Source organism: Microbacterium daqui, from assembly GCF_050408675.1.
Lineage (GTDB): Bacteria > Actinomycetota > Actinomycetes > Actinomycetales > Microbacteriaceae > Microbacterium.
In genome coordinates, this window is sequence record NZ_JBNTKF010000007.1 from 114,339 (window position 1) to 154,853 (window position 40,515).

40 protein-coding genes, 2 tRNA genes and 1 pseudogene (1 of these 43 cut by a window edge) are annotated in these 40,515 nt (G+C 63.5%); 9 read left to right on the plus strand and 34 right to left on the minus strand.

Annotated features, from left to right (window positions below; translation table 11 throughout):
• On the minus strand, positions 1 to 623 hold the 5' portion of the coding sequence (gene ilvA / locus ACQUSY_RS06680; protein ID WP_428903725.1) for a threonine ammonia-lyase. Its footprint begins 607 nt before the window's first position; 623 of the gene's 1,230 nt are visible here — the first part of the coding sequence; the start codon lies at positions 621 to 623; its stop codon lies beyond the left edge, outside the window.
• Complete coding sequence (locus tag ACQUSY_RS06685) at positions 620 to 1,795, minus strand: AI-2E family transporter (protein ID WP_428903726.1); 1,176 nt, start codon at positions 1,793 to 1,795, stop codon at positions 620 to 622. The genes ilvA and ACQUSY_RS06685 overlap by 4 nt, the downstream gene beginning before the upstream one ends.
• Positions 1,796 to 1,839: 44 nt before the next feature.
• Here ACQUSY_RS06685 and ACQUSY_RS06690 point away from each other — a divergent pair, with 44 nt between their 5' ends.
• Positions 1,840 to 3,063 (plus strand): winged helix-turn-helix domain-containing protein, encoded by a 1,224-nt coding sequence (locus ACQUSY_RS06690; protein ID WP_428903727.1) that lies wholly within the window; start codon positions 1,840 to 1,842, stop codon positions 3,061 to 3,063.
• Positions 3,064 to 3,115: 52 nt separating this feature from the next.
• On the opposite strand, the gene ACQUSY_RS06695 is transcribed toward ACQUSY_RS06690, so the two are convergent.
• From ACQUSY_RS06695 to ACQUSY_RS06760, 14 genes are all read right to left on the minus strand, one after another.
• On the minus strand, positions 3,116 to 3,685 hold the full coding sequence (locus tag ACQUSY_RS06695) for a LemA family protein (protein WP_428903728.1): 570 nt from the start codon (positions 3,683 to 3,685) through the stop codon (positions 3,116 to 3,118).
• Positions 3,686 to 3,768: 83 nt separating this feature from the next.
• A complete protein-coding gene (locus ACQUSY_RS06700) occupies positions 3,769 to 5,082 on the minus strand; it encodes a D-arabinono-1,4-lactone oxidase (protein WP_428903729.1) in 1,314 nt (437 codons plus the stop codon).
• Positions 5,079 to 6,293: an alanine racemase gene (locus ACQUSY_RS06705; protein WP_428903771.1), complete on the minus strand. Its 1,215-nt coding sequence runs from the start codon at positions 6,291 to 6,293 to the stop codon at positions 5,079 to 5,081. Before ACQUSY_RS06705 ends, ACQUSY_RS06700 begins: the two co-directional genes overlap by 4 nt.
• A 127-nt stretch (positions 6,294 to 6,420) precedes the next feature.
• Positions 6,421 to 7,002, minus strand: coding sequence for a hypothetical protein (locus ACQUSY_RS06710; RefSeq protein WP_428903730.1), 582 nt, complete (start codon positions 7,000 to 7,002; stop codon positions 6,421 to 6,423).
• Between the two features lie 91 nt (positions 7,003 to 7,093).
• Positions 7,094 to 7,705: a rhomboid family intramembrane serine protease gene (locus tag ACQUSY_RS06715; protein ID WP_428903731.1), complete on the minus strand. Its 612-nt coding sequence runs from the start codon at positions 7,703 to 7,705 to the stop codon at positions 7,094 to 7,096.
• A 46-nt stretch (positions 7,706 to 7,751) separates the two neighbouring features.
• Positions 7,752 to 7,824 (minus strand) — tRNA-Leu (locus ACQUSY_RS06720).
• 76 nt (positions 7,825 to 7,900) lie between these two features.
• A complete protein-coding gene (locus ACQUSY_RS06725; protein ID WP_428903732.1) occupies positions 7,901 to 9,331 on the minus strand; it encodes an NAD(P)/FAD-dependent oxidoreductase in 1,431 nt (476 codons plus the stop codon).
• The gene (locus tag ACQUSY_RS06730) at positions 9,297 to 10,667 is read right to left on the minus strand and encodes a S8 family serine peptidase (RefSeq protein WP_428903733.1); all 1,371 of its coding nucleotides are present in this window, start codon (positions 10,665 to 10,667) and stop codon (positions 9,297 to 9,299) included. Before ACQUSY_RS06730 ends, ACQUSY_RS06725 begins: the two co-directional genes overlap by 35 nt.
• Positions 10,664 to 11,182: a DUF501 domain-containing protein gene (locus ACQUSY_RS06735; RefSeq protein WP_428903734.1), complete on the minus strand. Its 519-nt coding sequence runs from the start codon at positions 11,180 to 11,182 to the stop codon at positions 10,664 to 10,666. Before ACQUSY_RS06735 ends, ACQUSY_RS06730 begins: the two co-directional genes overlap by 4 nt.
• A gap of 16 nt (positions 11,183 to 11,198) precedes the next feature.
• Entirely contained in the window at positions 11,199 to 11,753 is a 555-nt protein-coding gene (locus ACQUSY_RS06740) for an FtsB family cell division protein (RefSeq protein WP_428903735.1), read from the minus strand.
• A 78-nt stretch (positions 11,754 to 11,831) separates the two neighbouring features.
• Positions 11,832 to 13,112, minus strand: a complete 1,281-nt coding sequence (eno, locus tag ACQUSY_RS06745; protein WP_428903736.1) for a phosphopyruvate hydratase — start codon at positions 13,110 to 13,112, stop codon at positions 11,832 to 11,834.
• Between the two features lie 100 nt (positions 13,113 to 13,212).
• Positions 13,213 to 13,878: an O-methyltransferase gene (locus ACQUSY_RS06750; protein WP_428903737.1), complete on the minus strand. Its 666-nt coding sequence runs from the start codon at positions 13,876 to 13,878 to the stop codon at positions 13,213 to 13,215.
• A 32-nt stretch (positions 13,879 to 13,910) separates the two neighbouring features.
• Entirely contained in the window at positions 13,911 to 14,924 is a 1,014-nt protein-coding gene (locus tag ACQUSY_RS06755; protein ID WP_428903738.1) for an SdpI family protein, read from the minus strand.
• A complete protein-coding gene (locus tag ACQUSY_RS06760; RefSeq protein ID WP_428903739.1) occupies positions 14,921 to 15,271 on the minus strand; it encodes a GntR family transcriptional regulator in 351 nt (116 codons plus the stop codon). The genes ACQUSY_RS06755 and ACQUSY_RS06760 overlap by 4 nt, the downstream gene beginning before the upstream one ends.
• A 102-nt stretch (positions 15,272 to 15,373) precedes the next feature.
• Here ACQUSY_RS06760 and ACQUSY_RS06765 point away from each other — a divergent pair, with 102 nt between their 5' ends.
• Positions 15,374 to 15,847, plus strand: a complete 474-nt coding sequence (locus ACQUSY_RS06765; protein WP_428903740.1) for a DUF4442 domain-containing protein — start codon at positions 15,374 to 15,376, stop codon at positions 15,845 to 15,847.
• A gap of 22 nt (positions 15,848 to 15,869) precedes the next feature.
• On the opposite strand, the gene hisS is transcribed toward ACQUSY_RS06765, so the two are convergent.
• The 5 genes from hisS to mfd form a co-directional block, all read right to left on the minus strand.
• Positions 15,870 to 17,123, minus strand: a complete 1,254-nt coding sequence (gene hisS, locus ACQUSY_RS06770) for a histidine--tRNA ligase (protein WP_428903772.1) — start codon at positions 17,121 to 17,123, stop codon at positions 15,870 to 15,872.
• A gap of 139 nt (positions 17,124 to 17,262) precedes the next feature.
• Entirely contained in the window at positions 17,263 to 17,823 is a 561-nt protein-coding gene (locus ACQUSY_RS06775; RefSeq protein ID WP_428903741.1) for a MazG nucleotide pyrophosphohydrolase domain-containing protein, read from the minus strand.
• A 64-nt stretch (positions 17,824 to 17,887) separates the two neighbouring features.
• Positions 17,888 to 19,048 (minus strand): Na+/H+ antiporter NhaA, encoded by a 1,161-nt coding sequence (gene nhaA, locus ACQUSY_RS06780; RefSeq protein ID WP_428903742.1) that lies wholly within the window; start codon positions 19,046 to 19,048, stop codon positions 17,888 to 17,890.
• A gap of 79 nt (positions 19,049 to 19,127) precedes the next feature.
• The gene (locus ACQUSY_RS06785; RefSeq protein WP_428903743.1) at positions 19,128 to 19,733 is read right to left on the minus strand and encodes a gamma carbonic anhydrase family protein; all 606 of its coding nucleotides are present in this window, start codon (positions 19,731 to 19,733) and stop codon (positions 19,128 to 19,130) included.
• Positions 19,734 to 19,765: 32 nt separating this feature from the next.
• A complete protein-coding gene (gene mfd, locus ACQUSY_RS06790) occupies positions 19,766 to 23,320 on the minus strand; it encodes a transcription-repair coupling factor (protein ID WP_428903744.1) in 3,555 nt (1,184 codons plus the stop codon).
• A 77-nt stretch (positions 23,321 to 23,397) separates the two neighbouring features.
• Between mfd and ACQUSY_RS06795 the strand changes: the two genes are divergently transcribed.
• Positions 23,398 to 24,108 (plus strand): hypothetical protein, encoded by a 711-nt coding sequence (locus tag ACQUSY_RS06795; RefSeq protein WP_428903745.1) that lies wholly within the window; start codon positions 23,398 to 23,400, stop codon positions 24,106 to 24,108.
• 56 nt (positions 24,109 to 24,164) lie between these two features.
• Here the strand turns inward: ACQUSY_RS06795 and pth are convergent, their stop codons facing one another.
• Entirely contained in the window at positions 24,165 to 24,749 is a 585-nt protein-coding gene (gene pth / locus ACQUSY_RS06800) for an aminoacyl-tRNA hydrolase (RefSeq protein WP_428903746.1), read from the minus strand.
• A gap of 62 nt (positions 24,750 to 24,811) precedes the next feature.
• Positions 24,812 to 25,426, minus strand: coding sequence for a 50S ribosomal protein L25/general stress protein Ctc (locus tag ACQUSY_RS06805; RefSeq protein WP_428903747.1), 615 nt, complete (start codon positions 25,424 to 25,426; stop codon positions 24,812 to 24,814).
• Positions 25,427 to 25,629: 203 nt separating this feature from the next.
• Between ACQUSY_RS06805 and ACQUSY_RS06810 the strand changes: the two genes are divergently transcribed.
• Entirely contained in the window at positions 25,630 to 25,752 is a 123-nt protein-coding gene (locus ACQUSY_RS06810; protein WP_428903748.1) for a hypothetical protein, read from the plus strand.
• Positions 25,753 to 25,876: 124 nt separating this feature from the next.
• Positions 25,877 to 27,331 carry an NADP-dependent phosphogluconate dehydrogenase gene (gndA, locus tag ACQUSY_RS06815; RefSeq protein ID WP_428903749.1) on the plus strand — a complete coding sequence of 485 codons (1,455 nt, stop codon included), beginning with the start codon at positions 25,877 to 25,879 and terminating at the stop codon, positions 27,329 to 27,331.
• 61 nt (positions 27,332 to 27,392) lie between these two features.
• Here the strand turns inward: gndA and ACQUSY_RS06820 are convergent, their stop codons facing one another.
• Both ACQUSY_RS06820 and ACQUSY_RS06825 read right to left on the minus strand, forming a co-directional pair.
• Positions 27,393 to 27,485 carry a BBE domain-containing protein gene (locus tag ACQUSY_RS06820; protein WP_428903750.1) on the minus strand — a complete coding sequence of 31 codons (93 nt, stop codon included), beginning with the start codon at positions 27,483 to 27,485 and terminating at the stop codon, positions 27,393 to 27,395.
• A 162-nt stretch (positions 27,486 to 27,647) separates the two neighbouring features.
• Positions 27,648 to 27,920: pseudogene (locus ACQUSY_RS06825) on the minus strand (FAD-binding protein); the annotation flags it as partial.
• Positions 27,921 to 28,025: 105 nt separating this feature from the next.
• Here ACQUSY_RS06825 and ACQUSY_RS06830 point away from each other — a divergent pair.
• On the plus strand, positions 28,026 to 28,751 hold the full coding sequence (locus tag ACQUSY_RS06830; RefSeq protein ID WP_428903751.1) for a response regulator transcription factor: 726 nt from the start codon (positions 28,026 to 28,028) through the stop codon (positions 28,749 to 28,751).
• Complete coding sequence (locus tag ACQUSY_RS06835; RefSeq protein WP_428903752.1) at positions 28,748 to 30,244, plus strand: sensor histidine kinase; 1,497 nt, start codon at positions 28,748 to 28,750, stop codon at positions 30,242 to 30,244. Before ACQUSY_RS06830 ends, ACQUSY_RS06835 begins: the two co-directional genes overlap by 4 nt.
• Here ACQUSY_RS06835 and ACQUSY_RS06840 read toward each other — a convergent pair.
• The 6 genes from ACQUSY_RS06840 to ACQUSY_RS06865 all read right to left on the minus strand — a co-directional run bounded on the left by ACQUSY_RS06840 (position 30,238) and on the right by ACQUSY_RS06865 (position 35,762).
• Positions 30,238 to 31,776, minus strand: coding sequence for a ferredoxin--NADP reductase (locus tag ACQUSY_RS06840; RefSeq protein WP_428903753.1), 1,539 nt, complete (start codon positions 31,774 to 31,776; stop codon positions 30,238 to 30,240). The genes ACQUSY_RS06835 and ACQUSY_RS06840 overlap by 7 nt on opposite strands.
• Entirely contained in the window at positions 31,773 to 32,630 is an 858-nt protein-coding gene (locus ACQUSY_RS06845) for an FAD:protein FMN transferase (protein ID WP_428903754.1), read from the minus strand. The genes ACQUSY_RS06840 and ACQUSY_RS06845 overlap by 4 nt, the downstream gene beginning before the upstream one ends.
• On the minus strand, positions 32,630 to 33,133 hold the full coding sequence (locus ACQUSY_RS06850) for a hypothetical protein (RefSeq protein ID WP_428903755.1): 504 nt from the start codon (positions 33,131 to 33,133) through the stop codon (positions 32,630 to 32,632). Before ACQUSY_RS06850 ends, ACQUSY_RS06845 begins: the two co-directional genes overlap by 1 nt.
• Before the next feature lie 83 nt (positions 33,134 to 33,216).
• Complete coding sequence (locus ACQUSY_RS06855) at positions 33,217 to 34,251, minus strand: ribose-phosphate diphosphokinase (protein ID WP_428903756.1); 1,035 nt, start codon at positions 34,249 to 34,251, stop codon at positions 33,217 to 33,219.
• Complete coding sequence (gene glmU / locus ACQUSY_RS06860; RefSeq protein ID WP_428903757.1) at positions 34,226 to 35,689, minus strand: bifunctional UDP-N-acetylglucosamine diphosphorylase/glucosamine-1-phosphate N-acetyltransferase GlmU; 1,464 nt, start codon at positions 35,687 to 35,689, stop codon at positions 34,226 to 34,228. Before glmU ends, ACQUSY_RS06855 begins: the two co-directional genes overlap by 26 nt.
• Before the next feature lies 1 nt (position 35,690).
• Positions 35,691 to 35,762: transfer RNA gene (locus tag ACQUSY_RS06865), tRNA-Gln, on the minus strand.
• Positions 35,763 to 35,830: 68 nt separating this feature from the next.
• Between ACQUSY_RS06865 and ACQUSY_RS06870 the strand changes: the two genes are divergently transcribed.
• Together ACQUSY_RS06870 and ACQUSY_RS06875 are read left to right on the plus strand one after the other, a co-directional pair.
• Positions 35,831 to 36,334, plus strand: a complete 504-nt coding sequence (locus ACQUSY_RS06870; RefSeq protein WP_428903758.1) for a MarR family winged helix-turn-helix transcriptional regulator — start codon at positions 35,831 to 35,833, stop codon at positions 36,332 to 36,334.
• A gap of 118 nt (positions 36,335 to 36,452) precedes the next feature.
• The gene (locus ACQUSY_RS06875; RefSeq protein ID WP_428903759.1) at positions 36,453 to 37,430 is read left to right on the plus strand and encodes a pseudouridine synthase; all 978 of its coding nucleotides are present in this window, start codon (positions 36,453 to 36,455) and stop codon (positions 37,428 to 37,430) included.
• A gap of 116 nt (positions 37,431 to 37,546) precedes the next feature.
• Here the strand turns inward: ACQUSY_RS06875 and ACQUSY_RS06880 are convergent, their stop codons facing one another.
• The 3 genes from ACQUSY_RS06880 to ACQUSY_RS06890 all read right to left on the minus strand — a co-directional run bounded on the left by ACQUSY_RS06880 (position 37,547) and on the right by ACQUSY_RS06890 (position 40,242).
• Positions 37,547 to 38,209, minus strand: a complete 663-nt coding sequence (locus ACQUSY_RS06880; RefSeq protein ID WP_428903760.1) for a methionine ABC transporter permease — start codon at positions 38,207 to 38,209, stop codon at positions 37,547 to 37,549.
• Positions 38,209 to 39,246: a methionine ABC transporter ATP-binding protein gene (locus tag ACQUSY_RS06885; protein ID WP_428903761.1), complete on the minus strand. Its 1,038-nt coding sequence runs from the start codon at positions 39,244 to 39,246 to the stop codon at positions 38,209 to 38,211. The genes ACQUSY_RS06880 and ACQUSY_RS06885 overlap by 1 nt, the downstream gene beginning before the upstream one ends.
• Before the next feature lie 84 nt (positions 39,247 to 39,330).
• The gene (locus tag ACQUSY_RS06890; RefSeq protein WP_428903762.1) at positions 39,331 to 40,242 is read right to left on the minus strand and encodes a MetQ/NlpA family ABC transporter substrate-binding protein; all 912 of its coding nucleotides are present in this window, start codon (positions 40,240 to 40,242) and stop codon (positions 39,331 to 39,333) included.
• Positions 40,243 to 40,515: the final 273 nt, after the last annotated feature.

Genomic DNA, 40,515 nt, shown 5'->3' on the forward strand with positions numbered 1-40,515 from the left:
ACACCGATGACGCGGATGGTGCGTCCGGCTGCCTCTGCACGCTGCTTGAGCGCCGACGCGACGCCAGCGATGAGCCCGCCGCCGCCGATGCCCATGATGACGGTGTCAACGTCAGGCAGGTCATCGAAGATTTCGAGGCCGAGTGTGGCCTGGCCAGTCACGACGTCGATGTGGTCGTACGGGTGAATCAGCACGGCGCCCGTGCGCTCCGCAAACTCCGCCGCCAGACGCAGCGGCGTTTCCACCGTCTCGCCCTGCAACACAACTTCGGCACCGTAGCCACGGGTCGACAGGAGCTTCGGAACCGGAACACCGAGCGGCATGAAAATCGTGGCAGCGACACCGAGCTCACGCGCTGCGAGCGCCACGCCCTGCGCGTGGTTACCGGCCGACGCCGCGACAACACCGCGAGCACGCTCTTCCGGGGTCAATCGCGACAGACGGTAGGTCGCACCACGAACTTTGAACGAACCGGTGCGCTGCAGGTTCTCCATCTTTAGGTAGACGGGCGCACCCAACACGTCGGTGAGGTGTTGCGACGGCTCTAGCGGCGTGTGACCAATATGCGGGGCCAGGCTCTCTGCAGCGTGCTCGATGTCTTTCAGCTCGGGTCCGCGGCTCATCGAGCCCGCCTTTCTCTCGGTACGGTTTTCCAGATCAAATCATCGTGATTCACGGTTCCGTCGCGCCAGGATCCGCTGGCGAGAGATACCGCGACAACGTTGGCAAAGGCGGCAAGCGGAACCGCGAAGAGGGCGCCGGGGATGCCAGCGATCATGGCGCCGCCAGCTACGGCAAGAACCACGGCGAGCGGGTGCACCTTGACCGCCGCCCCCATCAGCAGGGGCTGCAGCAGGTGACTCTCGATTTGTTGCACGGCCAGCACACCGATGAGCATCCACAGCGCGATAAACGGGCCGTTGTAGACCAGCGCAAGGAAGACAGCCAGGGCACCGGTGACGACGGCACCGATGAACGGCACGAACGAGCCGAGGAACACGAGCACAGCAACAGGGATCGCCATCGGCACACCGAGACCAAAGGCCACCGCGCCGATACCGATCGCGTCAATCGTGGCGACGAGCAGTTGAGTGCGGGCATAGTTGCGTACCGTCCGCCAGCCGGCACGGGCCGAAGCGTCAACGGCGGGGCGAGCGTCGCGTGGGAAGAGGCGGAGAGTCCAGCGCCAGATACCGGCGCCGTCGGTGAGTAGGCATATCAGGATGAACAGCACCAGGAGGGCGCCGGTCGCGATGTGTCCGACGGTGGAACCGACGGCGAGCACACCTTGGATGAGGGCCTGTGCTTGCTCTTGCAGGAGCTTGAGCCCCTCACTAAACCAGACGTTGAAGTCTTCGGCACTAATCTGCAGTGCGCTGTCGGCCAAATACTGCTGGAACGCCTGAATGCCCTCGACAGTTCGTGTCCGAACTTCAGGAAGCTGGCGCGCAATTTGCCAGATCGCGAGCCACAGTAAGCCCGACACGATCGCGATCGTGCTGACCATCACAATGACGATCGACAACCAGCGTGGCACCCGGTGATTATTGAGCCAATCAAAGAAGGGCGCCACCAGCGCGCTCAGCAGAAGCGCGATCAGCATCGGGATCACGAGGAGCTTCAGTTGGATGATCAGGAAGACCACACCGGCGGCGGCGAGTCCGATGATCAGAAGCCGCCAAGCGTATGCCGTTGCGATTTGGAGCGCGTGCGGAACGGGTGCCGAGTCGCCTGAGCCCTGAGGCCGAGCGCGCACGGCATCCCAGAAGCGGGAGTTACGCCGTTCTTCAGCCATTCCCACAGTCTAGGACTGTCGGAGGGTCGCATTACGCTGTCGGCATGGTCGATTCCCTTTCGCGGCGCCAAGCCCAACTCATCACCCTCGCCGCCCAAGGGTTTAACCGACGTCGCCCCCAGTCGCCATCAGCGCGCCATCTGCATGGCGTCATGCGTGACATTGGTGTGTTGCAGATCGACAGCGTCAACGTTTTCTCACGCAGTCACTACATGCCGATGTTCGCCCGGCTCGGTGCCTACGACACCTCGTTGCTCGACACCCTCATCTTTAGCGCCGACGGCGATTACGTCGAGTACTGGGCGCACGTAGCCACGCTGATACCGGTAGCCGATTGGTCACTGTGGGGCTTTCGCATGGCCGCTAATCGCGCGAAGTACGGCGAAGGCGCCGGCGGGTGGGTCTCGGAGAATGCCGCCACAATGCAGTGGGTGCGTGACGAACTTGCCGCGCGCGGTCCGCTTCGCCCCGCCGAGATTGAAGACGATGCACACCAGGGTGCGCGCGGCCCGTGGTGGGACTGGAACCGCGTGAAGCGGGCGCTCGAGTACATGTTTCTGTTCGGCGAAGTTGCGGTCGCTGGCAGGCGAGGCTTTGAACGGCGCTATGGCCTCGCCCAGCAGGTCATCCCCGCTCAGCACCTCACCGCTCCCCCGTCGCGCGCCGATGCCATCCGTGAACTGATGGGTCGCGCGCTCGCCTCCTACGGTGTCGCAACAACGGCAGACCTCGCCGACTACTACCGCGTCTCAATCGCCGATGCGACCCGCGCTCTCGCCGACCTTCGCGATGCGGGCGTCGCGTTGCCGGTTCACGTCGAGGGGTGGACGCGCGGAGGCAAGCACGTCCTCGCCTGGAGACACCGCGACGCGATCGCCGCACGCAACGTGCCCCCGGCGGCACTGCTCACGCCTTTTGACCCGCTGGTGTGGTTCCGCGACCGCGCAGCGCGCCTATACGACTTCGAGTACCGCATTGAGATCTATACTCCGGCACCAAAGCGGCAGTTCGGCTACTACTCATTACCAATCCTCGCTGACGGTGATGTTGTCGGCCGCGTCGACTTGAAGGCTGATCGATCCCGATCGATACTGCTCGTGCAGTCGGCGTGGTGGGAAGACGCGACGTCTGCCCGGCACACCGAGGCAGTCGCTGCGGAATTGCGCCTAGCGGCCCGCTGGCAGGGCCTGGAGACGATCAGCGTGTCGACATGGGGCTCGGCCACGAATGACCTCCACGGCGCGTTACACGGCGCTGCACGCCACTGAGCGCGGCAATGACAATGGCCCGGCGCTTTCGCACCGGGCCATTGCTTCAGTTTTAGAACTGAACGCGAGGCGGCTCTGAGATCGCCGCTCCGTCCAGCACCTCGAAGAACTCACGCTCGACGAAGCCGAGGCTGCGTGCGAACAGGTTGTTCGGGAAGACCTTGATCTTGGTGTTCAGCTCACGCACACCGCCGTTGTAGAAACGGCGCGACGCCTGGATCTTGTCTTCGGTGTCGACGATGGCTTCCTGCAGCTGCAGGAAGTTCTGGCTGGCCTGCAGAGCCGGGTATGCCTCAGCAACGGCAAACAGGCTCTTCAGGGCCTGTTCCATGTGCCCTTCAGCCACGCCAGCGGCCGCCGGCGAGGTCGCCGAAAGCGTTTCAGCGCGAGCACGAGTGACGTTCTCAAAAACGGCCTTCTCATGCGCCGCGTACCCCTTGACCGTCTCGATCAGGTTCGGAATGAGATCAGCACGACGCTTGAGCTGCACCGTAATGTCGCTCCACGCCTCGTCAACACGAACATTGAGCGCCACAAGTGCGTTATATGTCGCCCACAGGTAAATTGCACCGATAACCACGATCGCAACAACGATCAGGACCGGAATAAGCCATTCCCACATAAGTGCGAGCCCCCTTCTTTCGAATCACATACTATCCGCGCCATCGGCGCTGTCGAGGTGCGTTGCGCTGACTCTCAGCGAGTTCACGCGCCGAGTACGCGATCGAGGTAGGCGTTGCGGAACATCCGTTCCGGGTCCAACTCATTGCGCAAGGCAACGAAGTCATCGAACCGCGGGTAGCGCTCGCGGAGCGTCTCCGCGCGAAGCGTGTGCATTTTGCCCCAGTGCGGGCGCCCGCCGTACTGACTCATGATGGCTTCCACCGCGCGGAAGTATTGGCTGGGATCTTCCTTCCAGTATCGGTGCACCGCAATGTAGGCCGAGTCGCGCCCGTGAGCCGTCGACAGCCACCGGTCGTCGCCCTTCGCGAAGCGCACTTCGACGGGGAACGAAATCTTCCAACCGTTGCGGTTAATGACCGAACGGAGCTCGTCAAACGCCGCCTGCACGTTCTCGACGGGGATGGCGTACTCCATCTCACGGAAGCGCACGGTACGCGACTGCGTGAACACGTTCGTCGACAGGTCGGTGTATTCGCGCGACCCGGTGAGCTGCGCCGCCATACGCGATACCGGCGGAATAATCGCCGGCGCGACGTGACCCAGGGCACACGTCAGGCGATACACGCCGTTGGCCAGCAGGGTCTCGTCAACCCACTTCGAGGCGCGCGGCAGTGGGTGGCGCTTGTCGCCCTCCGGCAGCCGGGTGTTCTCCTTGGTCAACGCGAACTCGGTGTGCGGGAACCAGTAGAACTCAAAGTGGTCGACGCCAGTGGCGCGCTCGTGAATGTTAGCGACGACGTCCTGGATCGGCTCCCGACGCTCAACCGCGTGCATCAAGAACGCGGGAACACACTGCACGGTGACGTCGATGAGAACGCCCAGGGCACCAAGCCCCAGGGCGATCGCCGGAATCAGCTCCGGCGAATTGTTCTCGTCAATCGTGCGGAATTCACCCGCGGCCGTTACGAGCGTCGCACCGACGATCTGCGTAGAGATGCCGCCGAAAGTGGAACCAGTGCCGTGCGTTCCGGTGGAAATAGCGCCGGAGATGGACTGCCGGTCAATATCGCCGAGGTTCTCCATCGCCAGCCCGTATGGTGCCAGCAGCTGCGGAATCTGGTGCAGCTTGGTTCCGGCTTTCAGCGTGACGAGGCGACGCTCCGTGTCAACTGTGACAATGCCGCTGAGGTCGGAGAGATCGAGCAGCACGCCGGGGGCAACCGCGATACCGGTGAAGGAGTGGCCGGAGCCGACTGCCTTGACGAGCATGCCGCGGTCTTTCGCCGCGAGCACCGCCCGCTGCACCGCTTCAGCGGAGCGCGGAAATTCCACGCGCTGCGGTCGGATGCTCGCCGATCGGGCCCAGTTCTGCCATTTTCCACCTGGTCGTGTCACAAAAAAGCCTTTCCTTCACCGCGATACGTCAATAGTTCGTCGACGACAACACCGTCGTCGACAACGTGGTATGACTTCACCCGCTCCGATCCTTCGCCGCTCTTCGCGTGGCGGAGCCAGACTCGGTCGCCCACCGCGAGCGCGAGCGCATTCGCCCCCTGCAACGGTGTCTGGACTTCGCCCGCACCCTCGCGACCGAGTGTCTTGAGGCCGGTGGGCCATGCTGCTCGAGGTTGGCGCGACGCAACCGGTGGGCCGGAAGCGATCCAGCCCCCGCCCAAAATCGTGGCGATGTCGGGCAACGGTTTGCGCACCACGTCGAACGCGAATGCTGCGGCCGGTGCGAGCTGGAACCCCTGGTAGTCATCGAAGAGAGTTCCCGCAAGGAAGCCGCTGCCGGCGGTGAGTTCGGTCACGGCGTCATCGGCAGCGGTGTACTCGAGCGAGCCGGTACCGCCGCCGTTGACAAACTCGAGGTCTGCAACGCGACGAACGCCGGCCACGATTCCACCGCGTCGGTCGGCCAGCTCGGCGCCGGACTGGCGCTTCATCCAGCGCATGAGGCCGTCTTGGTGTCCGCTCGCGTCGGTCTGCCCGGCGATTTGAGCCTCGTACATCATGAGGCCGACCAGCTGGAAGCCGGGGCGGCTGGCGATGCGTGCGGCGAACGCGGCGACTTCGGCTGGCGTGTGCAGCGGCGAGCGACGAACGCCGATGTGGCCGAGTGCGGGGGCGCGCCACGAGGCGTCTGCATCAATCGCTACACGGATCACCGGCCGGGCGTTGGGCGCGACGAGAGCGTCGATGAAATCGAGCTGTGCAGTGTCGTCCACCATAAGGGTGATGCGGCTCGCGGCGACATCATTCGAAAGCAACGCCATGAGCGCGGCACGGTCGGTCGTGGGATACCCCATCACGATGTCATCGTGCGTTTCTGACAGCCACAGCGCTTCAGCGAGCGTGAACGCGAGGATACCCTGGTAGCCCGGCATCGCCAGCACCGCGTCAAGAACGGCTCGTACACGAATCGATTTACTCGCGACGCGAATGGGCACTCCCCCGGCGCGAACCAGCATGTCGCGGGTATTGAAGGCGAGCGCGTCTTGCGCGATCACAGCAACGGGAGCGGGCATGAGCGAGGTAGCATCGGTTAGCGCCCGCCACCATACCTCGGGAGAACGCCACCCTTGCGCCGCCGCTGATCGGGTCATCAGGTCAAGCACGTGGCCAGCCTAGGGGCATTCTCTCCAAATATGCACGAATGAGGACATTGCTCACAGGTCGTGGCGGGTTAACGTAACCATCGGCAGAGTTCTCCCACAAATTGCGCGATGGCGCCTAGGGCGTGTAGTTACACAGCGTGAGGAGCTCTCCCACAGATGCTTGTAATTCGGTTCCGGCCGCCTGCAGTTTCGGACCCAGCTGGGTGACCTTCTCCAGCGCGACCGGATCGTTGGCCCATGATGAGGGGTTGGCCAAGTCAGGGAGACCCTCGAAGACGGCGGCGAACGTGCTCATATCGTCAGCAACGGCTTGCAGCGCGGTCTTCACTTCGGAGTTTGCTGTGGCCTTGACTGCTTCTTGGAGTGCTTGTGCCTGCAGCAGAAGCGCCTCTTTCACCCCTTCAGGATTGGTCATGCCATCTTGGATGGCGGTGCCCATCTCGGTGCTTGCGCTCCCCATCGCTTCGGAGATCTCCCGGCAGGCACCCGACAATGTGCCACCGGCGCTCGGTTCTGACGTTGTTCCCTCGCTCGTGGTTCCGCTCGGCTCTTCAGCGGCAGGGCTCTCCGCCGACTGTTGCGCCTCACCCGTCCCCTGTGGCCCTACAGGCCCGACACCGCCCGAGCATCCGGCGATCAGTATCGCTGCGGCAAAAACCGTGGAAACGACGAACCCGGCTCGATACGTACGGCGCATGATGCCCTCCCCTCAGAGGCGCTGCGAACGCACCTCTTTAGTGGGAGCATACGCTCGCTTCTCAGCGGCGAAAATGGCCGTCACCAAATTGTCATTTAGCCGTGGCGTCGCTTTCCTGCACCGACCGCCGCCCGAGAACAACGGCGGCAATCACACCGCCGATCGCACCGCACAGGTGCCCCTGCCAAGAGACGCCCGGCGCTGTCGGCAGCACGCCCCAAATGAGGTATCCGTATACGGCGGCAATAACGATGCCGATCGCGATTTCACTGAGCTTCTTGGCAAAGACTCCGCGCAGCACCAGAAACGCGACCCAACCAAAAATCAGCGATGATGCTCCGACGTGGTTGGTATTCAGCCCGCCGATGAGCCACGTGCCCACCCCGGCCGTCACCCACACGATTGCCGTCGCTTCTAACCACCGCATGGTTCCGGAACTCAGCACAATGACAAACGTCAGCATGAAAGCCGGAACCGTGTTGGAAATAAGGTGTGCCCAGTCGCTGTGCAGCACAGGGGCGAAGACGATGCCCCACAGGCCATCGACCGTCCACGGGCGCACACCGTTGTTGTCAAGACGCTGATTCATGATCGCGTCAATAATCTCGATGGCCCAAATCAGGGCGACGAAACCGCCACCCCACACCGCCGCTGTCAGCAGCCGCGATCGCGGTTTCTCAGCAGGTTGCGGCTCAATCATCATGGCGATAGCGTACGCGATCTCCCTGCGGGCGACCTATGTTCGCGAGTACCCCCAGTCGGACTCGAACCGACACTTGGACGATTTTAAGTCGTCTGCCTCTGCCATTGGGCTATGGGGGCGGGTCGTTTCTAGCCTAGCGATAGGCCCGGAGAAACGACGAAGGCGGGTGCCGAAGCACCCGCCTTCGTGAACGTCTTACTTGGCGCCGACCGGCTCAGCGGCCTTGTCAGCAACCGACTCGGCGGGCTTTTCAGCCGGTGCCTCGACGGGAGCAGCAGCCGGACGCGGCTTCGACGCAAAGTCAGTGAAGAACTTACGCGGCGTCTGCACAGCCTCGAGCGACACGATGTCGCGACCGAGCCACAGGTTGTGCCACCAGCCCCACAGCACGCGCCACTTGCGCTCCCACGACGGCATTGCCAGGCCGTGGTAACCGCGGTGTGCAACCCAGGCAACGAAGCCCTTGAGGGCCAGCTTGCCGGATTGGAAGACGCCGTTGTAGAGGCCGAGGCCGGCAACAGCACCGAGGTTCTTGTGGATGTATTCGACGGGCTGCTCGCCACGAAGTACGGCAACGAGGTTCTTGGCGAGGCGCTTGGCCTGGCGAACCGCGTGCTGAGCGTTCGGAACGCAGAAGCCACCAACGCCACCACCGGTGAGGTCAGGAACAGCCGAGATGTCACCGGCGGTCCAGGCACCCTCAACGATCTCTTCACCGTCAACAACGCGCAGCGTTGCGTCAGCGGTAATGCGGCCGCGCTGGTCTGCGGGTAGACCCGAGCTCTTCACGACCTGCGGGTTCGCCATAACACCGGCGGTCCAGATGATGAGGTCGGCGGGGATAACCTGGCCGGTCGACAGGCCAACGTTGCCGTCGGTCGCGTCGACAACCTGCGTGTCGAGGTGAACGTTGGCGCCGCGCTTGCCGAGGTCCTTCAGAACCCACTCGCTTGTCGCCAGCGAAACCTCAGGCATGATGCGACCCATGGCCTCGATGAGGTGGAAGTGCGTGTCTTCGAACTTGAGCTGCGGGTAGTTCTTCAACAGCGACGACGCGAGCGAGCGCAGCTCCGCAAACGTCTCGATACCGGCGAATCCACCACCGACAACGACAACCGTCAGCAGACGGTCGCGCTCGGGGCCCGCGGGCAGCGTGGCTGCCTTATCGAAGTTGTTGAGCAGACGGTCGCGAACAGCAACAGCCTCTTCGATCGCCTTCATACCGATCGCGTTCTCGGCAATACCCGGGATCGGGAAGGTGCGCGAAACGGAACCAGCGGTCACGACGATCTGGTCGTACTCGAGTTCGTACGACTCACCCTGCTCGGGCGTGATCGTCGCCGTCTTGTTGGCGTGATCGACGTTCGTTACCTTTGCGCGAACGATGGTCGTCTTCTTGAGGTGACGACGGTGCGACACAACAGCGTGACGAGCTTCGATGGAACCAGCGGCGACTTCCGGCAGGAAGGGCAGGTAGGTCATGTAGGGCAGGGGGTCAACCATGATGACCTCTGCCTCGCCCTTACGAAGGTGCTTCTCCAGCTTCCACGCGGTATAGAAACCGGCGTAGCCTCCACCAACAATCAGGATTTTAGGCACGGGAAGATAATTCCTTTGAGTGATCATTACTCGACGTGCGCGACTCGCGCGCCGAACGGATGCTCCGGGCAGCAGCAGTGACGCCGAGCGCTAATAGAATACCAGGCAATGTCACAGCGATGAGCGGAATAGACCCGTTACGGATGGATTCTAAGGAAGGCATCAGGGGATTCGGCTTCGGCGCTTGCCCTTCAACCGGTGGCAGTTCCGGGATTTGGACCTGCGGAACCTCGCCCGGCTGCTGGGGTTGCGGCGGTGCATCCGCACGCCGATAAATGCGCACCCACTCAGCCAACGACCCCATCGGATTCTCATCAACGTGGGTGACGTTGGTTGCGGTAACAGCAGCCTTCGCGTCGATCAGGCCGTAACCATACAGGGGCGACGGCGTGGCCGCGCCCGGCACCGGAGTCGCCGTCGCAATGAGTCGCTGAATGACGTTCGCCGCGTCAAGATCGGGGTGCGCCGAGCGCACGAGCGCCGCTACTCCCGCCACTATGGGAGCTGCACCACTGGTTCCGTCCCACACCACGACGCTGCCATCGGGAGCGATGCCCAAGAGCTCCTCACTCGGAGCCGCAACACCAATCGTGATGCCCTGCGTCGACGCCCCGAGGCTCGCTTTGCCGGTCGGGTCGACGCCAGCAACGGTGAGCACGCCGGGAATTGTTGCGGGCGCACCGACGACCGAGGTTCCGCTCCCCCGGTTGCCGGCGGCGACGATCACGACGACGTCGTGGTCAAACGCGTATTGAAACGCGGCGTCCCAGCTTTGATCCCACGACAGCTGGTTGGTCGTGAGCGACAGGTTGATGATGTCGGCGCCTTCGTCAACGGCCCACACGATCGCGTCGGCGAGCTGATCGACGAACGGAACCGTGGCGCTTGAACCAAAGCCAACGGAGATTGCGAGAATGTCGGCTTCCGGAGCGACGCCAACCATACCGGTGTCGCCAGCACCGGGGCGAGCCGCGAGAAGCGAGGCGACATACGTGCCGTGGTTGGCGTCTTTCACGCCCACGGGTGTGCGGCCGTCTTCGCTACCCGCACCGGAGAAGTCAGCGCCGCCGACGACCGCGGGGTCGAGCGATGCGGTGTGCGCGACACCGGTGTCAATGACGGCGATCGTGACACCGTCACCCTTCGTGGTCTTCCACGCTTCGGTGATTCCGTAGCCATCGAGCCAGTACTCGGCACCCCGGATCGGGTCTGTCGGAGTTGGCGAGGGTGTTGGTGTTGACGATTCTGTAGTCGATGGCGTGGGCGTCGGGTCTTCTGCCAACTCGACGGCCATGGCGGGAGCGCTCAGCGAAAGCATCGCGGCGAAAACGCCGACGATGACAATCGTGAGCGCACGCTTCATGCCGCTCGACCCGGCTCGTCGCAAACGCAGACCGTGGGTGACCAGTCGGCGGCAGCGAGTGCCAGGTCACCGATCGGGTTCACACCGGGGCCAGCGGCGAGGGTGTGACCGGCAAGGGCGTGCAGGCACTTGACGCGGGTCGGCATACCCCCGGCGGAGATGCCATCGATTTCTTCGACGTCACCAAACTGGGCGCGGTCGGCAAGGTAGGCCTCGTGTGCGCGCTGGTAGGCGGCGCGAACTTCTTCGTCGGTTTCAAGGAGTGCGGAGTATTCCGCCATGATGCCGGAGGCTTCAAGACGGCTCATCGAGGCCGTGGCGCCCGGGTGGCTCATGTAGTAGAACGTGGGAAACGGCGTGCCGTCATCCAGTCGCGGCTGAGTCGAGACAACCGTCGGGTTGCCGCACACGCAACGGGCAGCGATGCCCACAACGCCGCGCACAGTGCGGCCGAGCTGCGAGCTCATCACATCGAGATCGACCTGGCGTACGGGTTCAAAAGGGGGCACAGTCACCCCTTTAGGCTACCGGTCAGGGCGTCGGTGAATCTGTCTGTTCGCCGGGTTCTGGCGTGTTGGCGGCCTCGTCGGTGACGGCTACTGATTGCGCGAGGCCCGATTCGGTCACCGAGCGCAACGCCTTCGTCATCCAATTGACGCTCGTCTTCTCCACCTTGTCGCTGACCGGACCACGGCCGAGCGGGAGAAGAGATTCGTCAAGGTCGTTGTCGACGAGATAAACAACCTCACCGGGCTTGACGTAGTACAGCCGCTCGCGGGCCTGCGACGCGATGTAGTTCGCGTCTGTCCAGCGGTCGCGCTCGGCTTCGAGGCGATCAACCTCTTTTTGCGATACCGCGACGGCTTCTTGCAGCGATGCGATGCGCTGGCGCTGTTCGAGGTAGGTGCCGATACTCGGGACCAGCACGAAGACAGCGAGCACGACCAGCCCCAGCATGATGGCCATGAATCCGGAGAACCGGATGCCGCCGAGCCAATCACGAACGTCGACGCGCTTGGCACGGTTGGTGGTTTTACTCCCCCGCGCGGTCATCGTGCGAACCGGATCGGTGCGGGACGTAGACACACGAGAGGGGAAATCCGGGCGTCGTGCCATGGATTTCCCCTCTCTGTGTTTCAGCGTGAGTGCGTTGCCGCGCTCGGCTTATGCCGAGTAACGCGGGAAGGCCGAGCGGCCAGCGAAGACAGCGCCTTCACCGAGCTCTTCTTCGATACGCAGAAGCTGATTGTATTTCGCAACACGGTCGCTGCGGGCAGGCGCACCGGACTTGATCTGACCTGCGTTGGTTGCAACAGCGAGGTCGGCGATCGTGGTGTCTTCGGTCTCACCCGAGCGGTGCGACAGCATCGCGGTGTAACCCGAGCGCTGAGCCAGGCTCACGGCGTCGAGGGTCTCGGTCAGGGTACCGATCTGGTTTACCTTGACGAGCAGCGAGTTACCGACGCCCTTCTTGATGCCGTCGGCGAGGCGCTGCGGGTTGGTGACGAACAGGTCGTCGCCCACCAGCTGAACCTTCGAGCCGAGAGCGTCGGTGAGAGCCTTCCAGCCCTCCCAGTCGTCTTCAGCCAGGCCGTCTTCGATCGAGACGAGCGGGTAGTTCGCGACGAGGTCGGCGTAGTAAGCGACGAGCTCTTCAGCCGAAAGCTTCTTACCCTCGAACGAGTACGCACCGTCGGCGTAGAACTCGGTCGATGCGACGTCAAGGCCAACAGCGATGTCTTCGCCCGGCTTGAAGCCTGCCTTCTCGATGGCAGCCATCAGGAAGTCAAGTGCGCCACGGTTGCTGGGCAGGTCGGGAGCAAAGCCACCCTCGTCGCCGAGACCGGTTGCGTAGCCGCCCGCCTTCAGTTCGCTCTTAAGCACGTGGTAGGTCTCGGTGCCCCAGCGGAGTGCCTCGGCGAACGACTCGGCGCCGTGCGGAACCAGGAAGAACTCCTGCATGTCAACACCGGTGTCTGCGTGCGCGCCACCGTTGATGACGTTGAGCAGCGGAACCGGGAGAACGTGTGCGTTCGGGCCACCGACGTAGCGGAAAAGCGGCAGGTCTGCCGAGTCAGCAGCAGCCTTTGCGACTGCGAGGCTCACGCCGAGGATGGCGTTTGCGCCAACGCGGCCCTTGTTGCTGGTTCCGTCGGTCTCCTTCAGAACCTCGTCGATGACGCGCTGTTCGCTCGCCTCGAAACCTTCAATGGCTGGTCCGAGTTCGTCGATGACGGCGTCGACGGCCTTGAGCACGCCCTTTCCGCCGTAGCGAGCCTTGTCGCCATCGCGAAGCTCATACGCTTCGAAAGCGCCGGTCGATGCGCCCGACGGAACGGCAGCGCGCTGCACGATGCCGTCATCGAGCAGAACCTCCACCTCAACGGTCGGGTTGCCGCGCGAGTCAAGAATCTCGCGAGCGCCTACAGCCTCAATCAATGCCACGGGAACTCCTTGTTCGTGGAAAAGGGAATGGTGGAGCGACGATGGTCCTCGGCCAGTCTATCGAGAGGCACGAGTACGGGTGAAGCAATGTTGCAGACCGTCACACAATGACGGCGATGGCCGTGCCATCCCACCCTTTGGATCCCACGGTTTGAAACGCGGTGGCGTCAAAACGAGGGTCACGGCCGAGCATTTCTAGGCCCGCGCGTGTTCCCTGCACCTTGGGGTCGGTGGTGTCGGGCCGCACAATCTCACCCTCGCGACCGATGTTGTCGACAACCACGACGGTTCCGCTGCGCCCCAGCTTCACCGCGTAGTCGAGGTAGAGCGTGTTGGATTCTTTGTCAGCGTCGATGAAGACGAAGTCGTAGGGTTCGGCGCCAACGAGCGTCGGGAGCACGTGCTCGCCGCGACCAATCTTGATCTCTACGCGCTCGGCAACGCCCGCGTTGTTGAGGTTCTGCTGCGCGACTTTCGCGATGTCTGGTTCCGCTTCAATCGTCGTGACGTGACCGTCGTCACCGACGGCGCGGGCCATCCAAATCGTGGAATATGCGCCGAGGGTGCCGATTTCGAGCACGCGCTTGGCCCCGCTCATGCGGATGAGCAGATTCAGGAGTTTGCCGCTCAACGCGGTCACTTCGATGTCGGGAAGGTCGGCACCGCGCTGACGAGCCAGTGCGTTCTCGAGAACGTCGTCTGGTGCGATGAGTGTGGCTTGGAGGTAGGCGTCGGCGGCAGCGGTGGCTTCAGAGCTGAGGTTCACACCCCCCAGGAAACTCCGTGCCGCCGACGAGGTCAAGGGGCATGCGCCAGCTGGAGCCCCATAAGAAGCTCGGCGCCCCGTACCGAATCAGGCACCGTCACGGTCATCTTCTTGCCGTTCGTACGCACGATCTGCAGGGCCTCACCCGAGTGCAGGATGATTCCCGCGCCACTTCCGGGCATGTAGCGCAGACCCCAGCCACCGAAATCGGCCATGCCGTTCACGGTGATCGATCGCGCCTCGGCAATGTTCTCCAGCGCAATGTGGAACCGCGGAATGCCCACGATGCTGCGTGCCGTGAAACCGTTCTCGTCGATGCGCACGCGGAACACGAACATCGAGGCGAACAGCACGGCCATGAGCACTGTCAGCAGCCACATGACCCAGGCGGTGGACTGCCCGTCCGCCGTCATGATGATGGACATTACGAGTACGGTGCCGACACCAATGAGCATGAGCCCGAGAGCCGCCCCGCTGGCGCGCGCCGTCTGCATCCACGCCGCCTTGGTTCCGGTCGCCACCGCCGCGGGTGTGATGGCCACGTCGGGCTCGGTTTGGATCGTGAGCGACGGCTGCAAGAGCCACGCGATGACACCGTAGACAAGTCCGATGGCCGAGCCCAGCAGAATGAAGGGGCCGGCGTCGGGAGCCTGGGTGGCATCGAGCAACCCGCGCTGCGAGTTAACGGTGATCGTGAGGCCCACCGCGAGCATGATGACGGTTGCCGCGATGATGGCTCCGAGGAAGCGGGGTGAGACACTCCACTGGCCGCGCTTCGCCATGACCAGGATCGGAATCGTCGACAGCATCAAGATGCCGAGACCGACAGCGCCGGTGAGCACGGGGAACGTCCATGCCGGGCCGAAGCCATCGGGGCCACCACGGCCCGAGAAGTGGATTGCGGCAGGGATCGGCAGCTCGCTCAGCCACATGAGTTGCAGAACGAGTGCACCGACTAGGGCAAGGAACGGAACCCAGAAACCGACGAGCAGGAAGCGCGCGCGAGCGTGCGCCAGGGTCGTCGTGGGGGTGATTGATGTTGTCATCGTGTGGCCTCCTTAACGAGGGATGTCAATGTTTCTGCGGAGAGCCCAAGGCCCTTCGCCTTCGCGACGAGCGCGGAGATGTCATCAGAAAGTTCGGCGAGCGGAGCCGCCGCTTCGGTGATGATCGCGCCGCGACCGCGGCGCATTTCAATGAGCCCTTCATCACGCAAATCTTGATACGCGTGCAGCACTGTGTGCAGGTTCATCCCGAGTGCGGCTGCAACTTCGCGAGCGGCCGGGAGCTTGTCGCCGGGGCGAAGTGCTCCCGTCGCGGCTTCCGCACGCACGGCGCTGGCGACCTGTGCGAACAGGGGCTCGTCGCTCTGCGGATTCACGGTGATGAACATGCTTTATTCTACTTCAAATAGAACAACTGTGTCTAGACGGACGATTGTGCCGATTCTCCAACCGAATTTGCTGCCCTTTGACCGGGCGGACACACTAGAGAAATGCGCATCACTCCCCGCCGCTTGGCCCTGGGCATGAGCCTGTGGGCTCCAAACTTTTTCGCTGGCATTCGCGTGCGCGAGTTTTCCGAGGACTGGACGCGCGCCGTCGTCACCCTGCGCGTGAACCTCATCACGCGCAACTACGTGAAAACCGCCTTCGGTGGTTCCATGTCTGCCATGACCGACCCGTACTTCTTCATGCTGCTGATGCATCAGCTGGGTCGCGACTACGTGGTGTGGGACACGAAGGGCGAGATTGAGTTTGTGAAGCCGGGGCGCGGAACCTTGACTGCTGTTTTCGAAGTCAGCCCAGAGCGTGCAGCTCAAGTACGCGAGCTCGCCCGCGGCGGGGCGAAGGTGCTCGAGTGGTTCGAGACCGTCATCACCGACGAAGACGGCGACGTCGTCGCTCGCGTGCGCCGCGAAGTGTACGTACGCGAAAAGAAGCGCGTCACCGAGGCATCAGCAGACTGAGCGCACCGAAACGAGCCACCGACTACCCGAGGGTCTTAATCTCGACCGTCTCGCGCGTGGTGTGAGCGGTGACCGTGGCAAACGCCGTGTAGCCATCGGCCTGCGCGCGCGTGAGGAGACCGTTGAGGTTCTTCGTGCGCTGTTCGACACGTACCCGCATGCCCTCGCGAATCAACTCTGCCTTGAGCGCGATGAGCTGGTTCACGGTGACGTTCTTGTCGTGCACGAGAACGAGAGCGGGCGTCGCGTCGGCTTCGCTGGCCTCGAGCAGGTCAACGATGCGCTCGAAGCCGATCGAGAAGCCGACGGCCGGCACGTCTTGACCGAGGAACCGGCCGATCATGCCGTCGTAGCGGCCGCCGCCACCGAGTGAGTAGTTCACGCTCGGGTGCGCGAGCTCGAAAATGGTTCCGGTGTAGTAGCCCATGCCGCGCACGAGGAACGGGTCGAAGACGAGGGGTGCTTCGCCGCCGCGGGCCGCGACGACAGCCTCACCAATGCCGACAAGGTGCTCGATGACCTCATCGGGTACGCCAGCGGGCAGCGCCTTGCGAATCTGGCCCTCGCCGAATGGACGGTATTCCAGCGTCACCGGTCGACGCAGGAAACCTTCGAATGCGTCGACAGCGGCAGCCGTGGTTCCGCGTTCCCGCAGCTCCGCAACGATGCCTTCGGCACCGATCTTGTCGAGCTTATCGATCGTGATGAGCACGCCGGGGCGCTCATCGCCAGTGAATCCGAAGACATCGAGCATCGCGTCGAGCGCGCGGCGGTCGTTGATGCGCACGCTCGCGCCCTCCAGGCCGAGAGCGTCGACGGTGTCGAGGGTTGCGACGATGAGTTCGGCCTCGGCGCGCGCTGACGCGTCACCGATGATGTCGATGTCGCACTGCACGAACTGGCGGTAGCGACCCTTTTGCGGGCGCTCGGCGCGCCACACGGGAGCCATCTGGATCGAGCGGAACACCGTGGGCAGGTCGCCGCGGTTGGTCGCGTAGAAGCGGGCGAGCGGAACCGTCAGATCGAACCGCAGGCCGAGGTCGGCAAGGGCCGCCACGTCACCTTCGGACGTGACAAAGTCGTTGGCTTCGAGGCCGCGCTTCAGGATCGAGAACGACAGCTTTTCGTTGTCGCCCCCCATTCCGGAGTGCAGACGGGCGTAGTCCTCAACCACGGGGGTTTCGATCTCATCAAAACCATGGGCGCGGTATCGCTCACGGATCACGGCCAGTACGCGTTCACGACGCGCCTTTTCTGCCGGGAGGAAGTCACGCATGCCACGGGGAGGGTTCACATTTGCCACGCCCCTATCTTTCCACCTCCACCCCCATCCCCCGAAACCCGCCCCCGAGGAGGCGCCCCCGACCGATCTCGATACGTCGATCCGTTTCTTCTCGGTCGCTACGCGTCCTCGCTCAACGACCGGAGGAAGACTCCGCGTCTCGCACGCGAGCTTCAACGCGTCGCACCTCGGCTCGCAACAGAGCTTCGGCGTCTAATCCACGCTCGCGCGCAAGCCCGGCCAGCGCCAACAGCGCGACGCCTAGGTCTTCTTCTGTCTCGAGCGCGAGCGGCAACACGGGAGCTTCGACGCCGACCGACGAGGCTTTGCCCAGCACCTTCTGCGCATACGCGAGCGCCGGCATTGATCGGGCGACGCCGTCCAGCACGCTGCGGCGCTCCCGCTTCTCGGCAGCCTTGGCGGCGTTCCAGAGCACGAGAACCTGCTCCGGCGTCTCAGCGGTCTCCCCCGCAAAAACGTGCGGGTGACGACGAGTCATCTTGTCGGCCAGCTCTCCGGCGACGTCATCGATCGAGAATCGACCTTCACGTGAAGCGATCTCGCTGTGAAACAGCACTTGCCACAGCACGTCGCCAAGTTCTTCGCGCAGGTCGTCATCCGACCCACGCTCAACCGCGTCGACGAGTTCGTGCGCCTCTTCGATCAGGTACGGCAGCAGGGCTTCGTGCGTCATCTGCTGACTCCACACACACCTCTCTTGCACGGCACGCATGGTGTCGGCAGAGCGGCGGAGGGGGTCAGCTGTCAACGGCGGCAACCTTTCGGTACTTGTGGGCTCGCAACGATACGAAGATCCCGGCGAGCACCATCGAGATGATCGAGCCGGCAAGCACCGCGAGTGTCACTTCTGCGCGTACTTCGGCGTCGCCAGCGAACGCGAGTTCACCGAGCAATAGGGAGACCGTGAATCCGATTCCGCCGAGTGCACCGGCGGCGATCAAGTCGCCGACGGGCAAGTGACTGTCGGACTGCGTGCCGAGCGCCTTTTGCGCCAGGTAACCGGCGAGCGCGATACCGATGATCTTGCCGACCGGCAGCGCGACCAGAATTCCCCAGAACGCGGGAGTCAGTTCGCCCATGCTGACGGACGGAACCATCACGGCTGCCGAAGAGAAGGCAAAGATGGGGAGCACGAGGGCATTGACCCAAGGCTCGAGCCGGTGGCGCAGACGGTCGGCCTTGCGCGGCGCCATGGCAAAGCCCAGCGCGACACCGGCGATCGTGGCGTGCACACCGCTCTGGTAGACCATGCCCCATGTTGCGATTGCGATGATCAGCAGGGCTGCCTGGCGAAGCGCGGCATCGGTCGTGGTGCGGGGCTTCATGCGGCTCAGCACGAAGAACACGAGCACGAGTCCGCCGGCGGCTGCCAGCCACAGCGGCTGCAGGTCGTTCGTAAAGAGCACGGCGATGAAGAAAATGCCGACAATGTCGTCCAAGATCGCGAGCGCGAGCAAGAACGCGCGCACGGCTCCCGGCAGTCCGCGGCCGAAGACGGCCAGCACACCCAGCGCGAAGGCGATGTCAGTGGCAGTCGGAATCGGCCACCCGTTTGCATACTGCGTGCCGTTCGCAAAGACGAGGTATACGAGAACCGGAACAATCACGCCGCCGGCGGCAGCAATCGCCGGAACCATGGCCTTCCTGGGTTCGCGCAGCGCACCCTTCGTGAGTTCGTAGCGCAGTTCGATGGCCGCGGTGAAGAAGAAGATCGCGAGGAGGCCGTCAGAAATCCAGTGCCCGATCGATAGGTCGAACGCGCTGCCTTCCGCGGCAAGGTGAGTTCCACGGAGATCGGCGAGCGCCGGGCCGAGCGGCGAGTTCGCCAGAATGAGGCCAACCGCGGCTGCACACAACAGCATGATGGCGGGAAAACGGGCAGAACGCAGTAACTTCACGATTCACTCCAGAGGTTCGGTTAGGAATCGTCGACCAGGCTTCCCGACACACCACAGCCCCGAAAGGACCTAGGCCAGTCTACGCGTCTGCAACCGGTTTGTCGTCGCGATGACGCGCCAACGCGCGCCCGTACCGCTCCGTCAACTGCACCATAACGTCAGGAGTGTCCCGGTCAACGCCGAAAACATAACCGGGGAAATCCAGTTCACGTTGCGCGGCCCAAATGCGGTCATGCTCGTGCGGTGGCAGAATCTCGACGGGGTCACCGACGGCCACCCAGCCGATCGGCACGACGGCGTCGTCCGGCAACACCGTACGCAAATGCACGACCGCATTGATGCGAATATCGGCCCGGTCACCGATGCGAGCGCCGTTGAACACGCGCGTGCCGGTCGCGAGAAAGACTTCTTCTCCCACCGTCGCCCCGCTGATCGAGGCTCCCGGGCCAATCAGCGTGTGGTCACCAATGTGCACCGGGGCCGACGCCGCGGCACGAATCACGGCGTTCTCCATCACAATCACGTTCTCACCGAGAACGATGGGCCCGCCCTCACTCGTGATCACCGCGCCGTGCAGAATCTGGCATTCGGCACCAATGACAACGTCACCGGAGATCACAGCGGTCGGCGCAACGACGGCGTCCGGATGAATGCGGGGCGTGGCGCCCAGGTGTTCATACAGCATGGCCAGACGCTACCGCGTTCAAGCCGCGATCGCTACGATTCGGCCGGTTTCTCTGGCAGCGGGTACAGTGCGTTCAACAGCTGGTTGACCCACGTCAGCAGATCTTCCGACTCGTACATTTCACCGCCGGACGTCGGCAGCGGAACCACGAGTGCGTCGCCGCTGGCAACAAGCTTCGCCTGCGGGTACAGGCGCTGCATGCGCACGCGAATCGAATCCGGGAAGTGCGCGGGCGCCAAACGCAGGTTCTTGCCCATCGCGACAACATCTTCCAGCCCCGATTTCGCAGCGCGACGACGCAACCGCGCAACCGACACCAGCCCCTTCACCTCGGCAGGCATGGTTCCGTAGCGGTCCTGTAGTTCGTCGATCACGAGGTCGATCGCGTCGTCTTTTGCCGTGAGCGAGGCCGCAGCCGACAGCTTCTGGTACGCCTCGAGGCGCAACCGCTCGCTGTCAATGTAGGTCTCGGGAATGCGCGCATCGAGCGGCAACTCGAGACGCAATTCAGTCGGCCCGTCGGTCTCTTCACCGCGGAATGTCGCGACCGCTTCACCGATCATGCGCAGGTACAGGTCGAAGCCAACACCGGCGATGTGACCGGCCTGTTCGCCGCCGAGCATGTTGCCCGCGCCGCGAATCTCGAGGTCTTTCAGTGCGACCTGCATGCCCGAGCCCAGGTCGTTGTTCACTGCGATCGTCTGGAGGCGGTCGGCCGCTGTTTCGGTGAGCGGCTTGGCATCGTCGTAAAGGAAGTACGCGTAGGCGCGCTCACGGCCACGACCGACGCGGCCACGCAACTGGTGCAGCTGGCTGAGGCCGTATTTGTCGGCCTTGTCGATGATGATCGTGTTGGCGTTGGAGATGTCGAGGCCGGTTTCAATGATCGTGGTCGACACCAGCACGTCGAATTCGCGCTCCCAGAACGCGTCAACGACCTGCTCGAGCGCGTGCTCCCCCATTTGTCCATGTGCGACGGCGATGCGAGCTTCCGGAACCAACTCCGCCAGGTGCGCGGCAACGCGCTGGATCGACTGCACACGGTTGTGCACGAAGAAGATCTGGCCCTCGCGCAGGAGTTCACGGCGAATGGCCGCAGCGACCTGCTTGTCGTTGTTCGGGCCGACGAACGACAGAATCGGGTGGCGATCCTCCGGCGGCGTCTGCAGGGTCGACATTTCACGAATACCGGTGACCGCCATCTCCAGCGTGCGCGGGATCGGCGTCGCACTCATCGCGAGAATATCGACGTTGGTCTTCATCTTCTTGAGAGTATCTTTGTGCTCGACGCCGAAGCGCTGTTCCTCATCGATGATGAGCAGGCCGAGGTCTTTGAACTTCACTTGCTCCGTCAAAATGCGGTGCGTGCCGATCACCATGTCGACGGTTCCGTCCAACAAGCCCGCCACGATGTCACGCGCCTGCTTGTCGGTCTGGAAGCGCGACAGCGGCTTCACCTTGACGGGGAAGCCCGCGAATCGCTCGGTGAACGTCTCAAGGTGTTGCTTGACCAACAGCGTCGTGGGCACCAGCATCGCGACCTGCTTGCCGTCTTGAATCGCCTTGAAGGCGGCACGAACGGCCACCTCGGTCTTGCCGAAGCCGACGTCTCCGGAGAGGAGGCGATCCATCGGGATCGGCTTCTCCATGTCTGCTTTGATCTCGTCGATCGTCTGCAGCTGGTCGGCAGTCTCTGCGAAGGGGAAGGCCTCTTCAAGTTCGCGCTGCCACGGCGTATCGGGCCCGAACGCGTGCCCCTTGGCCGCCATGCGCGCCGAGTACAGCTTGACGAGTTCAACCGCGATATCGCGAACCGCCTTGCGAGCCTTGGTCTTCGCCTGCGCCCAGTCGCTGCCGCCCATCTTGCTGAGCACGGGCGCCTCGCCACCGACGTAGCGCGACAGCAGGTCGAGCTGATCAGTCGGCACAAATAGTTTGTCGCCTGGGTAGCCGCGCTTCGAAGGCGCGTACTCAATGACGAGGTAGTCGCGGATGGTCTTCTTCGGGTTGCGGCCGCCGCTGGACACTTCGCGCTGCGTCATCTCGACGAACTTGCCAATGCCGTGCGTCGAGTGCACGACGAAGTCACCATTCTTGAGTTGCAGCGGGTCGACCACGTTCTTGCGCCGCGACGCGAGCTTCTTCGGGCCGGCGGAACCACCGATTGTGCGTCCGTAGAACTCGTTTTCGGTGAGCACCGCGAGTTGCGCTTCGGGGCTGATGAAGCCCGCCTCTGCGCTACCACGCACGAGCGTCACGACGCCCGATGGGGGCGCCTCGGTCAGATCGTCAACGACGCGAGCGGCGACTCCGCGCTCCGAAAGCACGTCGCGCCCGCGCTCCACGAGGCCGGCACCGGCCGCGACAACGACGACCGCCCACCCCTGCGACACGAGATCGGCTACGAAACCGGTTGCGCCTTCGACGTTGCCCTGGAACGACGGCACCGGTGACCCCGGGAAGCGTGTGTCATCGGCGTCTTCCGCGTCACCCGGATCAAATGGACTGAGCGACCACCACACGTTGCCGCCGTCGAGCACGGCACTGCGCAAATCTCCTAGCGTCAAGAAGTCCCCCGCACCGAGATCGACGGGAGCCTCAGCGCCACCGGTCGCGGCGCTCCACGCGGCCTCCAAGAACTCGCGGTTGGTATCGCCCAGGGTCGCCGCGCGACCACGCGAGCGCTCCGGGTCGATGAGTGCGACGGCGGAACCACGGGGCAAGTACCCGGCAATAGACACGAGATCGTCGACCAGCGCGGGCGTCAGCGACTCCATGCCCTCGACCGGAATGCCGGCCGACATCTTCTCCAGCATGGCGGCGACACCGGGGAACGCCGGAACCAGGGCTGCGGCTCGGGAGCGGACGGCCGGGGTCAATAGGAGCTCGCGGCTCGCAGGCAGTGTGATCGACGTGACGTCGCCCGGGAGCGAACGCTGGTCAGATACCGAGAAGGCACGAATCTGGTCGACCTCATCGCCGAAGAATTCGACACGGTACGGGTGATCCGCCACCGCCGGAAAAACGTCAAGGATGCCACCGCGCACCGCAAACTCACCACGGCGCGACACCATGTCGACGCGGGAATACGCGAGTTCAACGAGCCCGTTCACGATGGCGTCTAGCTCGTGGCCACGAGCGCCGGTGGTGAGAACGATCGGATGCACTTCGCCCAGTCCGGGGGCGATCGGCTGCAGAGCGGCTCGAACCGAGGCGGTAATAATGAGCGGACGCGAGCCGTCAAAAGCGCGCAGCGCCCGGAGCGTTTCAATGCGACGGCCGACGGTTTCGGCGCTCGGGCTGAGACGCTCGTGCGGAAGCGTCTCCCATGCGGGGAAGGCACGCACGTCAGCATCGGTCAGATCATGCAAGGCGTCGGCGAGTGCATCAGCACGGCGGCCGGTCGGCGTTACGGCAACCAGCACGCTGGGTTTGCCCGACGCCGCGCGCTTAGCGAGCGCGGCGGCCAACACCGGCGCATCGAGCCCATCGACTACCGATACATTGGCATCGCTCAGAGCGACGTAGTTGAGGTCAGCGAAGGCCTCGGAAGCTTCAATGGCACGAACAATCCCCGACAAACTCACCAGAAGAGTCTACGGTGAGCGTCCGACAAAGCAGAGCTACCTAGTATCTGGCCGCTGTTAGTCCCTAGTATGGGGGCGTGAACCAGCCGCCTAATTCTTCGCCGGACAACAGCATCCCCGACACCGGCGCTACTGCCGGGGCCCGCCCAGCGCAGCCCCTGGTTCCGCCGCTGCCCCCGCTGCCCAGCTACGGGCAGCAGCCGCAGGCTCCTCAGACCCCATGGGATCAGCAGGCCACGCAAGTCATGCCGCCGGCACCGTCGTGGCAGCAGCAGCAGCCACAGGCACCGACGTGGGGCCAAGAGCCGCAACAGACGAGCCCCTTCGGCACGTATGCGGCACCGTACGCGCAGCCGCAATACCCGCAGTACGGTCAGTACCCCGGCACGCTCCCGCCGCAAAAGAAGACGCTGGGCGTTGTCGCCCTGGTGTTCGCGCTCATCGCTTCTCTCGGTAGCGCCATCCTCGCTCTTGCCCTGGGTGGGCCAGCGAGTCGTCGCTTTGCCGAGTTCCAAGAAGAGTTCGGTGCGATCACCGAATTCGACATCACCGAGATCGACCTGTCATATTTTGCATCGGTGCGTGACAGCGTGCTGTGGCTGGAGATTTCGCTGTGGATCGGCACGATCGCCGGCATAACCGCGATTGTGCTCGGCATCATCGCCATCGTGCAGCGAAAGGGACGAGGGTACGGTATTGCCGCTCTCGTTTTGGGCATCACCGGGTTCATCTTCTGGGCCGTCGGTGCCGCTATCGGCGGCATCATGGCCGGCATGCCGCTCGGCTAAGACATACGAAAGTGGCCCGCTGTCGCGATGACAGCGGCCACTTTTATGCCTGTGCGCTAGCCGCGCGGAGCGTGGAACTTCTGCTGGGCGCTCAAGAGCCCCTCCTCACCAACCAACTCAACGGCATCGGCGGAGTCGCCGACCAGGAGCGGCAGCTGAGTGCGCTGGTCCCCCGAGAACGGTGACAGCACCCAGTCGGCGGGGTCTTGTCGACCCGGCGGGCGGCCGATGCCGACCCGTACGCGCAAGAATTCCGGGGTTCCGAGTGCCTTCGCAATGTCGCGAACACCGTTGTGCCCACCGTGGCCACCACCGATTTTCATCTTGATGGTGTCAAACGGAATGTCGAGCTCGTCGTGCAGCACGATGATGTGGTCAGCATCAATGCCATAGAACTTCGCGAGGCCTGCCACCGGGCCACCCGACACGTTCATGTACGAATTGGGCTTCGCGAGAATCAGCTTCGCGCCTCCCGGACGCACCCAGGTCTCTGCGACGCGGGCATTGGCTTTGTGCGCCTTGAACCCTTCGTTGCGCCGACGAGCCAGCTCGTCGACCACCATCTGGCCGACGTTGTGGCGCGTGTTCTCGTACTGCGGGCCCGGGTTTCCGAGACCGATGACCAACCAGGTCTCCGCCATGTTTTCTCCCTAACACAAACGAGGGGGCACGAAATTCGCACCCCCTCGCTTAAGCGAGTGAATTACTCAGCTGCAGCTTCCGTGGCCGGTGCCTCAGCAGCGGCTTCGCCCTCAGCAGCCTCGTCGCCCAGGTCAGCAGCGGCCGGAACCGAAACGCCAACAACGAGGACGTCGCCCTCAGCAACGAGCGTTGCACCCTTGGGGAGCTTCAGGTCAGCAGCGTAGACGTGCTGGCCGTCTTCGAGACCGTCAACGTTGACCTCGATGTGCTCGGGGATGTGCGTTGCCTCAACCTCAAGTGCAATCGAAACAGCGTCAAGGTTGATGATAGTGCCAGGTGCCGACTCGCCAACAACGACGACGGGAACGTCAACGGTGAGCTTCTCGCCCTTCTTGACGACGAGGAGGTCGATGTGCTCGATGATCTGGCGAACCGGGTCCTTCTGAACGTCCTTCACCAGGGCCAGCTCAGCCTTGCCAGCGATGTCCAGGGCGAGCAGGGCGTTTGCCTTGCGCAGGATCAGGCTGACCTGGTGGCCCGGCAGTGCAACGTGCTGCGGCTCGGTGCCGTGACCGTAGATGACGGCGGGGATCTGGCCAGCAGCGCGCAGACGGCGTGCGTAGCCCTTGCCAAAGTTCTCGCGAACCTCTGCGACGACCTTGTTGTCTTCAGACATGTGAATCTCCTTGGGGCGCGCACATCACGATTGGATGTGCGGTGGTCTTTGGGTATCGACTCAAACGCAGACGCGTGAGGATTCCGTGAGGAGCCACATCACCGCGTCGATAACGGATGCGTATGCATCCCTCGCCGAGGTCGATTCTCTATATTACCCGATATCGCGGTAGCGTTAGACACATACTTCTGAAGGAGGATGCCATGACCGGCGCTGAAGTCTCTCACATTGTTTTCTACGGCATTCTGGCGCTGGGTGCGCTCGGCGTCGTCACCTGCATCGGTGCGCTGTTCACGCTCGGACGCGGTAGCTACAAGAAGAACTAACTTCATTCAAAGCGCTCGGCCCCGTGCCGGGCGCTTTGTCGTTTCCCCCAACGTCATTTTCGCGCTTCGTGTTGTGCGCCGCGATACGCTGGAACCATCACCCACGACGTTTAGGAGCACACTCGTGACGGAATCCCTCGCCCAGGCAAATATTGGTGTGGTTGGTCTCGCTGTTATGGGATCGAACTTGGCACGTAACCTCGCAAGCCGCGAAGGGAACACCGTTGCGGTGTTCAACCGAAGCTTCGAGAAGACCGCCGATCTCCTCGAGGCACACCCCGAAGCCGGGTTCGTTGCGGCGCAGACCTACGAAGAATTCGCGGCGTCGCTGCAGAAGCCGCGCACCGCGATCATCATGGTCAAGGCTGGTGGCCCGACCGACGCCGTGATCAACGCTCTCGTTGAGGTCTTCGAGCCGGGCGACATCATCGTCGACGGTGGCAACGCCTACTTCCCCGACACGATTCGCCGCGAAAAGGCCGTGCGTGAGACCGGTATCAACTTCGTCGGCGCTGGCATCTCCGGTGGCGAAGAGGGCGCTCTGCTCGGCCCATCGATCATGCCCGGCGGCTCGGACGAGTCGTGGGTCACCCTCGGCCCAATTCTCAAGTCGATCGCTGCGGTTGCCGAGGGCGAGCCGTGCGTCACGCACGTCGGCCACGACGGCGCTGGCCACTTCGTCAAGATGGTGCATAACGGTATCGAGTACGCCGACATGCAGCTCATTGCTGAGGCCTACGACCTGATTCGCCGCGGCACCGGCAAGAGCCCGGCTGAGATCGCCGACATCTTCGCCGAGTGGAACAAGGGCGAGCTCGAGTCGTACCTGATCGAGATCACCGCTGAGGTGCTGCGTCAGGTTGACGCCGCGACCGGCCAGCCCCTCGTTGACGTGATCGTCGACCAGGCCGGCGCCAAGGGCACCGGCGCGTGGACCGTGCAGACCGCACTTGCCCTGGGCGTTCCGGTCTCGGGCATCGCTGAAGCCACGTTCGCCCGCTCGCTGTCGTCGCACCCGGAGCAGCGTGCCGTGGCCGCTAACCTCCCGGGCCCGGACGAGACGTTCACCGTCGCTGACGCCGACGCGTTCATCGAAGACGTGCGTCAGGCTCTGTACGCGTCGAAGATTGTGGCTTACAGCCAGGGCTTCGACGAGATCCGTGCCGGCGCTGCTGAGTACAACTGGACCATCGACCTCGGCGCAATCGCGAAGATCTGGCGCGCCGGTTGCATCATCCGCGCGCAGTTCCTCAACCGCATCTCCGACGCGTACGCGACCGACGCCGAGCTGCCCGTTCTGATGACGGCTCCGTACTTCGCTGACGCGCTCACCCGCGGTCAGGCTGCGTGGCGTCGCGTCGTGGTCGCCGCCGCTCAGGCCGGCATACCGGCCCCCGCGTTCTCGTCGTCGCTGTCGTACTACGACGGCATCCGCGCCGACCGCCTGCCCGCTGCCCTCGTGCAGGGTCAGCGTGACTTCTTTGGTGCACACACGTACCGTCGCATCGACAAGGAAGGCACCTTCCACACGCTGTGGTCGGGCGACCGCACCGAGGTCGAAGCCGAAGACACGCACTAAGGCCTAAAGAAAAGGCCTAAAGAAAAGGAGCCGCTCCCTCGGGGCGGCTCCTTTTCCTGATTTACACGAACACGTGGGCGCGGCAGAAAATGTTCGTCGGATCCCACCGCTGCTTGATTTCTCGGAGGCGCGCGGCCGTTGCCGGCGCGTACATGGCGTGAGCCGCCGCCGGACTGTGTCCGACGAAAAGTTGCCGTAGACCAGCGCGCCATCGGCGTTCAATGCGGCGCACGCAGCAGCGACATCAGCGCGCTCGGCATCATCGAAACCGGTGTCAAAGGCACCCATCATCACGAGCCAGGTCGCATCGCGTGCGCTAAAAGCCGGCAATAACCACGCCGAATCCGCCGCCACCACCCCGCAGGGCCCAGAACAGGTCGGAATCGTGATTCGCGTCGACTTCGAAGGTCACGCCATCCGCGGTCACCACGGTCGCGCCGACGAGTTGGTCGATCGCCAGCCCCCACGCACGTGTCATCCAGCCAATGCCACCACCGAGGGTGAGCCCGCCGACACCAACGCTCGCCGTGTCTCCTGAGCTGATTGCAAGGCCCTGCGCGGCGAGCACGCGGGCAACGTCTCCCCAGTGCGCTCCCCCGTGGCAACGTCGATGCCAGGGGGCTCATTACTCGTTCACAGCCAAGACATAACCGAGGCCATAGAAAACACATAGGTTCGGCGTCACAATGGCATCATGAGCACCGCAACCGCCCTCACCCGCCCCGATGGTTCGCCCGTACGCGTTTTGGCTGTCGATGACGAACAGATGCTGACCGACCTGCTGTCGATGGCGCTGCGCATGGAGGGCTGGGAAGTACGCACCGCGAGCTCGGGGTTGGAAGCCCTGAACGTTGCTCGCGAGTTCGCACCGGATGCGATCGTGCTCGACGTCATGATGCCCGACCTTGACGGCATGGGTGTGCTGCGCCGTCTACGCGAAGCAGGCAACATGGTTCCGGTGCTCTTCCTCACCGCCAAAGATGCCGTCGGTGACCGCGTCGCGGGGCTCACAGCCGGCGGCGATGACTACGTCACGAAACCGTTCAGCCTCGAAGAGGTCGTCGCGCGTCTGCGCGCACTGATGCGACGTTCGGGCACCGCCATGTCGGCCGAAGCCGACCCCGTGCTGCGGGTGGCCGACCTTTCACTCAACGAAGACAGTCACGAAGTGGAGCGCGCGGGCACGTCGATCGAACTGACCGCCACCGAGTTCGAACTGTTGCGATTCCTGATGCGCAACCAGCGCCGTGTCGTCTCCAAAGCACAGATTCTCGACCGGGTCTGGAACTACGACTTTGGCGGCCGCTCCAGCGTCGTCGAGCTCTACATTTCGTACCTTCGCAAGAAGATCGACACCCTCGGTGAGCCGCTCATTCACACGATTCGCGGTGTCGGCTACATGATCAAGGCGCCCCAGTGACCCCACGCGCATGGTCACTGCAGACTCGATTGACCACCGTCGTTGTCGGCATCGTTTCGGCGTTGCTGATCGTCGTGTCTGCCCTGACTGCCGCGATGTTGAACTCGGTGCTGGAAGATCAGCTCACGACGCGCGTTTCAGAATCGTCGCGGCGTGCACAGCCGTGGATCGCCGCGGCCGTTCAAACCGGCGCACCGGATGCTGCCGCCGTGCTGTCATTTGATGCCCAGTCGTCGGGCCCCGGCAAGTTTCTACAGCCCGGGACGATCCTCATTCTTGACCTCGACTCCGGCCTCACGGGCGCATACCTCGATGCCAACGACAAGGTGCAGGTACTGACGAAAGAGCAAATCGCGCCCCTTACCGGCATGACCTTCACGGTCGGCAAGACCACCGACCTCACGTTTGACGCGGTCGGCACGTACCGCGTCATGGCGTTTCCCGTCGACGATAACGTCGTGCTGATCGGCCTCCCCCGCGCCGACGTGGATCGCACGATCGGGCTCATGCTTGCGACCATCACAGCGCTTACGCTCGGCGGCCTCATACTCCTCGCACTCGCGATCGGCGTCACGATACGAACGTCTCTGCGTCCGTTGCGCGCCGTCGCGGCGACCGCCGGGCGCGTGGCTCAACAGCCCCTCGATCAGGGTGCCGTGGCCATTACTGACCGCGTGCCGGCCGAACACGTCGACGACCACACCGAAGTCGGCCAGGTCGGTCTCGCCCTCAACACGATGCTCGATCACGTTGACGCGTCCCTTCGCGCCCGCGTCGCAAACGAAGACAAGATGCGACAGTTCGTTGCTGACGCCAGCCACGAACTGCGCACTCCCCTAGCGTCGATCCGCGGCTACTCCGAGTTGTCGCTGCGCGACCCTTCCAACAGTGAGAACACGACGGCGGCACTCGAGCGCATTCAAGCGCAATCGGTACGCATGACGCGCCTCGTGGAGGACCTCCTGCTCCTCGCCCGACTCGATGAGGGTCAGGAGCTCGTGCTCTCCCCGGTCGACCTGGTTCCGCTGACGATCGAATCGATCGCTGACGCGCAGGCCGCAGACTCCGACCATACGGGTGACTGGTCCAGCGACCTGACCGAGCTGCTCGTCCTCGGCGATGCCGGGCGCCTGCATCAGGTTGTCACCAACCTCCTGGCGAACGCCCGCACCCACACTCCCGCCGGCACCCACATCGTGCTTTCGGTCGAGCGTGACGGCGACGACGCCCTCGTGCACGTGCACGACAACGGACCAGGTATTGCTCCCGAAGTTCAGAAGACCCTGTTCGAACGATTCGCCCGCGCCGACCGCTCGCGCGCGCGCAATACCGGGGGCACCGGGCTCGGCCTCGCGATCGCACAGGCGATTGCGATCGCGCACCGCGGCGAGCTCTCGGTGGAGAGCAAGCCGGGTTCAACGACCTTTACGTTGCGGTTGCCCGCGCTGCCCGAGGTTCCGGCGATCCCGGCGGCCGACGCGGCGGCTCAGTAGCCGGCGAACGCGTCGGTTTTGACGCTCGCTGCACGGGCCAGCGCGGGTTGCAGGTCGGCGATGAGGGCGGGCGGGCCCGAAATGAGGGCATGACGGGTCGCGAGATCCGGAACCAGGGAGGCAAGCGACGGCGCCGAGAGACGTTCACCACCCGCCCACGTTTCGTTGCCGAGCGGCGTGGGGTCGTCGGGCGTCACGATGATGACGCGGTGATCGGCAAAGTCAGCGTGATAGGCCAATTCGGCCGCCGACGATGCGACATAAACGACCACGATGTCGCGGTGGACACCGCGCGTGGAGAGCTCACGCGCATGCGATACGAACGGCGTGATGCCGATACCCGCCGCGACGAACAGCAGCGGGCCTGACGCCGGTAATGTGAAGTCTCCCCAGATTCCGCTGCCGCGGAGCCGGTCGCCGGGCTGTGCCTGCTCGAGCGCACGTTTGAAAGTGGAACCACGCTCGGCGGGCGAGACACGATACGCGATGCGCACGTGCGGCAACTCCGCCGGTGCGGAAACGAGGGAGAACTCGCGACGGGTTCCGCGAATATCCGCGCCCTTGTGGGGAACCGTGAGTTCGAGATATTGGCCGGGCACGAATGATGCGCCGGGCTCTGCCGCGAACGTCAGCTCACGAATGCGCGGCGTGACATCCCGGGTATCGGTCAGGGTGAGTCGACCGAGGTTTCGCGAGCGCACCGCCAGCACGAAGGCGACGATGTTACCGATCAGCAGGGCACGGTCGGCGCTCAACGAAATCACGCCGACAGACAGCGGGTACCCGACGAAGAACGCTACAACCGCCGCCACCAGCAGCTGTTGCCAGAATCTCGACGGCAGCGTCAATGGTTCCGTCAGCATGAAGAAGCCGAGGAAAAGAATCGGCGATGAGATGAGCAGTTGCACCGAGATGTCGACTGCAGAGACGGCGAGGCCAGCCTGCGCGTACGCAGTCAGCGTGGTGGCAATCGAAATCGCCCACGCGAGCACAATGAACGTAAGAACGACGCGGAGCTTTTCGGTGCGCCACGCGATCGCGATGCCGAGCACCGCAACGACCGCCGCCAGCATCGGCGTACCGACCCACCAAGCCGCGGGGCTGACCCCGGTGATCGTCATGACCGCCGCGGCGGCCGCAGCCGGGTTGAAAACATGGCGGCCGCGCCACGCGAGCACCATCTTCGATGCCGACGCCACCGCGCCGGTGACGGTCAGCCAGACCAGTTCCATCGGGTCGTCCGAGGGGCGCATGACAAACACCAGAATGAGCACGGTGATGAGGGTGGACTCCCACCGCAGCGCGGTGTTCGTCAGTCGATGTGTCAGCAGGTCAATGGCGAAGGCACCCGCCGCGATCGCCGCCGCCGATGCGACAAGTTCGATCGCCGCGAACGCGAGGGTGCCGGTGAAGCTGAGTGCCACGGCGTAAATGAACAGGATGCTGAGCGCGATGACGACCAGCAGGTACATCGATGTGAGAGCGAGGAGTCCGAGGACTCGAGTGCGCAGTGCGCGCAACGCAGGTGTCATGTGAATAACTGTGCCGTACTGCGGGGCGAGTACTCTACCTGTCCGTTGGTTAACATTCGTACCCACTGCACGTCCCACGCGTGTGCGAGCGCGGGGCCGCCCTCGAAAAAGAGAGCGGTGGTGATCGCATCAGCAGTCACGGCGTCGGGTGCGACGGCCCAGGTGGCGGCCACTGTTCGCACCGGCTGCCCGGTGCGTGCGTCGATCACGTGGTGTAGGCCATCACCCCACGCACGTCGGTTGGTGGCTGACGCGCACAGTGCCTCGTTCTGTACCTCGATGACGCCGATGGCCTTCGTTGTGTCATAGGGGTGCTCCAGGCCGACGCGGATCGGCGTGCCGCGTGTGGCGATATCGCCGGACGCATCGACCGTGACATCACCTTCGGTCCACGCCGCGAGCGTCTTAATCGTGAGGTCGACGAGCTTGCCTTTGCCCATCGCTCCGACGTCGATCGTGGCGGGTCGGTGCAGAGCGAGTGAGTCGTTCGTCCACGCCAGCATGGTCTGCCAGTCGGCCGGAGCCGCGTGGGGTACGCCCACCGTGAGCGAGACCTGACCGTCGTAGCCGAGCGCGGCAAGCGAATCACCGACGAGCGGGTTGACGGAACCACCGGTTGCGTCCGACAGCTGCTGGTACATCGTCAGGAGTTGCACCGTGTCAGCGGGCGCATCAACGACGCCAGCGCCGCGCGCCAATTGGCTAACGAGGGAGTCCGGGCGAAAGCGCGACCACTCGCGATCGAACTCGTCGATCAGGCGGCGCGTCGCTTCTTTCGCTTCATCCGGAAGCTCAGCCTCCGTCTCAATGTCCCACGTGGTTCCGATCGCGTCGAAGCGCCAGTGGGCATTCATCAGGCGGCCGCTTCTGCCTTGATTGCCTCGATGGCCTGGTTGAAGCCGCCGCTCGTGAGCGATGAGCCGGCAACGCGGGAGACGTTGATTTCGTCAATCGATTTGCCGAGCACGACGTCGGCGATGCCGCCAATGAACTCGCCCTGATAGCGCACGCTCTCGGGCTTTTGCGGGTTGCCCTCCACCTCGACGGCGGTGATCGTGCTGCCGTCGAGCGTGATCGTCACTTCGATGGTTTCGATGAGACCCGCCTGCGGCGAATAGCTACCCTCGGCGGTGTACGTGCCGCTCGCGTAGGTTGCCATTGCCGAATCTTCGCCCGAGCCGCCCTCAGCGGTCGGTGTCACACCTGCGGGGTCGGTTGCCGACGCGTCGACGGTTGAGTCGGTCGCAGGAATCTCCGCCACCGGCGCCTGCGCGCTACAACCGGCAAGCAAAAACACGCCGGTCACGCCGGCGAGCGATGAAACGACGGCGGTGGAGCGCGAAACGGTGCGAGCCATGAGGAGTCTCCTTGGGGTGTCACGTCAAAAATAAAGGGTCTGCGCGAGCAATTGCCGCGCAGACCCTATGGCTTGGCTATGAGTTATGCCGCGCCATCAAACATGCTGGTGACGGAACCATCTTCGAAGACCTCGCCGATGGCGCGTGCCAGCAGCGGGGCGATGGGAAGAATGGTGAGACCGTCGAAGCGCTTCTCGGCGGGCAGCGGCACCGTGTCGGTGACAACAACCTCGTCGATGGCTTCGCTCTGCAGGCGCGTGGACGCCGGGTCAGAGAAGATGGCGTGGGTTGCGGCGACGATAACGCGCTCTGCACCGTTTGCCTTCAGCGCCTCTGCAGCCTTCACAATGGTTCCACCGGTGTCGATCATGTCGTCAACGAGGAGGCAGACCCGACCCGAAACCGAGCCGACGATCTCATGCACCGAAACCTGGTTCGCAACCTTCGGGTCACGACGCTTGTGGATGATGGCCAGCGGCGCACCGAGGCTGTCAGACCACGTGTCAGCGACGCGAACGCGACCCATGTCGGGCGACACGATCGTGAGCTTTTCGCGGTCATCAGCCGACAGCGTCTTCTCGAAGTAGTCGAGCAGCACGGGCTTCGCGAAGAGGTGGTCAACGGGGCCATCGAAGAAGCCCTGGATCTGTGCGGCGTGCAGGTCAACGCTCATGACGCGGTCGGCGCCCGCGGTGTCCATCAGGTCAGACACCAGACGAGCCGAGATCGGCTCACGGCCGCGGCCCTTCTTGTCTTGACGGGAGTACGGGAAGTACGGAACCACAACGGTGATGCGCTTGGCCGACGCACGCTTGAGCGCGTCGATCATGATCAGCAGTTCCATGATTTGCTTGTTGACAGCGCCCTCGAACGACTGCACCACGAAGACGTCGCAACCGCGAACCGACACCTCGAAGCGAGCGTAGAGCTCACCAGAAGCGAAGGTGCGGTGCTCGGTCGGAGCAACCTCGGTACCGAGGTGCTTCGCTACGGCAGCGGCGAGTTCCGGGTGCGCGGTGCCCGAGACAACAACGAGGCGCTTCTTGTTCTTTACCTCGACACCGGGAGCGATGTCGTGTTCACGATCAAGATCAACGGTCTTCTTCTTGCCTGCCATCTGCAGCCTTCTGTGAGATGCGGGCATCGGCCGCGGCAGCAGCCGCTTTCGTACCCTGTCGGTTGTTCTCGACCCAGCCGTCAACGTTGCGCTGAGGCGCGACGCTGAGTGCCAAAGCACCGGCTGGGACATCCTTGCGAATCACGGCGCCAGCGCCGGTCTTCGCTCCTGCTCCAATGGTCACGGGAGCCACGAAAACGTTGTGAGAGCCGGTGTGCACCTCGTCACCGATTTCGGTGCGGTGCTTCGCGATGTCGTCGTAGTTCGCCGTGATCGCGCCGGCACCGAGGTTGACGCCGCGGCCGATCGTGGTGTCACCCACGTACGACAGGTGCGGAACCTTGCTGCCCTCACCAATCGTGGCGTTCTTCGTCTCGACGAACGTACCGATCTTGCCGCCAGCGCCCAGGATGGTTCCGGGGCGGAGGTAGGCCCACGGACCGACCGTGGCGCGGGCACCAATGACGGCAAGCGTGCCATCGGTGCGGCGAACTGTTGCGTCTTCGCCAACCTCGCAGTCGACGAGCGTCGTGTCGGGGCCGATCGTGGCGCCCGCGGCGACCGTGGTGGCACCCAGGAGCTGCGTGTCGGGGAGGATCGTGACATCGGGGGCGAGCGTCACGTCGTCGTCGATCCAGGTCGAGGCGGGGTCAACAACCGTGACGCCCTCGCGCTGCCAGTGGCGAATGATGCGGCGACGCAGCAGATCGCCGGCCTCGGCGAGCTGGGCGCGGTCGTTGACACCGAGGGCGACCTGCAGGTCGTCGGTAATGGCGGCCGAAATGCGTTTCTCAGCACCGCGCAGCAGGCCGATGACGTCGGTCAGGTACATCTCGCCCTGCGCGTTGGCCATGCCCACCTGCGGCAGGTACTCGCGCAGCAGCGAAGCTTGGAAAACGTAGACACCCGCGTTGATTTCGCCAACCGCAGCCTCATCAGCCGTCGCGTCTTTCTGCTCGACGATGCGCGCAACGTCGCCGGCATCGTCGCGGATGATGCGGCCGTAACCGGTCGGGTCATCAAGGATCGCGCTCAGCAGCGTCGCGGCAGCGCCGGTCGAGCGGTGCGCGTCAAGGAGGGCCGAGATCGTGTCGTTGTCGAGCAGCGGAACATCGCCCGAGAGCACGAGGACATCGCCCTCGTAGTCGGCGGGCAGGGCGTCAAGCGCAACCTGCACGGCGCGGCCGGTACCGGGAATCTCATCCTGGTCAACGATCGTGACGTCGGGGTAGCTCTCGGCAATGTCACCAGCGACGCGGTCGCGGTCGTGACGAACAACGACCTCGATGTGTGCCGCCTGCAGGCGCTGTGCGGTGGTGAGCACGTGGCCGACCAGCGTACGCCCGCCAATGCGGTGAAGGACCTTAGGAGTCCGCGATTTCATGCGCGTTCCTTGGCCCGCAGCAAGCACAACAATGGCGAGGTTGTTCTCGGTCATGCTCCGCGACCAGGACTCGAACCTAGACCTAACAGCTCCAAAGGCTGTCGTGCTGCCATTACACCATCGCGGACCGCGGCACAGGGCCGCAGGTACCAGTCTGCCACGTCTCAGCACCTCCCCTTGTCGCATAATGGGGTGGTGACGGAAGAAACCGACGAGGTTGATCGAATTGTTGGCGCGTGGGGCGCCCAGCGACCCGACCTCGATTTCTCGCCACTCGAGGTTCTCTCGCGCGTAGACCGCCTCTCCCGACACCTCGACCGGGCCCGCCGCGAAGCGTTTCGGCGCAGTGATCTGGAGAGCTGGGAATGGGATGTGCTTTCTGCACTCCGGCGTGCCGGGGAGCCGTTTCACCTGAGCCCAAAGCAGTTGCTGCAACAGACGCTGGTGTCGAGTGGAACCATGACGAACCGCATTGATCGGCTGGTTGGCCGTCGCCTGGTGCGTCGCGAGTCGGATCCCGGCGATGGCCGTGGCGTCATTGTCGTGCTTACCGAAGAGGGCCGCGTGCGCGTCGACGCCGCCATCACCCGCCTCGTCGACGCCGAAGCGATTTTGCTCGCGTCGCTATCGAACAGCGAACGCGACCGGCTGGCAACGCTGTTGCGCAAACTCGTCATCGAGTTCGAGCATCTGCCCTGAGTATTTTCCTCCCGGCGTTTCTCGGGGCGGTTGCGTGGTTCCGGAGCGTTCTGCGTTTTCTCGGGTATTGCGTGGTTCCGGAGCGTTCGCACAGGCGCGCGCCTGAGAGAATGGTCGGATGGCCATGCCCTCTCCCCTCCCCGTTCGTGATGGGGTCGGTGCTACCCGGTTACATCTGCCGCTGACGGGTGAGTGGGAAACGATTGCTGACTACGTCGTCGATCGTTTCGGCCACATGGATCCTGAAGCCCTCCGCCGTCGTTTCGATCGCGGCGAAATGGTGACGACCGATGGTTCCACTGTCTCGCGAGACGCGAAAATCGGCTCGCACGAGTGGATTTGGTACTACCGCGAGCCACCCGTGGAGCGCGAGATTCCGTTCAAGGTTGAGGTTGTGCATGTCGATGACGACCTCGTCGTGATCGACAAACCGCACTTTCTGCCGACGACGCCGGGCGGCAAGTTCTTGCAGAACTCGGCGCTCGTGCGCATGCGCAATCAGCTCGGAAACCCCGATCTCTCCCCCATCCACCGCCTTGACCGCGCGACCGCGGGACTACTGATGTTTTCAGCACGGCCAGAAACTCGCGGCGCGTATCAGCTGCTATTTGAGAACCGCATCGTGCAGAAAACGTACGAGGCGGTTTCGCTCGCGCCCGCAGATTTCGACGGCACGCACCTCGCTGGTGAGGCGTTTCCGATCACGTATCGCAACCACATTGAGAAGGTGCGACAGTCGGTGACGGTGCTCGTTGACACGAAACCGGAACCGAACTCGGAGACATTGATCGAGCTGATCGGGGTTGGTGAGAGCCGCGGAACCGATGCGGGAACCCGCATGATTCACACGCTCCTGAAGCCGCACACCGGGCGCATGCACCAGCTGCGCGTTCACCTCGCGGCTCTCGGAGCCGGCATCCTCAACGACGGTTTTTACCCGGTGCTGCACCCCGAGGTTCCGGACGACTTCAGCCGCCCCCTGCAACTTCTCGCCCGCGAGCTCGACTTCATCGATCCGCTGTCTGGCGAACCCCGCCACTTTCAGTCGCGACGCACGCTGCAAGAGGCACCCGCGGTTCCGGAACCTGTGGTTTAGCCAGTGGAACGCTCGTGATGCGCTCGTTGCGGGCGTTATGCAACATCACAACTCCTGCCGACAACCGTTTCCTCAAAATAGTCGCGACATTACGTATTTCGTGATGCATAACGCCGTCAGCGGCGCATGACCTTGCGGGCCAGTCGGTTGCCCAGCAGCTGCACGACGTGCACAAAGACGACGATCAGCACGATCGCGGCCCACATCACGATGGGCTCGAACTGGCGGAAGCCATAGACCTGGGCGAAGGCACCGAGCCCGCCACCACCGATCAGACCGGCCATCGCCGTCATGTCGATGAGGGCGACGATCACAAACGTGTAGCCCAGAATCAGCGGCCCGAGAGCCTCGGGAATAGCGACCGTGAACAGAATGCGCCACGGACCAGCACCCATCGAACGTGCCGCCTCAATGACCCCAGGCGGCACCGAAACGAGATGTTGTTCGACAATGCGACCAATCGCGAACGACGCCGCGAGGCCGATCGCGAAAGCTCCGGCGTTGACACCGATACCGGTGCCAATGATGAGACGAGCCAGCGGCTGCGAAATCGCGGCGATGAAGATCACGAACGGGATCGGCCGGAAGAAGTTGATGATCGTATTGACGATCACGCTCACGACACGATTTGGCATGATGCCGCCCGGGCGAGAAACGTAGAGCATGACGCCCCACGCAAGCCCCAGAATGCCTCCCATGACGAGCGCGAAACTCGTCATGTAGAGGGTTTCGAGCGCGGCCTTCCAGAATTCAGGCTGGAGTTCGATCAAGCGATCCATCAGCGTGCCCCCTCGAGTTCGGTGACGGTAATTCGTTCGCCGATGACGGTGAGCGTTCGGTCGATGGCGGCCCGGTCACCGCGAATCGCGAGCGTGAGGTTTCCGAAGGCACGACCACGAATGTCGTTGATTCCGCCGTAGACCAGTTCAAAGTCGAGACCGGCCGCGGCAAGGTCGAGGAAGACCCGCGCCTGCGCCGAATCACCATCACGGAAAGAGAAGGTCACCAACCGGCCGATGTGGCGAGCCGCCAAAGCGGCCGCTTCTGCTGGAGACGGAACGCCCTTGATCACGGTGCCGACAAAGCGCCTCGAAGCGGGGTGCTGCGGGGTCGAGAACACATCGAACACATCACCCTGCTCGATGATGCGGCCGCCCTCCATGACGGCGACCTTCGTCGCGAGCGTCTGGATGACATCCATTTCGTGCGTAATCACGACGATCGTGACGCCCTGCTCCTGATTGACGCGGCGCAGCAGATCAAGCACCTCATGCGTCGTCTGCGGGTCGAGGGCACTCGTCGCCTCATCAGCCAACAAAATCGCCGGACGAGTAGCCAGCGCACGCGCAATACCGACACGCTGCTTCTGGCCGCCCGACAGCTGCTCCGGATACGCCGACGCCTTATCCGCCAAGCCAACGAACGACAGCAGCTCATCGACACGAGCGGCGATATCGGCTTTGCTCCAGCCCGCGAGCTTCAGCGGATAAGCAACATTCGCCCGCACGCTCTTCGCAGCGAACAGATTGAACTGCTGAAAGATCATGCCAATGCCGCCGCGCACGCGACGCAACTCACGCTCGCTGAGAGCCGTGATGTCTACGCCATCGACGGTAATGGTTCCGCTCGTCGCAGGCTCCAGCGCATTAATGAGACGCACCAGCGTCGACTTGCCGGCACCGGAATATCCGATGATGCCGTAAACGTCGCCCTTCTCGATGTCGAGGGAAACATTGTCGACGGCCACGACATCATCGCCGCCCGCTGTGCGGGCGGGATAGTGTCGAGAAACGTTTGTGAGGGTGACGATAGCCATGTCGTTCTCCGGTAGTGCAACAGCAGAGAGGATCGGAGAGCACGAATGCCCACCGATCCTCTGCGATCAGGGTTTCAAGCCTGACTACTTCTGTGCCAGCGTATCTGCTTCGACCTTTTCGAGCGAAGCGACGAGCTCTTCAACCGGGGTCGTCAGCGGCACCGCGACGTCGCCAGAAGACTCCTGCAGACCCGCCTGAACGTCAGCGTCGGTCTGGAAGATCTCTACGAGCTTGAGGTAGGTCTCGTTCTCGGTGTCGTCAGCGCGAGCCGCGAAGATGTTTGCGTACGGGAGGGCGTTGGGGTCGCTCGGGTCATCCTGCGCGAGCGCGTCGTCAAACGTGAGACCGGCGTCGGTGACGAAGTCATTGTTGATGATCGCAGCGGCAACGTCCGGCAGCGACGTCGGGATGAGCGCGGCCTCAAGCGCCGTGACCTTGACCTTCGATTTGTCGGTGTCGACGTCAGCGAGGTCGGAGAAGATGGAGCCACCGCTCTTCAGCTCGATGAGGCCGGCCGACTGCAGCACGAGCAGCGCGCGAGCCTGGTTCGAAGCATCGTCCGGCACGGCGATCGTCTCGCCCTTGGGGATGTCAGCGACATCGTCGTACTTCTTCGAGTACAGACCCAGCGGGTAGATGGCCGTCGCGCCGATCGGCTGCAGATCCTGCTTCGCGTTGACGTTGTACGTCGCGAGGTACACGATGTGCTGGAACTGGTTGAGGTCAAGCTCACCCTCGGTCAGCGCGGGGTTCGGCTGCTCGTACGAGCCGAAGTTCACCAGCTCGACCTCGATGCCCTCTTCGGCGGCAGCGGCGACGAACGGAGCCCACTGGGCGTCACCGTCGTTAACGACACCGATCTTGATCGGGTCGGCTTCATCAGCAGCACCGGAGCCGGGGGTGGTGGCACAGCCTGCGAGGCCGATGACGAGCGGAACCGCAGCGACGGCGGCGAGGACAGTTGCGATACGGCGGTGGCCGAGAATGCGAGACATGGAGCAGAACCTCTCTTGGGGACTCCATCCACGCTACGAGCGATTTTTACGCCGTTCGAATCGAGCGTCACAGAGCGTCACGCCGCTGAAATACGGCGTCACCGATTTGCAAAAGAGGAAGTTCTGTGGCCTCGAGAGGGCCGCTTAACTGTGATGTCCAGGGACGTTGTTGCGTGAATCGCTCGTGATTTCTGAGGGGTGAAGGCCTCCGGTTGCGAGAGTGGAGCTGTCTAGAAACCGCTCACGCAACACAGGAGGCCTTCATGTCCCACG

Coding starts and splice junctions, on each gene's coding strand:
- ACQUSY_RS06685 (WP_428903726.1), bottom strand. CDS start 1,795: ATGGCTGAAGAACGGCGTAACTCCCGCTTCTGGGATGCCGTGCGCGCT.
- ACQUSY_RS06690 (WP_428903727.1), top strand. CDS start 1,840: ATGGTCGATTCCCTTTCGCGGCGCCAAGCCCAACTCATCACCCTCGCC.
- ACQUSY_RS06695 (WP_428903728.1), bottom strand. CDS start 3,685: ATGTGGGAATGGCTTATTCCGGTCCTGATCGTTGTTGCGATCGTGGTT.
- ACQUSY_RS06705 (WP_428903771.1), bottom strand. CDS start 6,293: ATGACCCGATCAGCGGCGGCGCAAGGGTGGCGTTCTCCCGAGGTATGG.
- ACQUSY_RS06710 (WP_428903730.1), bottom strand. CDS start 7,002: ATGCGCCGTACGTATCGAGCCGGGTTCGTCGTTTCCACGGTTTTTGCC.
- ACQUSY_RS06715 (WP_428903731.1), bottom strand. CDS start 7,705: ATGATGATTGAGCCGCAACCTGCTGAGAAACCGCGATCGCGGCTGCTG.
- ACQUSY_RS06725 (WP_428903732.1), bottom strand. CDS start 9,331: ATGATCACTCAAAGGAATTATCTTCCCGTGCCTAAAATCCTGATTGTT.
- ACQUSY_RS06730 (WP_428903733.1), bottom strand. CDS start 10,667: ATGAAGCGTGCGCTCACGATTGTCATCGTCGGCGTTTTCGCCGCGATG.
- ACQUSY_RS06755 (WP_428903738.1), bottom strand. CDS start 14,924: ATGACAACATCAATCACCCCCACGACGACCCTGGCGCACGCTCGCGCG.
- ACQUSY_RS06760 (WP_428903739.1), bottom strand. CDS start 15,271: ATGTTCATCACCGTGAATCCGCAGAGCGACGAGCCCCTGTTCGCACAG.
- ACQUSY_RS06765 (WP_428903740.1), top strand. CDS start 15,374: ATGCGCATCACTCCCCGCCGCTTGGCCCTGGGCATGAGCCTGTGGGCT.
- hisS (WP_428903772.1), bottom strand. CDS start 17,123: ATGCGTGACTTCCTCCCGGCAGAAAAGGCGCGTCGTGAACGCGTACTG.
- ACQUSY_RS06775 (WP_428903741.1), bottom strand. CDS start 17,823: ATGACGCACGAAGCCCTGCTGCCGTACCTGATCGAAGAGGCGCACGAA.
- ACQUSY_RS06785 (WP_428903743.1), bottom strand. CDS start 19,733: ATGCTGTATGAACACCTGGGCGCCACGCCCCGCATTCATCCGGACGCC.
- pth (WP_428903746.1), bottom strand. CDS start 24,749: ATGGCGGAGACCTGGTTGGTCATCGGTCTCGGAAACCCGGGCCCGCAG.
- ACQUSY_RS06805 (WP_428903747.1), bottom strand. CDS start 25,426: ATGTCTGAAGACAACAAGGTCGTCGCAGAGGTTCGCGAGAACTTTGGC.
- ACQUSY_RS06810 (WP_428903748.1), top strand. CDS start 25,630: ATGACCGGCGCTGAAGTCTCTCACATTGTTTTCTACGGCATTCTGGCG.
- ACQUSY_RS06820 (WP_428903750.1), bottom strand. CDS start 27,485: ATGTACGCGCCGGCAACGGCCGCGCGCCTCCGAGAAATCAAGCAGCGG.
- ACQUSY_RS06830 (WP_428903751.1), top strand. CDS start 28,026: ATGAGCACCGCAACCGCCCTCACCCGCCCCGATGGTTCGCCCGTACGC.
- ACQUSY_RS06840 (WP_428903753.1), bottom strand. CDS start 31,776: ATGACACCTGCGTTGCGCGCACTGCGCACTCGAGTCCTCGGACTCCTC.
- ACQUSY_RS06845 (WP_428903754.1), bottom strand. CDS start 32,630: ATGAATGCCCACTGGCGCTTCGACGCGATCGGAACCACGTGGGACATT.
- ACQUSY_RS06850 (WP_428903755.1), bottom strand. CDS start 33,133: ATGGCTCGCACCGTTTCGCGCTCCACCGCCGTCGTTTCATCGCTCGCC.
- ACQUSY_RS06855 (WP_428903756.1), bottom strand. CDS start 34,251: ATGGCAGGCAAGAAGAAGACCGTTGATCTTGATCGTGAACACGACATC.
- glmU (WP_428903757.1), bottom strand. CDS start 35,689: ATGACCGAGAACAACCTCGCCATTGTTGTGCTTGCTGCGGGCCAAGGA.
- ACQUSY_RS06875 (WP_428903759.1), top strand. CDS start 36,453: ATGGCCATGCCCTCTCCCCTCCCCGTTCGTGATGGGGTCGGTGCTACC.
- ACQUSY_RS06880 (WP_428903760.1), bottom strand. CDS start 38,209: ATGGATCGCTTGATCGAACTCCAGCCTGAATTCTGGAAGGCCGCGCTC.
- ACQUSY_RS06885 (WP_428903761.1), bottom strand. CDS start 39,246: ATGGCTATCGTCACCCTCACAAACGTTTCTCGACACTATCCCGCCCGC.
- ACQUSY_RS06890 (WP_428903762.1), bottom strand. CDS start 40,242: ATGTCTCGCATTCTCGGCCACCGCCGTATCGCAACTGTCCTCGCCGCC.